The sequence below is a fragment of the Teichococcus vastitatis genome (genome assembly GCF_003604215.1).
Taxonomy (GTDB): domain Bacteria; phylum Pseudomonadota; class Alphaproteobacteria; order Acetobacterales; family Acetobacteraceae; genus Pseudoroseomonas; species Pseudoroseomonas vastitatis.
In genome coordinates this window covers 1-54788 of sequence record NZ_QXGS01000004.1, presented here as the reverse complement: position 1 = coordinate 54788, position 54788 = coordinate 1, and the positions used below count along the sequence as shown (strand labels likewise).

General features: G+C 71.5%; 55 protein-coding genes (1 of these 55 running past the window's edge). 20 read left to right on the top strand and 35 right to left on the bottom strand.

What is annotated here, in order from left to right; translation table 11 throughout:
- Together D2K64_RS08095 and acnA are read right to left on the bottom strand one after the other, a co-directional pair.
- A protein-coding gene (locus tag D2K64_RS08095; RefSeq protein WP_120007732.1) for a metallophosphoesterase family protein crosses the window boundary here: on the bottom strand, positions 1-780 show its 5' portion. Its footprint begins 54 nt before the window's first position; 780 of the gene's 834 nt are visible here — the first part of the coding sequence; the start codon lies at positions 778-780; its stop codon lies beyond the left edge, outside the window.
- 484 nt (positions 781-1264) lie between these two features.
- Complete coding sequence (gene acnA / locus D2K64_RS08090; RefSeq protein ID WP_120007731.1) at positions 1265-3970, bottom strand: aconitate hydratase AcnA; 2706 nt, start codon at positions 3968-3970, stop codon at positions 1265-1267.
- A gap of 92 nt (positions 3971-4062) precedes the next feature.
- Between acnA and ccmA the strand changes: the two genes are divergently transcribed.
- Complete coding sequence (gene ccmA / locus D2K64_RS08085) at positions 4063-4665, top strand: heme ABC exporter ATP-binding protein CcmA (protein WP_120007730.1); 603 nt, start codon at positions 4063-4065, stop codon at positions 4663-4665.
- The gene (gene ccmB, locus D2K64_RS08080) at positions 4662-5312 is read left to right on the top strand and encodes a heme exporter protein CcmB (protein ID WP_120007729.1); all 651 of its coding nucleotides are present in this window, start codon (positions 4662-4664) and stop codon (positions 5310-5312) included. The genes ccmA and ccmB overlap by 4 nt, the downstream gene beginning before the upstream one ends.
- Positions 5313-5329: 17 nt before the next feature.
- Here the strand turns inward: ccmB and D2K64_RS08075 are convergent, their stop codons facing one another.
- The 4 genes from D2K64_RS08075 to tsaD all read right to left on the bottom strand — a co-directional run bounded on the left by D2K64_RS08075 (position 5330) and on the right by tsaD (position 9391).
- Positions 5330-6415: a GGDEF domain-containing protein gene (locus D2K64_RS08075; protein WP_120007728.1), complete on the bottom strand. Its 1086-nt coding sequence runs from the start codon at positions 6413-6415 to the stop codon at positions 5330-5332.
- Between the two features lie 93 nt (positions 6416-6508).
- Positions 6509-7495: an NAD(P)H-dependent glycerol-3-phosphate dehydrogenase gene (locus tag D2K64_RS08070; RefSeq protein WP_120007727.1), complete on the bottom strand. Its 987-nt coding sequence runs from the start codon at positions 7493-7495 to the stop codon at positions 6509-6511.
- Between the two features lie 7 nt (positions 7496-7502).
- Positions 7503-8330, bottom strand: coding sequence for a 23S rRNA (adenine(2030)-N(6))-methyltransferase RlmJ (locus D2K64_RS08065; RefSeq protein ID WP_120007726.1), 828 nt, complete (start codon positions 8328-8330; stop codon positions 7503-7505).
- The gene (gene tsaD / locus D2K64_RS08060) at positions 8327-9391 is read right to left on the bottom strand and encodes a tRNA (adenosine(37)-N6)-threonylcarbamoyltransferase complex transferase subunit TsaD (RefSeq protein WP_120007725.1); all 1065 of its coding nucleotides are present in this window, start codon (positions 9389-9391) and stop codon (positions 8327-8329) included. Before tsaD ends, D2K64_RS08065 begins: the two co-directional genes overlap by 4 nt.
- A 111-nt stretch (positions 9392-9502) precedes the next feature.
- On the opposite strand from tsaD, the gene hemC reads away from it, so the two are divergent.
- Genes hemC through D2K64_RS08040 form a run of 4 tightly spaced genes read left to right on the top strand, consistent with a single transcriptional unit; the run spans position 9503 to position 14021 of the window.
- Entirely contained in the window at positions 9503-10510 is a 1008-nt protein-coding gene (gene hemC, locus D2K64_RS08055; protein ID WP_120007724.1) for a hydroxymethylbilane synthase, read from the top strand.
- 14 nt (positions 10511-10524) lie between these two features.
- Entirely contained in the window at positions 10525-11280 is a 756-nt protein-coding gene (locus D2K64_RS08050; RefSeq protein ID WP_157985765.1) for a uroporphyrinogen-III synthase, read from the top strand.
- Between the two features lie 3 nt (positions 11281-11283).
- Positions 11284-12780, top strand: coding sequence for a hypothetical protein (locus D2K64_RS08045; protein WP_157985764.1), 1497 nt, complete (start codon positions 11284-11286; stop codon positions 12778-12780).
- Positions 12780-14021, top strand: coding sequence for a heme biosynthesis HemY N-terminal domain-containing protein (locus D2K64_RS08040; protein WP_120007721.1), 1242 nt, complete (start codon positions 12780-12782; stop codon positions 14019-14021). The genes D2K64_RS08045 and D2K64_RS08040 overlap by 1 nt, the downstream gene beginning before the upstream one ends.
- Positions 14022-14055: 34 nt before the next feature.
- Here D2K64_RS08040 and D2K64_RS08035 read toward each other — a convergent pair whose 3' ends face one another.
- Positions 14056-15552: a hypothetical protein gene (locus tag D2K64_RS08035; protein WP_120007720.1), complete on the bottom strand. Its 1497-nt coding sequence runs from the start codon at positions 15550-15552 to the stop codon at positions 14056-14058.
- Positions 15553-15768: 216 nt separating this feature from the next.
- Here D2K64_RS08035 and D2K64_RS08030 point away from each other — a divergent pair, with 216 nt between their 5' ends.
- Positions 15769-17439, top strand: coding sequence for a methyl-accepting chemotaxis protein (locus D2K64_RS08030; protein ID WP_120007719.1), 1671 nt, complete (start codon positions 15769-15771; stop codon positions 17437-17439).
- On the opposite strand, the gene D2K64_RS08025 is transcribed toward D2K64_RS08030, so the two are convergent.
- From D2K64_RS08025 to D2K64_RS08010, 4 genes are all read right to left on the bottom strand, one after another.
- Positions 17417-18325, bottom strand: a complete 909-nt coding sequence (locus tag D2K64_RS08025; protein ID WP_238384080.1) for a DMT family transporter — start codon at positions 18323-18325, stop codon at positions 17417-17419. The two genes, D2K64_RS08030 and D2K64_RS08025, sit on opposite strands and share 23 nt — an antisense overlap.
- A gap of 93 nt (positions 18326-18418) precedes the next feature.
- Positions 18419-19663: a CaiB/BaiF CoA transferase family protein gene (locus D2K64_RS08020; RefSeq protein ID WP_120007718.1), complete on the bottom strand. Its 1245-nt coding sequence runs from the start codon at positions 19661-19663 to the stop codon at positions 18419-18421.
- The gene (locus D2K64_RS08015) at positions 19660-20430 is read right to left on the bottom strand and encodes a CoA synthetase (protein WP_120007717.1); all 771 of its coding nucleotides are present in this window, start codon (positions 20428-20430) and stop codon (positions 19660-19662) included. The genes D2K64_RS08020 and D2K64_RS08015 overlap by 4 nt, the downstream gene beginning before the upstream one ends.
- Positions 20427-21263, bottom strand: coding sequence for a CoA transferase subunit A (locus tag D2K64_RS08010; protein ID WP_120007716.1), 837 nt, complete (start codon positions 21261-21263; stop codon positions 20427-20429). The genes D2K64_RS08015 and D2K64_RS08010 overlap by 4 nt, the downstream gene beginning before the upstream one ends.
- A gap of 139 nt (positions 21264-21402) precedes the next feature.
- On the opposite strand from D2K64_RS08010, the gene D2K64_RS25925 reads away from it, so the two are divergent.
- Genes D2K64_RS25925 through D2K64_RS07990 form a run of 4 tightly spaced genes read left to right on the top strand, consistent with a single transcriptional unit; the run spans position 21403 to position 23762 of the window.
- Positions 21403-21714 carry an SH3-like domain-containing protein gene (locus tag D2K64_RS25925; RefSeq protein WP_120007715.1) on the top strand — a complete coding sequence of 104 codons (312 nt, stop codon included), beginning with the start codon at positions 21403-21405 and terminating at the stop codon, positions 21712-21714.
- Positions 21711-21995 (top strand): SH3-like domain-containing protein, encoded by a 285-nt coding sequence (locus D2K64_RS25920; protein ID WP_120007714.1) that lies wholly within the window; start codon positions 21711-21713, stop codon positions 21993-21995. The genes D2K64_RS25925 and D2K64_RS25920 overlap by 4 nt, the downstream gene beginning before the upstream one ends.
- On the top strand, positions 21992-22573 hold the full coding sequence (locus D2K64_RS07995; RefSeq protein WP_120007713.1) for a nitrile hydratase subunit alpha: 582 nt from the start codon (positions 21992-21994) through the stop codon (positions 22571-22573). The genes D2K64_RS25920 and D2K64_RS07995 overlap by 4 nt, the downstream gene beginning before the upstream one ends.
- Positions 22574-22610: 37 nt before the next feature.
- Positions 22611-23762: an iron-containing alcohol dehydrogenase gene (locus D2K64_RS07990; protein WP_120007712.1), complete on the top strand. Its 1152-nt coding sequence runs from the start codon at positions 22611-22613 to the stop codon at positions 23760-23762.
- Here D2K64_RS07990 and D2K64_RS07985 read toward each other — a convergent pair.
- From D2K64_RS07985 to D2K64_RS07975, 3 genes are all read right to left on the bottom strand, one after another.
- Positions 23759-26674 (bottom strand): PAS domain-containing protein, encoded by a 2916-nt coding sequence (locus D2K64_RS07985; RefSeq protein ID WP_274379296.1) that lies wholly within the window; start codon positions 26672-26674, stop codon positions 23759-23761. The genes D2K64_RS07990 and D2K64_RS07985 overlap by 4 nt on opposite strands.
- Before the next feature lie 171 nt (positions 26675-26845).
- Positions 26846-27544 (bottom strand): dienelactone hydrolase family protein, encoded by a 699-nt coding sequence (locus D2K64_RS07980; RefSeq protein ID WP_120007710.1) that lies wholly within the window; start codon positions 27542-27544, stop codon positions 26846-26848.
- 75 nt (positions 27545-27619) lie between these two features.
- Positions 27620-28840 (bottom strand): polyhydroxyalkanoate depolymerase, encoded by a 1221-nt coding sequence (locus D2K64_RS07975; protein WP_120007709.1) that lies wholly within the window; start codon positions 28838-28840, stop codon positions 27620-27622.
- Between the two features lie 229 nt (positions 28841-29069).
- Here D2K64_RS07975 and D2K64_RS07970 point away from each other — a divergent pair, with 229 nt between their 5' ends.
- A complete protein-coding gene (locus D2K64_RS07970) occupies positions 29070-29723 on the top strand; it encodes a glutathione S-transferase (protein ID WP_120007708.1) in 654 nt (217 codons plus the stop codon).
- 515 nt (positions 29724-30238) lie between these two features.
- Positions 30239-31477: a TIGR02587 family membrane protein gene (locus D2K64_RS07965; protein ID WP_202910581.1), complete on the top strand. Its 1239-nt coding sequence runs from the start codon at positions 30239-30241 to the stop codon at positions 31475-31477.
- 6 nt (positions 31478-31483) lie between these two features.
- Here D2K64_RS07965 and D2K64_RS07955 read toward each other — a convergent pair whose 3' ends face one another.
- Together D2K64_RS07955 and D2K64_RS07950 are read right to left on the bottom strand one after the other, a co-directional pair.
- The gene (locus tag D2K64_RS07955) at positions 31484-32659 is read right to left on the bottom strand and encodes a BaiN/RdsA family NAD(P)/FAD-dependent oxidoreductase (protein ID WP_120007706.1); all 1176 of its coding nucleotides are present in this window, start codon (positions 32657-32659) and stop codon (positions 31484-31486) included.
- 38 nt (positions 32660-32697) lie between these two features.
- Positions 32698-33129, bottom strand: a complete 432-nt coding sequence (locus D2K64_RS07950; protein WP_120007705.1) for a YqaA family protein — start codon at positions 33127-33129, stop codon at positions 32698-32700.
- 273 nt (positions 33130-33402) lie between these two features.
- Here D2K64_RS07950 and D2K64_RS07945 point away from each other — a divergent pair, with 273 nt between their 5' ends.
- A complete protein-coding gene (locus tag D2K64_RS07945; RefSeq protein ID WP_120007704.1) occupies positions 33403-34347 on the top strand; it encodes an alpha/beta fold hydrolase in 945 nt (314 codons plus the stop codon).
- 19 nt (positions 34348-34366) lie between these two features.
- Here D2K64_RS07945 and D2K64_RS07940 read toward each other — a convergent pair whose 3' ends face one another.
- Together D2K64_RS07940 and D2K64_RS07935 are read right to left on the bottom strand one after the other, a co-directional pair.
- Positions 34367-34951 carry a YajG family lipoprotein gene (locus tag D2K64_RS07940; RefSeq protein WP_120007703.1) on the bottom strand — a complete coding sequence of 195 codons (585 nt, stop codon included), beginning with the start codon at positions 34949-34951 and terminating at the stop codon, positions 34367-34369.
- 14 nt (positions 34952-34965) lie between these two features.
- The gene (locus D2K64_RS07935) at positions 34966-36318 is read right to left on the bottom strand and encodes an FAD-dependent oxidoreductase (protein WP_120007702.1); all 1353 of its coding nucleotides are present in this window, start codon (positions 36316-36318) and stop codon (positions 34966-34968) included.
- A gap of 145 nt (positions 36319-36463) precedes the next feature.
- Between D2K64_RS07935 and D2K64_RS07930 the strand changes: the two genes are divergently transcribed.
- Positions 36464-36862 carry a hypothetical protein gene (locus tag D2K64_RS07930; protein WP_120007701.1) on the top strand — a complete coding sequence of 133 codons (399 nt, stop codon included), beginning with the start codon at positions 36464-36466 and terminating at the stop codon, positions 36860-36862.
- Between the two features lie 49 nt (positions 36863-36911).
- Here the strand turns inward: D2K64_RS07930 and fabG are convergent, their stop codons facing one another.
- The 15 genes from fabG to D2K64_RS07860 form a co-directional block, all read right to left on the bottom strand.
- The gene (gene fabG, locus D2K64_RS07925; protein ID WP_120007700.1) at positions 36912-37631 is read right to left on the bottom strand and encodes a 3-oxoacyl-ACP reductase FabG; all 720 of its coding nucleotides are present in this window, start codon (positions 37629-37631) and stop codon (positions 36912-36914) included.
- Positions 37628-38068 (bottom strand): phosphotransferase, encoded by a 441-nt coding sequence (locus D2K64_RS07920; RefSeq protein ID WP_202910579.1) that lies wholly within the window; start codon positions 38066-38068, stop codon positions 37628-37630. Before D2K64_RS07920 ends, fabG begins: the two co-directional genes overlap by 4 nt.
- Complete coding sequence (locus D2K64_RS07915; RefSeq protein WP_120007699.1) at positions 38062-38853, bottom strand: beta-ketoacyl synthase chain length factor; 792 nt, start codon at positions 38851-38853, stop codon at positions 38062-38064. The genes D2K64_RS07920 and D2K64_RS07915 overlap by 7 nt, the downstream gene beginning before the upstream one ends.
- Positions 38850-40049 (bottom strand): beta-ketoacyl-[acyl-carrier-protein] synthase family protein, encoded by a 1200-nt coding sequence (locus tag D2K64_RS07910; protein ID WP_202910577.1) that lies wholly within the window; start codon positions 40047-40049, stop codon positions 38850-38852. The genes D2K64_RS07915 and D2K64_RS07910 overlap by 4 nt, the downstream gene beginning before the upstream one ends.
- On the bottom strand, positions 40046-42433 hold the full coding sequence (locus D2K64_RS07905) for an MMPL family transporter (protein ID WP_120007698.1): 2388 nt from the start codon (positions 42431-42433) through the stop codon (positions 40046-40048). Before D2K64_RS07905 ends, D2K64_RS07910 begins: the two co-directional genes overlap by 4 nt.
- The gene (locus tag D2K64_RS07900) at positions 42430-43011 is read right to left on the bottom strand and encodes a LolA family protein (RefSeq protein WP_120007697.1); all 582 of its coding nucleotides are present in this window, start codon (positions 43009-43011) and stop codon (positions 42430-42432) included. Before D2K64_RS07900 ends, D2K64_RS07905 begins: the two co-directional genes overlap by 4 nt.
- On the bottom strand, positions 43008-43922 hold the full coding sequence (locus D2K64_RS07895; protein WP_157985763.1) for an LpxL/LpxP family acyltransferase: 915 nt from the start codon (positions 43920-43922) through the stop codon (positions 43008-43010). Before D2K64_RS07895 ends, D2K64_RS07900 begins: the two co-directional genes overlap by 4 nt.
- Positions 43919-44236, bottom strand: a complete 318-nt coding sequence (locus tag D2K64_RS07890) for a hypothetical protein (protein WP_120007695.1) — start codon at positions 44234-44236, stop codon at positions 43919-43921. The genes D2K64_RS07895 and D2K64_RS07890 overlap by 4 nt, the downstream gene beginning before the upstream one ends.
- Positions 44237-44238: 2 nt before the next feature.
- Positions 44239-45627: an AMP-binding protein gene (locus tag D2K64_RS24300; RefSeq protein WP_157985762.1), complete on the bottom strand. Its 1389-nt coding sequence runs from the start codon at positions 45625-45627 to the stop codon at positions 44239-44241.
- Positions 45620-46213, bottom strand: coding sequence for a COG4648 family protein (locus D2K64_RS24295; protein ID WP_157985761.1), 594 nt, complete (start codon positions 46211-46213; stop codon positions 45620-45622). Before D2K64_RS24295 ends, D2K64_RS24300 begins: the two co-directional genes overlap by 8 nt.
- A gap of 119 nt (positions 46214-46332) precedes the next feature.
- The gene (locus D2K64_RS07880) at positions 46333-46599 is read right to left on the bottom strand and encodes a phosphopantetheine-binding protein (RefSeq protein WP_120007694.1); all 267 of its coding nucleotides are present in this window, start codon (positions 46597-46599) and stop codon (positions 46333-46335) included.
- A 96-nt stretch (positions 46600-46695) separates the two neighbouring features.
- Positions 46696-47946 carry a cation:proton antiporter gene (locus D2K64_RS07875; protein WP_120007693.1) on the bottom strand — a complete coding sequence of 417 codons (1251 nt, stop codon included), beginning with the start codon at positions 47944-47946 and terminating at the stop codon, positions 46696-46698.
- Positions 47947-47955: 9 nt separating this feature from the next.
- Positions 47956-48816, bottom strand: a complete 861-nt coding sequence (locus tag D2K64_RS07870) for a MipA/OmpV family protein (protein WP_157985760.1) — start codon at positions 48814-48816, stop codon at positions 47956-47958.
- Entirely contained in the window at positions 48813-49496 is a 684-nt protein-coding gene (locus D2K64_RS07865) for a methyltransferase domain-containing protein (RefSeq protein WP_120007691.1), read from the bottom strand. Before D2K64_RS07865 ends, D2K64_RS07870 begins: the two co-directional genes overlap by 4 nt.
- Before the next feature lie 28 nt (positions 49497-49524).
- The gene (locus D2K64_RS07860) at positions 49525-50304 is read right to left on the bottom strand and encodes a class I SAM-dependent methyltransferase (RefSeq protein WP_120007690.1); all 780 of its coding nucleotides are present in this window, start codon (positions 50302-50304) and stop codon (positions 49525-49527) included.
- A gap of 196 nt (positions 50305-50500) precedes the next feature.
- Between D2K64_RS07860 and D2K64_RS07855 the strand changes: the two genes are divergently transcribed.
- Both D2K64_RS07855 and D2K64_RS07850 read left to right on the top strand, forming a co-directional pair.
- The gene (locus tag D2K64_RS07855; RefSeq protein WP_120007689.1) at positions 50501-51346 is read left to right on the top strand and encodes a lysophospholipid acyltransferase family protein; all 846 of its coding nucleotides are present in this window, start codon (positions 50501-50503) and stop codon (positions 51344-51346) included.
- A gap of 9 nt (positions 51347-51355) precedes the next feature.
- On the top strand, positions 51356-52141 hold the full coding sequence (locus D2K64_RS07850; protein WP_120007688.1) for a glycosyltransferase family 2 protein: 786 nt from the start codon (positions 51356-51358) through the stop codon (positions 52139-52141).
- Here D2K64_RS07850 and D2K64_RS07845 read toward each other — a convergent pair.
- Together D2K64_RS07845 and D2K64_RS25050 are read right to left on the bottom strand one after the other, a co-directional pair.
- Positions 52035-52928 carry a polysaccharide deacetylase family protein gene (locus D2K64_RS07845; protein WP_238384079.1) on the bottom strand — a complete coding sequence of 298 codons (894 nt, stop codon included), beginning with the start codon at positions 52926-52928 and terminating at the stop codon, positions 52035-52037. The genes D2K64_RS07850 and D2K64_RS07845 overlap by 107 nt on opposite strands.
- Positions 52925-53128 carry a hypothetical protein gene (locus D2K64_RS25050; RefSeq protein ID WP_202910575.1) on the bottom strand — a complete coding sequence of 68 codons (204 nt, stop codon included), beginning with the start codon at positions 53126-53128 and terminating at the stop codon, positions 52925-52927. Before D2K64_RS25050 ends, D2K64_RS07845 begins: the two co-directional genes overlap by 4 nt.
- A gap of 148 nt (positions 53129-53276) precedes the next feature.
- Here D2K64_RS25050 and D2K64_RS07840 point away from each other — a divergent pair, with 148 nt between their 5' ends.
- From D2K64_RS07840 to D2K64_RS24285, 3 genes are all read left to right on the top strand, one after another.
- The gene (locus tag D2K64_RS07840) at positions 53277-53699 is read left to right on the top strand and encodes a secondary thiamine-phosphate synthase enzyme YjbQ (RefSeq protein ID WP_120007686.1); all 423 of its coding nucleotides are present in this window, start codon (positions 53277-53279) and stop codon (positions 53697-53699) included.
- A gap of 111 nt (positions 53700-53810) precedes the next feature.
- Positions 53811-54284 (top strand): hypothetical protein, encoded by a 474-nt coding sequence (locus tag D2K64_RS24290; protein WP_157985759.1) that lies wholly within the window; start codon positions 53811-53813, stop codon positions 54282-54284.
- A 1-nt stretch (position 54285) separates the two neighbouring features.
- Positions 54286-54423: a hypothetical protein gene (locus tag D2K64_RS24285; RefSeq protein ID WP_157985758.1), complete on the top strand. Its 138-nt coding sequence runs from the start codon at positions 54286-54288 to the stop codon at positions 54421-54423.
- Positions 54424-54788: the final 365 nt, after the last annotated feature.

The window sequence follows — 54788 nt, the reverse complement described above, 5'->3', positions numbered from 1 at the left end:
GCCCAGCCAGTTGCGGCCGTCCCAGCGGCGGGGCTCGATGCGCACATCCCGCTCCTCCACCACGATGCGGTTGTAGGCGTTGGGCTCGCCGCGCAGGCGGGTGGAGATCGCGGAGCCGGCCTGCACCACCAGCAATTCCTCGCGGTGAACGCTGGAGGCTGGGGCGCCGCGATGGAGCCGCACATAGCCGCGATGCAGATGTCCCGACAGGATCAGGCGCACCCCGGCCTGTTGCAGCTGCTCCAGGGCCGGCGCGGCGCGGGCCGCCAGCGGCGTATCCGGCGCATCTTCCGGCGCAAGGAAGGGATGGTGAGCCACCACGATGCGGAACAGGCCCGGCGGCAGATCCTCCAGCCGGCGGAGCAGGCGCTTGAGCCGGTGCCGCTTCACCCGGCCTTCTTCCCACGAGAAATGCCAGCCGCCGCGGACCACCGTGTTCAGGCCGATCACCGCCAGATGATCGTCGCGCCACATCGGCTCCGTCTTGCCGCCGATATGACGGCGCCAGCGGCCGAACGGGTCGAGAAACCGCTCCCACGGCCAGTAATTGGTGATGTCATGGTTGCCGGGCACCACCAGATGGGGCGCCTTCAGCGCATCCATGAACCGCCGGGCCGCGCGGTACTCGCGCGAACGGGCGCGCATCGTCAGGTCGCCGCTGATCACCACCAAGTCCGCCGGATCGGCGTTCAGCGTCTCCAGCAAGGCCGCGGCGGCCGCCTCGTCCACCCGGCCGTAATGCAGGTCCGAGATGTGGTCGATACGACGCGTGGCAGTCATGCGGCAGCGGCTCCAGATCCTGCGGAAGGGGAAGGCTCACCGTCCAACGTTCCGCTGCCGCGGAAAGATGCGCGCGGGCCGCCGGCCTGTGCCGGGGGCGAGGCCAACGGCGCGGCATGACATGAAATTTCGTTGCGCTTCAGGAATTCTTCATGGCCGCTCACCATCTCGATGATGCCAACCAACAAGGGAGACCTGGTGCCATGCCTTGGACTCTGCGCCCACAGCCGATCACGCCCCGCAACCTGCTGCGCGGATTGGTGGACCTGCCCTGGAACGCGCCCCTGTTCGGCCCCGTGCGGCTGCGGCGCCCGCAGGACTGACCCCGAGGTTGAGTAGCCTTTCCTGAGGCGGCGGCTGGCCCGCCCCTGGGCGTGATTGATCCGGGCGGCGGCGGCCGAAACAAAACGGCCCGGGAACTCGCTTCCCGGGCCGCTTGGCCTTCCAGGCTCCGGGGCAGCCTGCCCCGGAGCGGCGTTCAGGATCAGGCGGCTTCCTTGTTCTGCGCCATGTTGCGCAGCACGTAGTGCAGGATGCCACCATTCTTGTAGTACTCGACCTCGTCGGCCGTATCGACGCGGCACTGCACCTGGGTGGTGGTGGTGGTGCCGTCCGGCCGGTGGATCACGAGGTCCAGCACCATGCGGGGCTTCAACTCCTCGAGGCCCAGGATGTCGATGGTTTCCTCGCCGGTCAGGCCCAGCGTCTCGCGGTTCTCGCCCGGCTTGAACACCAGCGGCAGCACGCCCATGCCGACCAGGTTCGAGCGGTGGATGCGCTCGAAGCTCTCGGTGATCACCGCCTTCACGCCCAGCAGGAAGGTGCCCTTGGCCGCCCAGTCACGGGAGGAGCCGGTGCCATATTCCTTGCCACCGAAGATCACCAGCGGGGTGCCCTCGGCCTTGTAGCGCATGGCCGCGTCGTAGATCGGCATGACCTCGCCCGAGGGCTGGTGCTTGGTGATGCCGCCCTCGATGCCCGGCACCATCTCGTTCTTGATGCGGATGTTGGCGAAGGTGCCGCGCATCATCACTTCGTGGTTGCCGCGGCGGGCGCCGTAGCTGTTGAAGTCGGCCTGCCGCACCTGGTGCTCGCCCAGGTATTCGCCGGCCGGCGAGGTCTTCTTGATGTTGCCGGCCGGGCTGATGTGGTCAGTGGTGATCGAGTCACCCAGCTTGGCCAGCACCCGCGCGCCCTGGACCGAGGCAATCGGCTGAGGCTCGGCGTCCATGCCCTCGAAATAGGGAGGGTTCTGCACGTAGGTGGAGCCGGAGTTCCAGCGGTAGGTGTCCGAGCCGGTATCGACGCGGATCGCCTGCCACTGCTCCGGGCCCTTGAAGACGTCCGAGTAGCGGCTCTGGAACATCTCGCGCGTGACCACGGCGGCCACGGTGTCGTTGACTTCCTTCTGGGTCGGCCAGAGGTCCTTCAGGTACACCGGCTGCCCGTCCGTGCCGGTGCCGATGGCGTCCTTGGTGACGTCGACGTTGATCGACCCGGCCAGGGCGTACAGCACCACCAGCGGCGGCGAGGCGAGGTAGTTGGCGCGCACGTTCTGGTGCACGCGGCCCTCGAAGTTGCGGTTGCCCGACAGCACCGAGACGGCGACCAGCTTGTTGTCCTCGATCGCATCCACGATCGGGTCGGCCAGGGGCCCGGAATTGCCGATGCAGGTGGCGCAGCCATAGCCGATGGTCTGGAAGCCTAACGCGTCCAGATGCGGCTGCAGGCCGGACTGGTTCAGGTAATCCGTCACCACCTGCGAACCGGGCGCGAGGGAGGTCTTCACCCACGGCTTCGGCAGCAGACCCCGCTCATGGGCCTTCTTGGCCAGCAAGCCCGCCGCCACCAGCACGTAGGGGTTCGAGGTGTTGGTGCAGGAGGTGATGGAAGCGATCACCACGTCGCCATGGCCGAGATCGTAATTGGCACCCGCCACGGGCACGCGCAGATCGGCCTTGTCGCCCGGCACGCCGAGATTGCCGGAGGCCAGCTCCTTGGCGAAGGCGGGGGCGGCGTTGGAGAGCGCCACGCGGTCCTGCGGCCGCTTCGGCCCGGCCAGCGACGGCTCGACCGTCGCCATGTCCAGCTCCAGCGTGTCGGTGAACACCGGCTCCGGAGTGGTTTCGTCCCGGAACATGCCCTGGGCCTTGTAGTATTCACGCACCAGGTTGATGCGGTGCTCGTCGCGGCCGGACAGGCGCAGGTAGCCCAGCGTGACCTCATCGACCGGGAAGATGCCGCAGGTCGCGCCATATTCGGGCGCCATGTTGCCGATGGTGGCGCGGTCCGCCAGCGCCATGTCGGCGAGGCCGGGGCCGTAGAACTCGACGAACTTGCCGACTACGCCCTTCTTGCGCAGCATCTGCGTCACCGTCAGCACCAGGTCGGTGGCGGTGACGCCCTCGCGCAGGCGGCCATGCAGCTTGAAGCCGATGACGTCGGGGATCAGCATGGCGATCGGCTGGCCCAGCATGGCCGCTTCCGCCTCGATGCCGCCAACGCCCCAGCCCAGCACGCCGAGGCCGTTCACCATGGTGGTGTGGCTGTCGGTGCCGTAGCAGCTGTCGGGATAGGCGAAGGTTTCGCCGGCGTCGGTCGTGGTCCAGACGCCCTGCGCCAGGTATTCCAGGTTCACCTGATGGCAGATGCCGGTGCCGGGCGGAACCACGCGGAAGTTGTTGAACGCGTCCTGGCCCCAGCGAAGGAACTCGTAGCGCTCGCCATTGCGCTCGAACTCGATGTCGACGTTCTGCTGCAGGGCGGTGGCGGTGCCCGAAACATCGACCTGCACGGAGTGGTCGATCACGAGGTCAACCGGCACCAGCGGGTTCACGCGCTTCGGGTCGCCGCCCAGCTTGGTGATGCCGTCGCGCATCGCCGCGAGGTCGACCACCGCCGGCACGCCGGTGAAGTCCTGCATCAGGATGCGGGCGGGACGGAAGGGCACTTCCTTCTCGCTCCGGCCTTCCTTCACCCATTCGGCGACCGCCTTGGCGTCATCCACGGTGTAGGCCCGGCCATCCTCGTGCCGGAGAACATTCTCCAGCAGGACCTTGAGGCTGAAGGGCAGGCGGCTGACGTCGCCGATGCTCTTCGCCGCTTCGGGGATGCTGAAGTAGTGGTAGGTCTTGCCGTCAACCGTCAGGGAGCGACGCGCTTTCAGGCTATCCTGCCCGATCATCCGCATGGTCCGGGGTCCCTCGAATATTTGCTGCGAACGCCGCAGCTTATTACACGCTGCGCGCGCCCGGTCCATCGGGCCGTGGGAGATCCTGTGCCGTGCTGGAAGCCAATAATATCGCTGTGTTGCGCGGCGACCGGGTGATCTTCGCCGGCCTCCGGCTCAGCGTCTCGCCCGGGGAGGCCGTGGTGCTGATTGGTGCCAATGGTGCGGGGAAATCGACCTTGCTGCGGTGCCTGGCGGGCCTCGTCCGGCTGGAGGAAGGGAGCATCCTGTGGCAGGGCGAGGAGGCGCTGGCCGACCGCGCCGCGCATGCCGCACGGCTGCGCTACCTGGCGCATGCCGACGCGCTGAAGCCCGGCCTCTCCGCGGCGGAGAACCTGCGCTTCTGGGCCCGGTGCTGGGGCGGCGATCCCGGCGCGGCGCTGGAGGCGGTGGGCCTCGCACCGCTGGCCGAGCTGCCGGCGCGGATGCTGTCGGCCGGGCAGAGGCGGCGCCTGGCCCTGGCGCGGCTGGCCTTGTCGCCATGCCCGCTCTGGCTGCTGGACGAGCCCAGCGTCGGCCTCGACGCCGCCTCCCTGGAGCGCCTCGGAACCCTGCTGCGACGCCACCGGGCGGGCGGCGGCATGGTGGTGGCCGCCACCCACGTGCCGCTGCCGCTGGACCGGGCGCGGGAATTCCGCATGGCGGTGGCGGCGTGATCGCCCTGCTGCAGCGCGAATTGCTGCTGGCGGCGCGGCATCCGGCCGATACGCTGGCGGCGGTGCTGTTCTTTCTGCTGGTGACGGCGCTGTTTCCCTTCGGCGTCGGGCCGGCGCCGGACGCTCTGGCACGGCTGGCACCGGGTGCGCTGACTGCTGCCGCCCTGCTAGCCGCGCTGCTGCCGCTCGACCGGCTGTTCGGCGCGGAAGCGGAGGACGGATCACTCGACCAGCTCCTATTGTCCGGGTTGTCGGGCATGCAGATCGCCGGGGCCAAGGCCGCGGCGCATTGGCTGACCACCGCCGGGCCGCTGCTGCTGGCGGTGCCGGTGGCCGGCGCCATGCTGAACCTGCCGGTGGAGGCCTGGCCGGTGGCCATGCTGGCGCTGGGGCTGGCGACGCTGTTTCTGTCGCTGCTCGGCACCATGGCGGCGGCGCTGACGCTGGGCGCGCGGCGGGGCGGCGTGCTGCTGCCGCTGCTGGTGCTGCCGCTGGCCATTCCGGCGGTGATCTTCGGCGCCGCGGCGATCGAGGCGGCGGCCGGATCGGTCTCGCCACGGCCATTCCTGTTGCTGCTCGGCGCGCTGGTGGCTGCGGCCCTGCCACTGGCACCCCTGGCGGCGGGGGCCGCGCTGCGGGCGGAGTAGTAGCGCCGCGGGGGCCGTCAGGCCGCGGCGCCGGCGTGTTCAGCCAGCAGGGCGGCGTCGGCCGGGACGACCCGGTTGCGGCCGCGCGACTTGGCCTCGTACAGCGCCGCGTCGGCCCGGCGCAGCGCCGCGGCCACCGGCTGGCCGGTCTGCCAGAGGGCCGCCCCGGCGCTGATTGTCACGTAACCCGCAACCGGATGCACCTTGGCCGCCACCGCCTGGCGCATCCGTTCCGCAACGTCCAAAGTGCTGCTGCAATCTTCCAGCACCACGATCAGGAACTCCTCGCCGCCCCAGCGGCCGACCCGCGCGTGGTCGGGCAGGGCCTGGCGCATGCGCTGCGCCAGATGAACCAGCAGGTCGTCGCCGACCAGGTGGCCGAAGCGGTCGTTCACCAGCTTGAAATGGTCGACGTCCAGCATCACCAGACCGATGTTGCGGCCCGGCCGGGCCGCGACGCCGAGCAGCAATTGTTCCAGCCCGCGGCGATTGGCGAGGCCGGTCAACAGGTCGGTGGTGGCGGCGCTTTCCAGCTTGCGCGCCTGAAGTCGGGCATCCTCGTAGCGGGCGTTCAGCGTGCTGATCATCGACAGCGAGGCGAGGATCAGGAAATGCACCGCGCAGGCATTGACCAGCAGCATCGGCACAGCCCCATCATCCGGGCGTCCGGCCCAGGCCAGCGCCGCCAGCGGCAGCACGGCGAGCATGGCGAACACCGTGCCGCCGGCCAGCAGGGCGGTTCTGCGCTCAAAGAACACAAAGGCGGCCACGTAGAGGAAGGGAAGCCACTGCAGCAGGCTGGCGGCGGTGTAGAGCGCCTGTTGCTGCGGCCCCAGCATCGTGTCGCTGAGCTTGGCCAGGAAGTAGATGGCGATCGCGCCATACGCCGCCATCTCCAGCCGGGTCCGGCGGTGCGGCAGCCACCGCAGCAGCGGCGGCATGGCGGCGCACATCAGCGCCAGCGCCGGATAAGCCGCCTGGTCAAGCGCCGTGATCAGCCCGAGCCGGGTTTCCAGCATCCAGAGGGCCAGCACGATCCCGAGCCCACAGAAGAACAGCAGGGCCACCACCGTGCCGCGCCGTTGTTGCAGCATACCGTCCATCGCGTCTTCCTGGTCAGGGCGCGGCCCTTACCGGCCGTTGCGATCTCAACATCAGATAGCGCGGAAACGTTGAGACTGATACGGCGAAGCTGGTCAGTTTGTGCCCTCGTGCCGTCGCGGACGGGCCAGCAGCCCGCCGATCGCCGCCGACAGCTCGGCCTCGCCGGCCAGTACGCTGCTGACGGCGGCGGTGATCGGCATCTCCACCCCGGCGGCGGCGGCCCGTGCCAGCAAAGCAGGAGCGGTGGCCACCCCTTCGGTGACGCTGTTGCGCCGGTCCAGGATGGCGTGCAGCGCCTGGCCCTGACCCAGAGCGAAGCCGAGCGAGAAATTGCGGCTGCCGGGACCGGTGCAGGTCAGCAGCAGGTCGCCGAGGCCGGACAGGCCGCTCACCGTGTCGGCCCGCCCGCCGAGGGCAACCGCCAGGCGGGCGATCTCCGACAGGCCGCGGGTGACCAGGGCGGCGCGGGCATTCTCGCCGAGGCCGGCGCCGGTCACCATGCCGGCGGCGATGGCGATGACGTTCTTGGCCGCGCCGCCTACCTGCACGCCCACCGGATCATCCTGGCCATACAGGCGGAAGGAGGGGGTGGCCAGCCAATCGGCGGCGCTGTCCCGCAGCGCCGCGTCGGTGCTGGCGACCACCGCGGCGGCGGGCAGGCCGGCGGCGATCTCGGCGGCGAAGTTGGGGCCGGACAGCACGCCCGCGCGCAGCCCGGGCCGCGCCTCGGACAGGGTTTCCAGCGGCAGGCGCAGCCCGTGCCGCGTCACGCCCTTAGCGGCCACCAGGCTAGGTGGCAGGGCGGGACATCCCGCCAGCACGGCGCCAAGATGCTGCGCCGGCACCACCAGCAGCGCCAGCACGGCGCCGTGCAGGGCCGCGGCGGCGTCGACGGTGACCCGCACCGCCTCCGGCAGGCGGTGGCCGGGCAGGTGCGCCGCATTCTCGCGCGCCTCCTGCATCAGCCCGGCTCGCGCCGGATCGCGCGCCCACAACGCCACCTCGGCACCGGCCCGCGCCGCCTGGATCGCCAGCGCCGTGCCCCAGGCGCCGGCGCCGATCACCGCGATCTTGCCCATGTGCTGCTTATTCCTCGGCGATGCGGGTGACGGCGAAGCCCTGGCCGGGCTCGCCCTGGCTCAGCCGCTCCAGCAGGGCGGCCAGGATGGCGCGGGCCTCGTCCTCGAACTTCCAGGGGGGGTTCACCACCACCAGGCCGCAGCCATTCAGCCGCTGCGGGTCGGTCGGTTCGCGCAGCCACAACTCGCAGGCCAGGATGTCGCGCACGCCGCTCTCGCCCAGCGCGGTGTGGAAGGCGCGCACCGGGGCACGGTGCTTCACCGGGTACCAGTGCGCCTGGACGCCGGCGCGGAACCGGTGCGCCAGCAGCGACACGGCCTCCGCCATGCGCTCGAACTCGCCATCCACCTCGAAGGGCGGGTCCACCAGCACGAGGCCACGCTTCTCGGCAAAGGGCGTCAGCGCCGTCATCGCCTCCCAGGCGTCGCGCTTGTGCACCGCCGTCTGCGGGTCGCCGCGGAACAGGGTACGCAGGACGGCGCTGTCGTCCTCGTGCAATTCGCACAGCACGAGCCGGTCGCGCGGCCGCAGCATCATCCGCACCAGCGCCGGGCTGCCGGGAAAGTGGGGCGGGAAGCCGGCGCGGCGCACCAGATCCAGCCAGGCTGCGAGCGGCCCTTCGGTAATGTCCAGCAGCCGGCCTATGCCGCGCCGCCATTCCCCGGTGCGCTCGGCCTCCGATGCGGTCAGGTCGTAGACACCGATGCCGGCATGGGTGTCCAGCACGCGGAATGGTGTGTCCTTGGCGCAGAGCCGGTGGATCAGCGACACCAGCAGCGCGTGCTTCATGCAGTCGGCGAAATTGCCGGCATGGAAGGCGTGGCGATAGTTCATACCGCGGGTTCCGTTGCTTCGGGGGCCGAAAGCTCGGCCAGTGGCCAGCGCGGGCGGGGGGCGTGATCCAGGGGATCGGTCCAGCCGGCGCGCAGGCGCTCGATCCCGGCCCAGGCGATCATCACCGCATTGTCGGTGCACAGCCGAATTGGCGGCGCGACCAGCGGCAGGCCGGCACGGGCCGCCTCGGCCGACAGCGCCGTGCGCACGGCCTGGTTCGCCGCCACGCCGCCCGCCACCACCATGGCTGTGGCGCCGGGCAGCATGGCCAGGGCGTTGCATGCCCGGTCGGCCAGCACGGCGGACACCACGCGCTGGAAGGCGGCGGCCAGATCGGCCCTGTCCTGCTCCGTCCGAAGCTTTGGGACCATCTGCGCCACGGCGGTTTTCAGGCCGCTGAAGGAAAAATCGCAGCCGGGGCGGCCGAACATCGGGCGGGGCAGGGGAAAGCGCTGTGGATCGCCGCAAGCGGCCAGCTTCTCCAGCGCCGGGCCACCCGGCCAGGGCAGGCCCATCAGCTTGGCGGATTTGTCAAAGGCCTCGCCCACCGCGTCGTCCAGCGTCGAGCCCAGGCGGCGATAGCGGCCCAGCCCGTCCACGGCCACACATTGGCAATGCCCGCCGGACAGCAGGAGCAGCAGGTACGGAAACGCGACGCCACCCTCCACCAGGCCCGGCAGGCGCGCGGTCAGCGCATGGCCCTCCAGGTGGTTCACCGCCAGGAACGGCAGATTGTAGGCGATCGCCATGCCCTTGCCGAAGGAGGCGCCGACGATCAGCCCGCCGATCAGCCCGGGCCCGGCCGTGGCGGCGATCCCGCCGAGTTCCGCCGGGGTGACGCCGGCCTCCCGCATCACCTGTGCCGCCAGCGCCGGCAGGTGGGCCAGATGGGCACGCGCGGCGATTTCCGGCACCACGCCGCCGAAGGGCGTGTGCTCGGCCAGCTGGGAGCGCACCGCCTCGCCCAGGATGCGGCCATCGGGCGCCAGCAGGGCGGCGGCGGTTTCGTCGCAGCTCGCCTCCAAACCCAGGACCGGTCCTCTGATCGCCGCCGATTGCATGCCGTTTAGCCTTTCGCCTGCCGGGGCGTGGTTCTATGACGCCCGCATGTCACTTGCCCACCCCGTCCTGCCATCTGCCGTGGCGGGCGCTCCTGTGCGGGACCGGTTCTGATGTCGTATTCCCCTGGGTCCGTCGCCGCGGGCCAGCCGGTGCGCCGCCACACGCATCGCACCCTGCCGCTGCGCGTCGGCACCCGCGGCTCGCCGCTGGCGCTGTGGCAGACCCGCACCTTTCTGGACCGGGTGCTGCATGTCTGTCCCGTGCTGCGCAATGCCAAGGCCTTTGAGGAGCATGTGATCGCCACCTCCGGCGACCGCATCCAGGACAAGCGGCTGGCCGATATCGGCGGCAAGGGGCTGTTCGCCAAGGAGATCCACGAGGCGCTGCTGGACGGCCGCATTGATTTCGCCGTGCACAGCCTGAAGGACCTGGAAACCGAGCTGCCGCCCGGCATTGTGCTGGCCTGCACCATGCGGCGCGAGGACGCGCGCGATGCCATGGTGCTCGGTCCGCGCGCGGAGGATGTGGACCCTTCCAATCCATATGCCGCCATTCCGTCCGGTGCGCTGATCGGCACCGCCAGCCTGCGGCGGCAGGCCCAGTTGCTGCACGCCCGCCCGGACCTGCGAGTGGAGATGATCCGCGGCAATGTCGGAAGCCGCCTGTCCAAGCTGGAGGCCGGGGCCTTCGATGGCACCCTGCTGGCGATCGCCGGCCTGAAGCGCCTCGGGCTGGAGCGGCACGCCTCGGTGGTGCTGGACTCCGACACCATGGTGCCGGCGGCCGGGCAGGGCATCGTCGGCATCACCGTGCGCGCCGCCGATGTGGAGCTGTGCGAGCTGCTGTCGGCGGTGGAAGACCGCGAGGCCCGCGCCGTGTCCCGCGCCGAGCGCGGCCTGCTGGCGGCGCTGGACGGCTCGTGCCGCACGCCGATCGGCGGCCATGCGCGGCTGATGCCGGACGGCCGGCTGCACCTGACCGGGCTGGTGGCGCGGCCGGACGGCTCCTTTCTGTTGAAACGCTCCGCCCACGGCGCTGCCGCCGATGCCGACCGGCTGGGCCGCGAACTGGGCGAAGGCCTGCGCGCCGACAGCCCGGTCGACATCTTCGCCGGCTGAACGGCGGCCACGGCTTGCCGCCGCGCGGCGTGCTGATCACCCGGCCCGAGCCGGGTTGCGCGGAAACCGCCGCCGCGGTGGCGGCACTGGGCTGGCAGCCGGTGCTGGCGCCGGCATTGCGGCTGCAATCCCTGCCCCTGGCCTTGCCGGCCGGCCTCGCGCCGCAGGCGGTGCTGCTGCCCAGCCGTGCCGCGGCCCGTGCCCTGGCCAGCACCGCCGCCACCGCATGGCCGGTTCTGGCCGTGGGTTCCGGAACCGCCGCCGAGGCCCGCCGGGCCGGCTTCGCCGCCGTGGACGAAGCCGAGGGCGACGCCGCCTCCCTGGCCGGGCTGGCGGCCCGGCGGCTCGATCCACGGAAGGGGGCGCTGCTGCTGGCGGTCGGGCGCGGCTACAGCGTGGCGCTGGTGGCGGCGCTGCGCGAGCGCGGCTTCACCGTCTGGCGCCGGGTGGTCTACGCGGCGCGGCCGGCGGCGGCGCTGCCCGATTCGGCGGTGGCGGCGCTGCACGCGGGAGGTGTGCGGGCAGCCTTGTTTCTCTCGCCGCGTTCCGCCCGAATTGCCCAGCATCTGCTGCGGCAGGCGGGCCTGATCGAAAACTTGCGTGATATCGAGGCGTTGGCGCTTTCGACCCGGATCGCCGCCGCCCTGGCGGACATGCCTTGGAAGGCGATCCGTGCTACGGCCAAGCCAGATTTTCCGGCGCTGCTGGCCCTGCTGGGCCCGACGCCGGGAAAGCCGAATGGGCGGCCGGACAGCGAGGGGCAGGAGTAGAGAATGAGTGACACGCCGAAGGACACCCCGAAGTCCGACCCCACCCGCAAGGGCGGCAAGGGTCGCCCGCCGGAAGTGACGCCGCGCGCCTTCGCGGCCGCGACCGGGTCGGCCCCGGCGAACCCGGAGCCGGGCACCCCGGCTGGGACAGACCAGGTTGCGGAGCCGAAGGCGCCCCCGCCATCCACCATTCCGCCTGCCGCAACGGTGCCGGCCGCAGCGCCATCTGCCGCAATCCCTTCCGCCGCCGCGCCGGGCCCCGCTGGCCCGGCTGCTGCCGGCACGCCGACGGGCGGCGCGCCTCCCGCCGCGGCGAATCCCGCGGCTGGCTCCGGCGCAACCGCCGCTCCCGCCGTGCCGCCGAAGCCGCGGCCGGAAGCCGGTCCGCCGCCGCGGCCGGCCGCGGCCGCCACGCCGGGCAAGCCGCCGGAGCGGCATGACCGGCTGGCCCTGCCGGTGGCCGTGGTGAGCGGGATCGTCGCCCTGGCGGCTCTGGGCATCACGCTGGCGGATCGCGGCCGCCTCGACCTCGCCCGTATCGATCAGCTGGAACGGGGCCAGTCGGCCGTGCAATCGGCGTTGCAGCCGGTGCAGGGCCAGGTGCAGGCCCTGGCCAGCCAGATGGGCCAGAGCGGCGAGCGCTTCACCGCGCTGGAAACCGCGCTGCGCGAGCGGTCTGAGGCGCAGAGCGCCCAGTTCCAGGCGCTGCGCGACCAGATCAACAGCCAGCGCAGTGACCGCGAGGAATTGCGACAGGCCGCCGATGCCCGGATCGAGGCCGCCGAGCAATCGCTGTCGCAGCGCATCGAGGGCGCCCGGACGCAGCTGGAGGAGCGGATCAACGAGGCGGAGGCGGCGCTCGGCCCGCGCTTTGCCGCGGTGGAGAATGCCATGCAGCAGCGTGTGGCGGCGGCCGAACAGGCGTCCGCGGAGCGGCTGGCGGCACGCGACCGCGAGCTCGATGCCCGCTTCGAATCCCTGCAGCAGCGCGAAACGCGGCTAACCGCCGCCGAGCGCCGGCTTTCCATGCTGGTGGCGAGCGCCGCCACCGAAAGCGCACTGCTCGCCGGACGGCCGCTGGGCCGAGCCCTGTCCGGCCTGCCGGGCGAGGCGCCCCAGGCGCTGGCCCGCTACAGCGGCACGGCGCCGCCGACCGAGGCTTCGCTGCGCCTTTCCTTTGATGACGCGGCGCGCGCCGCGCGCGCCCAGTCGCAGCCTTCGACCGACGGGCAGACCGTGTGGGAATCGGCTGCGCAGCGGCTCGGCAACCTGGTCACGGTGCGCCGGGGCGAGGACGTGGTGTGGGGTGACGCCATCGGTGGCGAGATCGAAACCGCCCGCCGCTCGCTGGAAGCCGGCGACCTCGCCGCCGCCGTGCAGAAGGTGGAATCGCTGCCGGGGCCGGTACGCTCCGCCATGGAAAGCTGGCTCGACCAGGCCCGCGGCCTGCTCGCCGCCCGCTCGGCGCTGGAGACGCTGCGCACCGGGGGCCAGGGCTGATGCGCCGCGCCATCAAGCTTCTGCTGATCTGCCTCGTCGTCGTCGGCATCGCCTGGGGCCTGATGCGGCTCGGCGGCGTGGTGGAGGTGCGCGTCGGCGACACCTTTATCGGCCTGTCGCTGCCGGTGATGCTGATCCTGCTGCTGGTTCTGTTCACCGTGGTGCACCTGCTGCTGGTGGCTTGGCGCGCCCTGGTGAACTGGCCGGCCCGTGCCCGCGCCCGGCGCGAGGCCCGCAACCGCGAGAAGGGCGAGGCGGCGCTGACCCGCGCCCTGGTCTCGATGGCCGCTGGTGCCCCGGAAGCGGCGCGTGGCGAGGTGCTGCGCGCCCGCCGCCTGATGGGGGACAGCCCCCAGCTGCTGCTGATGACCGCCGAGGCGGAGCGCATGGCCGGGCAGGACGCCGCCGCGGCCGAGGCCTTCCAGGCGCTGGCCCAGCGCGAGGATTCCCGCTTCATCGGATTGCGCGGCCTGCTGCGGCAGGCGATTCAGCGGCAGGACTGGCCGGCCGCCCAGCAACTAGCGCGGGAAGCCGAGGCGGCCCGTCCCGGCACCGCCTGGCTGCGAGAGGAGCGCGCGGTGCTGGCATTGCGGACCCATGACTGGCGCGAGGCGCTGACCCTGGCACCGGCCGACACCCCCAAGGCCCCTCTGGCCCTGGCGGCGGCCGAACAGGAGCCGGAGCCCGCCCGCGCCGCAGATTTCGAGAAGCAGGCCTTTCAGGCCGATCCCGGCTTCGCCCCCGCCGCCATCGCCCATGCGGCGCGGCTGGCGGCTGGCGGTTCCGCCCGCAAGGCCCGCACGGTGCTGGAGCAGGGCTGGCGCGCCGGCCCGCATCCCGACATCGCCAAGGCTTACCTGGAGGCGGAAAATGATTCCCTGGGCCGCGTCAAGCTGGCCGAGACGCTGGTGGCCGAGAACCGCACCCATCCCGAGAGCCGCCTGCTGCTGGCCCGGCTGGCGCTCGCCGCGGGCCTGACCGGCCGGGCCCGTTCGGAGCTGGAAGCGCTGGTCGGGAGCGGCGATGCCGATGCGCGCGCCTATCTGCTGCTGGTCGATCTGGAGCAGGCGGAGCATGGCGAGGGCCCGGTGTTCCGCGCCGCGGAGGCCAAGTGGCTGCGCGCCGCCACCAGCGCCCGGCCCGAGCCCCGCTGGCGCTGCGGCCATTGCGGCAAGACCCATTCGTCCTGGAAGCCGCTATGCGAACACTGTGGCACGGCGGGCCGCATCGCCTGGGGCTGAGCGGCGCGCGCGATCTCTCGTCTGCCGTCCGGCGTCACCAGCCCAGCAGAACAGGCTCCGCCGCTGGCTGGTGCGCCGCCCACTCCGCCAGGTCTTCGCGGTCAAAAGCATGGCTTGCCAACAGGGCCGTCCATTGCGCGAGGGTGTCCGGATCGGCGGCGCCGGCATGGCTCGCCATGAACAGGGCCTCGGCGAATTCGGCATCCGTGCCGCCGGTGCCCCATTCTGCGCCGAGGCCGAACTGCATCAGGGCGTTGCGGCCGGTGGCGAGTGGCGCGACGCCGACCCAGTCCAGGACGAGCTCGTAATGTTCGCCTGACAGCGCCTGGTGCGGCTGCATGCTGGCCACCAGCGGGAGGATGTGTTGCTCGTCGAGGGCCGCCGCTGCCGCCGTTTCCTGTTGCTGCACCTGTTGCAGCAGCGTCATCAGGCTCCCGGCTCCGCTTCCATGTTCGATCGCCGGGCCGTGGCCGAATTGCGCCGACAGCGCCGCCACTGCTTTCGCCACGTCGAGGTCAGGCGTAGTGGCCGCCTGCTGCGCGCTCCATTCCGTCGCCAGGATGCGCAGCACCAGGGATGGCGCCTGCCAATGTTCGGTGCCGCCGAACACCACGGGCTGCGAGCCGGCGGTGACTTGTTCGGCCCGCCACATCACGGCCAATTCGCCGGACCAGGCGAGCCCAAGCCGCGCCTCGATCTGCCAGTCCGGCACCGGGGGAGGTGCGGGATCCACTGGGCCGGTGCCGCCCCCGGTTCCATCGCCGCCCGTCGCGGGATCGGTTCCCTCCTCCACCGGGTCGGTTGTTCCGCCCGCATCGCCATCCGGGTCGCTGCCGGTGTCGCCGCCCGTATCGCCGGGATCCTGGGGTACGATCACGGGAGGCGGCGCGGGCGCGGTATCCAGATCCGTGGTGTTCAGCACCTGAACATCGAGCAGGAAGCTGGCTTCGCGCCGGCCATCCGAAACCTCGATCATGACCTGCACCACCGTGCCGCCGTGGCGCAGCAGATCGACGCCTTCGCGCAGCTTCAGGATGTTGCCGTCGACGATCTCGAAGAACCAGTCATCCTGCCCGGCCACCGCATAGCTCAGCCGGCTGGTGGCGGTGTCCGGATCCCCCCCCTGGATGCGGCCGATCACGGCGCCGATATCGCTTTCCAGCACGCTGCCGCCCGCCGCGAAGAAGACGCGGCTGGGCGGTGCGTCGTCGAGTCCCTGCAGGGTGACCGACCAGCCGCCGGCGACCTCCTGCCAGCCACTCGCCAGCTTCACCCGCAACGCGAAGCTGAACACCGGGTCGGCGCCCGCCGGATAGGCTTCCCGGTCGAACACCATGGCCGGCAGGATGGTGATGGCGCCGCTGAAATGATCCACGGTGGCCTCGAACAGCCTGGCGCTGGCACCGGTCAGCTCCACCTCGGTCGGGATCTCCGGCGTGCTCAGCCGCAGCGTGCCGATCCAGTCGGTGGGCCGGCTGTTTTCCAGGATGGTGCCGGGCACGTCGCCACCGGCTGAGATTGCAATCGGCACGCGGGAACATCCTCGGATTTCATGGCGCGGCCTCCTGTCGCGATCCGTGTGGCCAAGATCCGGAACAAAGATGAACAACCTGTCAGCAGGCTGGGGCGCGGGTGCTGGCGTGGGCCGCGGTTCAACCCGGGGCGCCGTCCAAACGGAATCTTCAGTGTTTCCGCGGGATCATCGGCCAGCGGGACGCCACTCCGGCTCCGCCCGCAGGAGAGCTCCATGAGCCTGAGGACCCGGATCATTGCCGCGCTTACCCTGGTGCTGATCGGCTTCATGGCCCTGGGGGGCCTTTCGCTGCAGCGCATCGGTGCCTTGCAGGGCGTGACCGGGGACATCGCCGGCAACCGGCTGCCCGGCATCGCCATGGCCAACAGCATCGCTCGGGAGGGGCTGCGCATCCGCACCCTGGTGCTGCGGCAGGTGCTGCTGGACGACCCCGCCGCCATCCGGGCGCTGGATCGCGACATCAGGATGGCCGGTGGCCGCATCGGCCAGATGCTCGCCGATGACCGGATGCCGGCCGAGAGCCAGCAGGAGCGGCTGCTCCAGCACGAGGTCGCGCGCCGCTGGGCCGCCTTCTTCGACCGGCTGCTGCCCGACACCTTGGCGCTGAGCCGCGCTGGCGACAGAGCAGCGGCCATCCGGCGCGCGATCACGGTGGATGCGGACGCCTTTGAAGCCTTTGAGCAGGCAATCGATCAGCTGATCGCGCACACCACCCACGGTGCGAATGCGGCAGGGGAGCAGGCCGGCAGGGTCTCGTCCACCGGCTTCCGCATGATCGTGGGTGCTATGGTGCTGGGCAGCGTGCTGGTAACGCTGATCGGCCTCCACCTGATGGCCGGGGTCGGCCGGCCGGTGCTGCGCCTGACCGTCACGCTGGAGCGGATGATGGCCGGCGACTTGTCGACGCCTGTGCCGGGCGGCAACAGATCAGACGAGATCGGCTCCATCGCACGGGCGCTGGATGTGGTCCGCGGCAGGGCGCAGGACGCCGAACGCCTCGCGGCCGCGCAGGCCGCGGCGGACCGCGCCCGGGAGGAGCGTTCCAGGCGGATGGACGCCCTGGTGGGCGGCTTCGGCGATGATGCGGGCCGGGCGCTGGCTTCGCTGCAGGGCGCGGCGCAGCGGCTGGACGGCAGGTCGGTGCAGATGAGCCGGGCGGCGGAGCAAGGCTCCCGCCTGACCCGCACCTTGTCCACGGCGTCCCAGGGGGCCTCCGGCAACGCGCAGACGGCGACCGCCGCGACGGAGGAGCTGTCCGCCTCGATCGCCGAGATCACCCGGCAGGTGGGCCGTTCGGCCGAGGTGTCGCGCCGGGCCGTGGAGGAAACCCGGCGCACCGACCGTGCCGTGCGCGAATTGGCCGACACGGCGAACCGGATCAGCGACGTGGTGAAGCTGATCTCCGACATCGCCGGGCAGACCAACCTCCTGGCGCTCAACGCGACGATCGAGGCGGCGCGCGCGGGTGAGGCCGGCAAGGGCTTCGCGGTGGTGGCGTCGGAGGTGAAGTCGCTCGCCTTGCAGACCGCCAGGGCCACCGAGGAGATCGGCCAGCAGGTCGGCGCCATCCAGGGCGCCACCGGTCTCGCCGTGGAAGCGATCCGCGCCATTGCCCAGGTGGTGGCGGAGACCGACCAGACCGCCTCGGCCATCGCCGCGGCGGTGGAGCAGCAGGGCGCCGCCACGCGGAAGATCGCCCGCAACATCACCGGCACTGCGGAGGCCGGCGCCGTGTCGCCCGACACGCAGGTGGTGCGGGATGCGCCGGAAGGGAATGGCCGTGCGGCCGAGCAGGTGCGATCCGCCTCCGAGGAACTCTCGGCCACCGACACAACCCTGCGCCACCAGGTGGACCGCTTACTCAACGGGGTGCGGACCGTCTGAACCTTTCCCAAAGACGGCCATCCAGCAATGCGAAGCCGCAGGCGATCAGCGCCATGCCTGCGAGGTGGCGCGGCAGCAACGCTTCGCCCAGCACGCCGGCGCCGAGCAGGATGGCCATCACCGGCACCAGCTGCGTCACCAGGGCGGTGTTGGTGGCGCCGCCTTCCGCCAGGACGCGGAAGAACAGCGCGTAGGCGAGGCCGGTGGAAACCAGCCCCAGCGCCAGGATGGCCAGCAGGGTGGGGCGATCCGGCCAGGGCAGGTGCCAGGGCGCATCGGTGATCAGCGCCAGCGGCAGCACCAGGAGGATGCAGGCGCTGGTCTGGCCCGCGGCGGCGGCCAGCGGGGCGACGCCGAGCCGCCGGAACCGGCGGCCCCAGACCACCGCCAGCGCATAACTGAAGCAGGCACCGAGTCCGGCCAGGATGCCCGGAAACTCCGCCCCGCCCTCGATCCCGAGCGCTGCCGGCCCGGCCAGCACGGCGACCCCGGCCAGGCCGAGCAGCACGCCACCGAAGCGCGGCCGCGTCAGCCGCTCATCCTCGGTGGCGAGATGCGCCATCAGCGCCGCAAACACCGGCGTCGCGGCGTTCACCACCGAGGCCAGACTGCTTGGGATGCTCTGCTGCGCCCAGGCGATCAAGCTGAACGGGATCAGGCTGTTGAACAGCGCCATGCCGAGGCAGGCCAGCAGCACCGGCCGGCTCCACGGCAGGCGATGCCCTGCCAGCGCCGCCAGCAGCCAAAGCAGCGCCGAGGCCAGCACCACGCGTGACAGCACCACCGTGAAGGGCGGCCAGACCTGCACGGCCAGTCGCATGAACAGGAAGCTGCCGCCCCACAGGAAGGCTAGCAGCAACAGCATGCCCCACAGGCGCCGGCTCACGCGGCGGCCTCCGGGCCGGGTCTCGGCAAGCTCGTCATGGCGGCATCCTGGATGCAGTGCCGCGTTCCGCCACTCCGCTGCCGGCGCGGCAATCTACCGACGGCGGTCGAACAGGATGCCCTCGGCCTTCAGGGCGGCGATCTCCTCGGCGGAATAGCCGTGCCGCGCCAGCACCTGTTCGCCGTGCTGACCGAAGCGGGGCGGCGCGCTGCGCGTGCCGCCCGGCGTGCGCGACAGCTTCACCGGCGTGCCGAGGGCGCGGAAATCGCCCAGCTCCGTGACCATTCCGCGATGCGCGGTGTGCGGCTCGGCCAGGGCCTCATCCACGTTCAGCACGGGGCCGGCGGGCAGGCCGGCGGCCAGCATCCGGTCGCACAGGGAATGGCCGTCCTCCTCCGCCAGCCGTTCCTCCAGGATGGCGGTCAGCGCTTCCCGGTTGGTCACGCGATCGCCATTGCTGCGGAAGCGCGGATCGTCCGGCAGGCTGTCGAGACCGAGAAAGGCGCACAGCTTGCGGAAGGCGGGATCGTTGCCGCAGGCCACGAAGATCTGGCAGGTGGCGGTGCGGAATGCGGAATAGGGCGAGATGTTCGGGTGCGGATTGCCGGTCGGCTTCGGCCGCTTGTTGTTCAGCAGGAAATTGGCGGCGTGCGGATGCAGCAGCGCCATGCCGCAATCATGCAGCGTCATGTCGACATACTGGCCCCGGCCGGAGCGCGCACGTTCCTGCAGCGCCATCAGGATGCCGATGCTGGAATAGAGCCCGGTGGCGAGGTCGACGATCGGCGTCGCCATGCGCACCGGGCCACTATCCGGCGTGCCGTTGATCGACATCAGCCCGACCATCGCCTGGACAATGGCGTCATAGCCCGGCAGGCCGCCACGCGGGCCGGTGGCGCCGAAGCCGGACACGCGGCAATGCACCAGCCTCGGGAAGCGCTGGCTCAGCACCGCCTCGTAGCCGAGGCCCCATTTCTCCATCGAGCCGGGCTTGAAGTTCTCCACCAGCACGTCGGCGTCTTCCAGCAACCGCAGCAGCACCTCGCGCCCCTGCGGCTTGCCGAGGTCGAGTGCGATGGACTGCTTGTTGCGGTTGACGCCGATGAAGTAGCTGGCGGCGCCGCCCAGTTCCTCGGAGCCGAAGGGCGGGCCCCATTCGCGCACCTCGTCGCCCTGCGGCGGCTCGATCTTGATCACCTCGGCGCCGTGGTCGGACAGGATCATGGTGCAGTAGGGACCGCCCAGCACCCGCGTCAGGTCGATCACCTTCAGCCCGGCCAGGGCGCCGGCGGAGGCGGCAAGACCCTTGCCTTCGTCGAGGGGAACGGCGTCGGTCATGCGGCTTGTCTCCTGTTGAACACGCGGGCGCAGAACTCGGGATAAGTTTCCAGCATCTCGTCACAGACAGGGCCGCGCAGCAGCGCCAGCTCGTCGGGCGTCGGGTCGGGCGTGGCGGGCAGGGCCTCCGGCTCGTCGTATTCGAAGCCGGTGGCGGCGCGCAGGCTGGCGGCGTCCTCGCCGGGATGCGCGCTGTCCAGGGTAAAGCGGGCCCGCGCGGCATCGAAGCGGAACACGCCCTTGCCGGTGACCAGCGCCTGCGCCGTGCCGCGGCGGAACACCCCAGGCGCGGATACGCCCGGGGCCGAGACGTGTTCGACGCGGGGCACCAGCACCCGCGGCGAATGCTCCTCGCGGAACAGGATGGTGCGCGGCGTCATCAGGTACATGAAGGCGCTGCCGAAGGAGCCGGGGAAGCGCACCTCCCCCTGCGCGGATCCACCGGGCCAGGCGCCGGTGCCGATCAGGTTGATGTTGGCCTCGCCATCGATCTGCCCGCCACCCAGGAAGAACAGGTCGATCCGGCCCTGCCCCGTGAGGTCGAACAACTCGCGCGTACCCTCCGTGAAGGGATTGCCACTGCGCTTGTGCAGCAGGGACAGCCGCACCGAATGGCCGGATTTGCGCACCAGCCAGCAGGCGGCGGCGGGAATGGGGGAGGCGGCGCCGACCGCGATGTGGTGTGCCGGCGGCGCCGTGGGGTCCAGGATCAGCCGCGCCAGCACGGCGGCCAGGCGTTCCTCGGGGCGGATCGCGCCGTCGGTCATGGCGCCAGCTCCAGCGGGGTATGCTCCGCCGCCAGCACATGCTCGGCCAGCCAGTCGCCGAAGCCCGCCTCGGTCTTGGCGGCGCGGGCATAGGCCGCGACATAGCCGTCATCCGCGCCGTACTCGTCGAGCAGCGCCACCGGATGGGCACCATGTTCCGCCACGGCAATGCCGCTGATGTAGGTGGCGCTGATGGTTCCGGGGGCGAGTCGCTCATCCTCCAGCAGGTTTCCGGGATGCAGCCGCTCCACGGTGACGACGGTGTCGCGGGCGGCATGCGCCAGGGTGGCGCATTCGCGGCGGCGGCCGACCCAGACATTGCCCTCGTGGTCGGCCAGCACCGCATGGAAGATCGCCACGTCCGGCCGCAGCGCCGGCAGCAGCACGATCGGATCTCCTTCCTCCGGCGCGAGCGGGTTGTTGATCACCCGCCAGTCCGGCCGGTGCGCCAGGATGTCGCTGCCGATCAGCCCGCGCAGCGGCATGAAGGGCACGCCCTTCTCGGCCGCCTGCAGCATGGTGTGCATGGCCGGGCAGGTGGCGTCGCGGATCGTGAGTCGGCCGTCACGCAACGCCGCAGCGAAGCGCGGGGCGAAGCCGGCCTCGCCCAGGCTGACGGCGCTGGTTTCGACCTCAACGGCGCAGCCGGCGCCGATCAGCAATTCGGTGGCGAAGCCCGAGACCGGCACGCCGATCAGCCGCAGCCCGCGGGCGCGCCGGCGGATCAGCGCCTTGACCAGGGCGAGGGATGGCAGGGAGTTGTCCGGCGGCAGGGCCAGGCGGGCGCCGTCCGGGATGCGGGCGGCCAGCGCCTCGACAGCCTCTGGTGTCATGGTTTTCCGATCCTCCGGGCGGCAGCATAAGCCGAGGGCCGGTGAAGGCCAAACCGGGCGGCGCCCCGCGTCTGACCGGTTGACGCGGCACCGCGACCGGGCCGACCCTGGCGGGCAACAGCAATCAGGGAGAACCGCGATGCTGCCCGAGGAAGCCCCGGCCCGCGCGCATCACGACATGGGTGGCGTGTCCCGCTTCGCCTGCGAGCCGGTGGACAAGAGCCACCGCGAGATGACCGCGTTCGACCGGCGGGTGGATGCGCTGCGCCAGGTGCTGGGCGCCACCGGCCTGTTCAGCACCGACGAGATGCGGCGCGGCATCGAGGGGCTGCCGCCGGATGTCTATGACCGCTCCTCCTATTACCAGCGCTGGCTGTTCTCGATGGTCACGGTGATGCTGGAGAAGGGCGTCATCACCGAGGCCGAGCTGCGGTCGGAACTGGCCGCGTGAGCCGGTTCGACGCCGGCGACCGCGTGCGGGTGCGCGATGCCTGGCCGGAGGCCGAAGGGCCGGCCCACATCCGCACGCCGCATTACCTGCGTGGCCGCGAAGGCATCGTGCTGCGCCCGCTGGGCCGGTTCCGCAATCCGGAGGACCTCGCCTTCGCACGCCCGGCGCCGCACATCCCACTCTACCACGTGCGCTTTCCGCAGGATGCGATCTGGCCGGAAAACCAGCCCGGCGACGAGTTCCTGGTGGAGATCTTCGAGCATTGGCTGGAGGCCGCATGAAGCTCACCGAAATGCCGACCGACCGGCTGCTGGAAGGCTTCCAGGCGCTGCTGCTCCGCAAGGGCGTGGTGACCGGGGCTGCGCTGGAGCAGAGCGACGCCACCATGCAGGCGGCCAGCCCGGCGCGCGGCGCGGCGGTGGTGGCGAGGGCCTGGACCGATGCGGAATTCCGCGCCCGACTGCTGGCCGACGGCACCGCCGCCGTCGAGGAGATGGGCATCTTCCTCACCGGGGCGCCGCCGCTCGGCGTGGTCGAGAACGACGATGCGGTGCATCACCTGATCGTCTGCACCCTGTGCAGCTGTTATCCGCGCGCGCTGCTGGGCTATCCGCCGCACTGGTACAAATCGGCCGCGTTCCGCGCGCGGGCCGTACGCGACCCGCGTGGTCTGCTGCAACAGGAATGGGGCACGGAGCTGCCTGCCGGCACGCGTCTGCGGGTGGTCGATTCCACCGCCGACTACCGCTGGATGGTGCTGCCGCGCCGCCCCGCCGCCACGGAAGGCTGGGATGCCGGGCGGCTGGCGGCGCTGGTGCGCGGCACCGACCTGATCGGCGTCACCATCCCGGCCGCCTGACGGCGCGGCGCATTAACATGACAAGGGGGAAACAAGCATGATCGCAGCCATCGCGCTGCCACGTATCCTGCGCATCGGCGGCGGGGCGCTGGGCGAGACCGCCTCCGTGCTGGAGCAGCTGGGCCTGTCGCGGCCGCTGATCATTACCGATCCGACCATGGTCGCGATCGGCCTGGCGGAGCGGCTGCAGGGCTTGCTGGGCGGCGCGGCGGTGTTCTCCGACACCGTGCCCGAGCCCGACAGCGACGCCGTGGACCGCGCGCGGCGGGCCGTGCTCGAGGGCGATTATGATAGCCTGATCGGTCTCGGCGGCGGCTCCCCCATCGACACCGCCAAGGCGGTGGCGGTGTTGGCGAGGCAGGGTGGGCGAATGCGTGACCACAAGGCGCCGGCACAGAACAGCGGCCCGGCGCTGCCGGTGATCGGCATTCCCACCACCGCCGGCACCGGCTCCGAGGCCACGCGCTTCACGGTGGTCACCGACAGCGAAACGCAGGAGAAGATGCTGTGCATCGGCCAGTCCTTCCTGCCGGTGGCGGCCATCGTCGATTACGAGCTGACGCTGAGCAAGCCGCCGAGGCTGACCGCCGACACCGGCGTGGATGCGCTGACCCACGCGATCGAGGCTTACGTGTCGCGCCGTGCCAATCCGTTCTCGGACGGCTTCGCCCTGGGCGCCATGCGCGCGATCGCCGCCCATCTCCGCCGCGCCTATCGCGATGGACAGGATCGCGCGGCGCGGGAGGCCATGATGCTGGGCGCGACGCAGGCGGGCATCGCTTTCTCCAACAGCTCGGTGGCGCTGGTGCACGGCATGAGCCGGCCGATCGGCGCGCATTTCCACGTGCCGCACGGCTTGTCCAACGCCATGCTGCTGCCGGCGGTGACGGCGTATTCGGCCCCCGCCGCGGAGCGCCGCTACGCCGAATGCGCGCGCGCCATGGGCTTGGCGCAGGATGGCCAGGACGACCGCTTCGCCGTGGCGGCGCTGCTCGACGAGCTGCGCGCGCTGAACAGCGATCTCGCCGTGCCGGGACCGCGCGCCTGGGGCATCGACCCGGCGCGGTGGAACACGCTGCTGCCACTGATGGCACAGCAGGCCATCGCCTCGGGCTCACCCGCCAACAATCCGCGGGTGCCCGACGCTGAGGCGATCCAGGTGCTGTACCGGGAGGTCTGGGGCAGCTAGAGCCGATCCCCGTCCGCTGGCCGGGGATCCTGACCTGGGCCAGGCCAGCGGGACCTGCCCGAGCCCGCTGCGTCCTGCGGCATTTCGGCGGCGCCGGCGGCCAGCATCTCCGCCACGCGCTTGCACAGCGCGCCGACCGAGAAGGGCTTGGTCATCACCTGCAGCCCGGCTTCCAGTTGGGTCTGGCCGATCACCGCGGTCTCGGCATAGCCGGTGATGAACAGCACCGGCAGCCCCGGCCGGCGTAGCCGTGCCGCGTCGGCCAGCTGGCGGCCATTGGTGCCGCCGGGCAGGCCGATATCCGTGACCATCAGGTCCAGCCGCTGCGCCGTGTCGAGCAGCGCCAGCCCGGAGGCCGCATCCTCCGCGTCCAGCACGGTGTAGCCCTGCTGCGTCAGCGCCTCGAACAGCAGCAGGCGGATGCTGGCCTCATCCTCCACCACCAGCACCACTTCGCCGCCGGCCGCGATGGCAGCGGCTTTCGGCGCCTCGTCCTGCTGGCCGGCCTCCGCGGCGCCGGAATGCACCGGCAGATGCAACTGCACCGTGGTGCCGAGGCCGGGCCGGCTTGCGATGTGCGCCTGTCCGCCGCTCTGCCGCGCGAATCCGTACACCATGGACAGGCCGAGCCCGGTGCCGCGCCCTAGCGGCTTGGTGGTGAAGAACGGATCAAAGGCGCGGGCCGTCACCTCAGGCGGCATTCCCTTGCCGGTATCCGCGACACTCAGGCGCACATAGCCGCCGGGGGCCAGCCCGAGTGCCGCCGCCCCATCCTCCTTCAGGCACGTGGCGGCGGTGCTGATGCGCAGCGTGCCGCCATCGGGCATCGCGTCGCGCGCGTTGATGCACAGGTTCAGCAGCGCGTTCTCCAGCTGGTGCGGATCGCACAGCACCAGGGGCAGGGTGGCCGGCCCGGCGACCTCAAGGCGGATGTCCGGCCCGACGCTGCGGCCGATCATCTCGGCCATGCCGGCCACCAGCGCGTTGACCTCCACCGGCCGCGGATCCAGCGTCTGCCGCCGGGCGAAGGCCAGCAACCGGTGGGTCAGCGAGGCCGCGCGGGCCGCCGCGTCCTGCGCCGTGGCGATGTAGCGGTCCAGCCCGTCCTGGCGGCCGGCGGCGACGCGCATCGCCAGGATCTCCAGGCTGCCGCTGATGCCCGTCAGCAGATTGTTGAAATCATGAGCGATGCCGCCTGTGAGCTGGCCGATCGCCTCCATCTTCTGCGCCTGCTGCAACGCTTCCTCGGCCTCGCGCAGGCTGCGGGTACGCTCCTCGATCCGGTGTTCCAGCGTTTCGTTCAGCTCGCGCAGCTCCGCCTCCGCCTGGCGGCGTGCGCTGATGTCATGCGCCGTGCCGATCAGCCGTACCGGCCGGCCATCGCGGAAAAAGCAGCGCCCTGCGGCGGACAGCCAGCGGACCACCCCGTCGCATAGCCCGACCGTGCGGTATTCGGCGGCAAAGGTGCCGGGCCCGGCGGGATCCAGGGCGAGCCGCACCGCGGCATCGGCCTGCGCGCGGTCCTCCGGGTGCAGCCCCGCCAGGAAGCTGTCCTGATAGGTGACCGGCACCCCGGGCGGCAGGCCGAACAGGGCGCGGCAGCGGTCATCCCAGACCAGCGTGTCGGTGTCGACCTGGTAATCGAAGGTCCCGAGCCCGGCCGCGGCGGTGGCCATGCCCAGCCGCTCCTCGCTGTCGCGCAGCGCCTGCTCCGCCTGGCGCCGCCGCGTCAGGTCGAGCATGGCGCCGATCATGCGAACGGCCCGCCCCCCTTCGTCGCGGATCACGAAGCCGCGGTCATACACGTCGGCGTAACTGCCATCGGCACGGCGAAACCGGTATTCCTCCGCCCATTGGCTGCCATCGCCGTCGATCGCTGCATGGATGCTGTGCTGCACCCGCGGGCGGTCGGCAGGATGGATCTGCGTCAGCCACCAGGCGCCCGCGCTCTCGCGGTCCTGCAGCTCGTGGCCATAGGCTTTGCGCAGCGCGTCGTTCCAGAGCACGCGGCCGGCTTCGAGGTCCCAGTCCCAGATCGCATCATCCGTGGCGCGCGCGACCAGCCGGTAGCGCTCATTTGCCGCCTCCAGCTCGCGCTGCGCCAGGTGCTCCCCGGTGCGGTCGCGCATCACCTTGACGAAGCCGGTCAGCCCGCCGGCCGCGTCGCACAGCGGCGACATCTCACCCCGGCCCCAGAAGCGGCCGCCATCCCGGCGCAGATACCAGCGGTTGACGGAGTTGCGCCCCTGCGCGATGGCGCGTGCGCGTTCCCGCAGCGGCGAGCCGCTGGACAGGTCCTCGGCTGTGAAGATGCGGCTCACATCCTGGCCGAGCATCTCCGCCTCGGTCCAGCCCAGCACGTTGCAGGCCCCGGCGTTCCAGCCGGTGACCAGGCCCGCCATGTCGATGGTGATGATGGCGTAATCCACTACGCCATCCAGCGTCTGGCGGCGCAGCGCTTCCACGGCGTCCCGCTCCGCGGCGATGCGCCGCAGCGCGATCTGGCTGGCGGCCTGGCCGGCCAAGGCCCGCAGCATGATGCGCTGCCTGGCGTCCAGTCCGGAGGGACGCGGCGCGGGGTCCATGATGCAGAGCAGGCCGACCGACCGCCCCTCCACCAGGAGGGGCTGGCCGGCGAAGAAGCGGATGGCGGGAGGGGCGGCGACCAGCGTGTCGCCGGCGAAGCGACGATCCGCGGCGGCGTCCGGCACCACCAGCGCCTCGGTTCCGGCGAGGCCGTGGAGGCAGAAGGCGGTGTCCCGCGGCAGATCGCGCCGGCCGAGGCCTGTTTCCGCCCCAACCCAGTGCCGGTCACCATCGACCAGCCAGATGACAGCCGCGGACGCATCGAAGATCCCGGCTGCCATCTGCACCAGCTCGTCGGAGGCCGCATCCGGCGCGGTGTCCGGCAGCGCGGCGGGATGCTGGGCGGCGGGATGCTGGGCGGCACGGCGCGCCGCCGCCTCCGGCAGGATGGGCGGCGGGCTCAGCGACGGGGTCCTTGCTGGGCGTCGGGGCGGGCCATGCGGACCGATATTAAGGCAGCGGCACCGGCTTTGAAACGGTATCGCTGCCGCCGGGGATCAACCCAGGGTCGTGGCCAGCAATTCCGCGCTGCGGCCATTGGCGATGGTCGCGGCGCGGCCATCCCAGGAATGTCCGCCCATGCGGGCGAAGGCATGATCAACGCCGGGGTAAACGTGCAGCGCCACGCCGCCCATGCCGCCGAGCGCCGCCTGCATCGCTTTGCGGGCTTCCTCAGACACGAAGCGGTCCTGTTCGGCCACGTGCAGCAGCAGCGGCTTGTGGATGCGGTCCTTGCCGTCCAGCAGCCCCTCGATGCCCACGCCGTAATAGGAGATGTTGCAGTCGGAATCCGATTCGGTGGCCATCATGAAGGCCAGCCGTCCGCCGAGGCAGAAACCCATGGTGCCGGCGCGGCCATTGCATCCGGGCAGCACCCGCGCCGCGGCGAGGGTCGCCTTCAGATCCTCGATGCCCTTGGCTTGGTCGAACTGGTTCATCAAGGCGAAAGCGCGGTCCCATTCCTCCTTGCTGCCATCGGTGATGTCGATGCCCGGCTCGATGCGCCAGAAGAGGTCCGGGCAGATGGCGATGAAGCCCATATCGGCCACCCAGTCGCACAGCGACCGCATCGCATGGTTCACCCCGAAGATTTCTTGGATCATCACCACGGCGCCGGCGGGAACCTGTTTCGGCATCGCCAGGTAAGCGCCGAAGCTGCCGCTGTTGTCGCTGGCCTGGAGGGTGATTTCGGGCATGGCGCGTCTCCTGTGACGGTGGGAGGCGCAGGATAGACGCAGGCGGCGCGCCGGATAAGCCGTGCCGCCCGCCCTTCAGCCGGCGGCTTCCTCGAACAAGCCGCGCACCAGCGGATAAACCTCCTTGGCCCAGCGCCGCCCGCTGAACACGCCGTAATGGCCGGCGCCGGTCTGCAGGTGGTGCCGCTTCATATGTGCGGGCAGGGCCGAGCACAGGTCCAGCGCCGCGGATGTCTGGCCGATGCCGCAGATATCGTCCCGCTCGCCTTCCACGGTGAGCAGAAAGGTGCGGCGGATCGCTTCCGGGCGCACCGGCCGGCCGTGGTGGGTCATGCGGCCGAGGGCCAGGTCGTGGTCCTGAAACACGGATTTCACGGTTTCCAGGTAGAACTCGGCCGGAAGGTCCATCACCGCCAGGTATTCGTCGTAGAAGCGGCGATGGGCATCCGCCAGTTCGGAATCACCCCCCACCAGGTTGCGGAACTGTTCCACATGCGCGTCCATGTGGCGCTTCATGTTCATGGAGATGAAGGCGGAGATCTGCACCGCGCCCGGGTAGACCTTGCGCCCGCCGCCCTTCAGCCGCCACGGCACGGTGTCCACGAGGTTGTCCCGGAACCAGGCGATGGGATGGGAGCGCGCCAGCTCATTGACCTTGGTGGGGCTCTGCCGCGTGTCGATCGGGCCGGCCATCAGCACCATGGAGCGCGGCGTGGCGGGGTTCTTCTGCTCCGACATCCGGGCCACGGCGGCCAGCACCGGCACGGCGGGCTGGCACACCGCCAGCACATGGGCGCCGGGGCCGATCTCCTCCTGGAAGCGGATCACATGGTCGATGAACTCGTCCATGCCGAACCGCCCGGCGGAGACGGGAACGTCCCGCGCATTGGTCCAGTCGGTGATGTAGACGTCGTTCTCCGGCAGCAGAACCTGCACCGTGCCGCGCAGCAGGGTGGCGAAGTGGCCGGACATCGGCGCCACCACAAGCACCTTCGGCTGCGCCACCGGCACGTCCTTGCGGAAATGCAGCAGGGTGCCGAAGGGGGTGGAGAACACCGGCTCCTCCTCGACCTTTACCTCCTGGTTGCCGATCTGCACCGTGGTGAAGCCGAAGGGCGGGCGGGCATGGGTGATGCCGCTGCTGCCGAGGAGTTCCAGCGCCGCCGTGAACTGCCGCAACGGAAAGGTTTCCGGGCGCCCATTGTCGAACTGGCGCAGCACCGCGCCAGTGCCCTTGGCAAACAGCCGGAACGGGTTCAGCAGATCCTGCTGGGCCTGGTAGAGTTGATACATCATCCGGCAGTAACGCTCCCGCGTCGCAGATTACTCATCGCGGCAAGACACCTCAAACAAGGCTTTGCCGGAACCATAACGCAGGCAGCTGCCATCCAGTTACGGCCTTTGATCCGGGTCACGATCTTCTTCCTTTCTGGCCGCTGCAGGGTGGTGGTGCGCCAGTAAGCATTTCGTCAAGGCTGGAGCCTCGATATGGTGACGCTTCCGCGACGGAACGAGGGGATGCCGCATGGCCGAGGCCAAGCTCCTGATCAGCAGCCGCAATTATTCCTCCTGGTCGTTGCGCGGGTACCTGTTGTGCCGCCTGTCCGGCCTCTCCTTCAGCGTCTTCGCCGCCGCCGCGGACGATCCGCAGGCGCGGGCCGAGCTGACGCTGCGCAGCTCCACCATCCGCCTGCCCAGCCTGCTGCACGGGGCGGTCACCGTGTGGGACACGCTGGCGATCGCGGAATACCTCAATGAACTCCATCCTGACGCGAAGATGTGGCCGGAACCTTGCCGGGAGCGCGCGCATGCCCGTTCCATCTCGGGCGAGATGCATTCCGGCTTCGCGGCGCTGCGCTCCTCCCTGCCGCTGAACATGCGGGCGAGGCGCCCGCGCTATCAGCCCTGGTCCGGGACCCGCGCCGATATCGCGCTGATTCAGGAAATCTGGCGCGGCTGCCTGGAGGCGCATGGCGGCCCCTGGCTGTTCGGCGGCCGGCCGACCATTGCGGATGCCATGTACGCGCCGGTGGCGAGCCGCTTCCTGACCTATGACGTGGAACTGGAGCCGCTTCCCGCCGCTTATCGGGACCACATCCTGGGGTGGGAGCCGATGGTGGAGTGGATGGCCGATGCGGTGCTGGAGCCCGAGGCCATTGAGGAACTGGAGGTGGATTGAGAATCCTCAGCCCGATCCACCCCGACACGACCGCCGCTCAATGCCCGAACGGCCCTCGCGCAGGGTTGCAGCAACGCGCGGTGGGTCGATACCGCCTGCACCGGTTCGGCATCGGGGTGCGGCCGGCCGCCAAAGCCGGCTCCTGGGATGTGTATCGCTGCCGGATGCTGGTCTAGATCGGCGGCGCAGGCGCCGCTGCCGACGTGGCAGTTAGGGCTCCCTGCGGTCCGGGCCAGAGGCGTGACCGCCGCGAAAGGACGTCAGCGTCCGCAATCCTCTGCCCCGGCGGCCCCACCCCGGGCGGCGATCAGGGCCGCATGTGCCTCGCCAGCGGCGCGGATGGAACCCTTGCGGACGGTTTGGAGGCTCCGTCCGAAGCGGGAACCACCTCTTCAGGGATCGAAGCAGCGTGATTTCGTCAGCAGGACGACTCCGCAAGGAGCTGCTCCGGCCACAATCGGAAGGCGGAGCCTGAGTTTGCACCAGCACGATGCACGCGGCGGAAGAGGGAGCGGATGGCAGAGGCGGCAGCAGAGAATGCGGCGAGGCGGAGCGACGACCGCGGCTACGCCATCGGCTTGGCGCGGGCTTTCGCCGGGGCCCTGATCTTCGCCTTTCCGCTGATCATGACCATGGAGATGTGGTGGATCGGCTTCTACGTCGAACCCGTTCGGTTGCTCATCTTCCTGTTGCTGGGACTGGGGCTCCAGACAGGGCTGGCCTATTACAGCGGCTTCAGCCCGTCGCGGGCCGTAACGGACGCACTGATCGGTGGCGTCACCGCCTTCGCCATCGGCTGCCTCGGCAGCGCGGCGGTGTTGTGGCTGCTGGGCGTGCTGGACACCGCCCAGGGCTGGCGCGGTGCCGTTGGCATGGTGGCGATCCAGGCGGTGCCGGCCGGCATCGGCGCCGTGGCGGCGCGGCAGCAACTCGGCGGCTCCCGCGAGGGGCAGGCGCGTGAGGATCGCGCCGGCTATCCGGCGCAGCTGTTCCTGATGGCGGCCGGCGCCGTGTTCCTGGCGTTCAACGTCGCACCCACCGAGGAGATGATCCTGATCACCTTCCGCATGGGTCCCTGGCTGATCCTGCTGCTGATGGCGGCCTCCGTGCTGCTGCTGCACGCCTTGGTCTACACGGTGGGCTTCGCCGGGCAGGAGCAGCCGGCCGATGGCGGCTTCTGGACCACCTTCTGCACCTACACCCTGGCCGGCTACGGCCTGACCCTGCTGATCAGCGCCTATGTGCTGTGGACCTTCGGCCGCGCCGACGACGCCATCCCTGCCGATGGTGGCGATGATGGCGGTGGTTCTGGGCTTTCCCGGCGCGCTGGGTGCCGGCCTGGCGCGGCTGGTGGTGTGAGGATGGCGTCCTCCTCGTCCCGACGACCGCCTCTGGAATGGATCTGCGCCGTGCTGGGCGCCGCCGTGGTCGCCGTGACGTTGGGCGTCATCGCTGCGCAGATCCCCGGCACCGACCCAGATGCGATGCCGGCGCTGCGCATCGAGGCCGCTGCCGGCCCGGCCTCGGCCGCCGGGCATGCCGTGCGGCTCGTGGTGCGCAACGAAGGCACGCGCATCGCGGCCGCTGTGGAGGTGGAAGGGCGGCTGTTCGACGGCGAAGAACTGCTGGAAAGCAGCCGTGTGACGCTCGATTACGTGCCGCGCGGCTCGGCCACTCGCGCCGGGCTGTGGTTCGCGCGCGACCCAACCGGGCTGCGGCTGGAGGTGCGGGCGCTGGGCTATCAGGAGCCCTGAGGGAGGCTACAGTGCCTCTCCGGCGCACCAGCCGCTGGCCCAGGCCCATTGGAAGTTGTAGCCGCCGAGCCAGCCGGTCACGTCAACGGCCTCGCCCACCACGTGCAGGCCGGGAACCGCCTTGGCCGCCAGCGTCTGCGACGACAATTCGGCGGTGTCGACGCCGCCGAGCATCACCTCGGCCTTGGCGTAGCCCTCGGTGCCGGCGGGGGTGAGCTGCCAGTCCTGCAACAGGCCGCCGAGGCGCCGGAGATCCTTGTCGGTCTGCTCGGCCAGGATGCGGTCAGGCAGCTCGGCTGCGGCGAGGGATTGCGCCAGGCGCTGCGGCAGCAACTCGGCCAGGGCGGTGCGCGGCTCGGCGCGCGGACGGGCGCGCTTGGCGGCCAGCAAAGCGGCGGCGGCATCCTGGCCCGGCAGCAGGTCGAGCCGGATGCTGGCCCCCTCCCGCCAGGCGGAGGAAATCTGCAGGATCGCCGGCCCGGACAGGCCCCGGTGGGTGAACAGCACCGCCTCCGGGAAGCGCAGCTTGCCGAGGCGCGCCACGGCCGGCAGCGCCACGCCCGACAGCGGCCGCATCAGCGCCAGCTTCTCCTCGGCGAAGGTCAGCGGCACCAGGGCCGGGCGGGTTTCCACGAGCTTCAGGCCGAAGCGGCGGGCAAGGTCGAGCGACAGGCCGGTCGCGCCCATCTTTGGGATCGACAGGCCGCCGGTGGCCAGCACCAGGGCCGACGCGCCGAACTCGCCATGGTCGGTCGCCACCCGGAAATGCTCCGGGCGGGACACGTCGGTGACGCGATGGCCGAGCCGCACATCGACGCCCGCCGCGGCGCATTCCGCCAGCAGCATCGCAACGATCTGCCGCGCCGAGCCGTCGCAGAACAACTGCCCCAGCGTCTTCTCGTGCCAGGCGATGCGGTGCTTCGCCACCAGCGCCAGGAAGTCGGCGGGGGTGTAGCGTCGCAGCGCCGATTTCGCGAAGTGCGGGTTGGCCGAGAAGAACCGCTCCGGCATCGTGCCCGTGTTGGTGAAGTTGCAGCGCCCGCCGCCGGAGATCAGGATCTTCGACCCGGCTTCCCGCGCATGGTCGAGCACCAGCACGCGCCGGCCCCGCTGCCCGGCACGCAACGCGCACATCAGCCCGGCGGCGCCGGCGCCCAGGATCACCGCATCGAAATCTGGCATGCGGCGGGCTTAACCGCGCGATGCCCGCCACGGCAAGATCAGCCGGCCCAGGCGCGGGCCAGCCCGGCGACGGCGGCATAGCGCGCCGCCTTGCCCAGCGTCACCAGCAACAGGAAGATCCGCACATCCTCGCGCAGCGCACCGGCCACCACGGTGAGCGGATCGCCCACCACCGGCACCCAGGAGAACAACAGCGACCAGCGGCCGAAGCGCCGGTACCAGCCCGCCGCCCGGGTGTAGCGCCGGTCATCGAGCGGAAACCATCTGCCGCCGCGAAAGCGTTCGATGCCGCGGCCGATCCCGTAATTCACCGCCGAGCCTGAAACATTCCCGGCAGTGGCGGTGAGCACCAGCAGCCAGGGCGGTAGCGAGGTACCCGCCAGCAGCGCCACCAGCGCCGCCTCCGAGGAGCCGGGCAACAGCGTGGCGGACAGAAAGGCACTGGCGAACAGGCCGAGCAGCAGAATCATCAGCGCGGGCGGGGCAGGGCAGAGGCTTGCTGAGCGATCATGGCCGCGAGCCTAGCCGGGGGCGTGCTGCGCCAGAAGGGGTGCAGGAATGGCGCGACGCCGCCGCTCCGGACCGGGTGCGCCAGCGGTGTGATCGTTAGCGCTGGTGCCACGGTCACCGCTTCCGAAGCCGCTTCATTCCCGAAGGGGGCCTGTTAAGATCGGACGGCCCCGCCTGCACCGGAGCCCGCCGCCATCCGCATTCCGCCGCGCTTCGCTTGTCTTCTGCTCGCCATGGCCGCCTGCACGCCGCAGGTGATCCCAGCCGGGCCGGAGATCATGCCGCCCGCCATGGCGGCCGAGTCCTTCGTGATGGCCGACGGCGCCGCCCTGCCGTTGCGCGCCTGGCTGCCGGACGGTCCGCCGCGCGCCGTGGTCCTGGCACTGCACGGCTTCGGCGACACCGCCGCCAACGCCTTCCGCCGCGCCGCCGAACCGCTGGGCGCGGCCGACGTCGCCTTGTACGCCTATGACCAGCGCGGCTTCGGCGCGGCGCCGCATCGCGGCGTCTGGCCAGGGTCGTGGGCGCTGGCGGGGGATGCCACCCGCGTGGCGCAGCTGCTGCGCGCCCGCCATCCCGGGGTGCCGTTGTTTCTGCTGGGGGAAAGCATGGGTGGCGCGGTGGCGCTGGTGGCGGCGGCCTCGGCGAACCCGCCGCCGGTGGACGGTCTGGTGCTGGTGGCGCCGGCCGTGCAGGGGCGCGCAAGCATGGGCTGGCTGCCGCGCAACCTGCTCGATTTCGCCGCCCACACCGTGCCGCTGCTGGAATTCCGCAACTCCGCCCCCGGTTTCGCTCCCACCGATGATGAGGATGCGATGCGCGGCTGGGGCCGCGACCCCCTGACCTACAAGGAGGTACGGGTGGATGCGCTGTTCGGCCTGGTCGGGCTGATGGACCAGGCGGCGCGGGCGGTGCCGGCGCGGCCAGTGCCGGTGCTGCTGCTGTACGGCGCCAAGGACCGCATCATCGCCGCGGCCCCGGTGCGCGATTTCCTGCGCATGCGGGCCGGTGACCCGGCGCTGCGCGCCGCCTACTATCCCGAGGGCTATCACATGCTGCTGCGCGACAAGGGCCGCGCCGCCGTGGCGGCCGATCTGCTGGCCTGGATGGCGGCGCCCGGCGCGCCGCTGCCCTCCGGCGCCGACCGCTGGGCGGCGGGCTGGCTCGCCATGCCCTAGGCCGTCCCGCCGCCGCGCCTCAGCGCAGGGCGGCGGCGAAGCCGGGCTTGTCCAGCAGCTTGTCGATCGCCTCGCTCATCGCCTGCTGCGCCACCAGTCGCAATTCCTCGACCGAGCCGAAGGCGCCGGCGGCCAGGCTGAGCATGGAACCGCTGACGCGGCTGGCGCTGCCCTGGTCCACCAGCACCGGAGGGCCTCCGGCGGCCGGGATCAGGCTGATGCGGAATTCGGCATTGCCTTCGCGCCGCACATACTGGTTGGCGTTGAGCTGCAGGATCTCGACCCCGATGGTGTAGCGCGGCGCGCCCGTGGCCAGCAGGCCGCGCGCCCGCAGCGCGTCGGTGAAGGCCTGCCGCACCACCTCCGTCACCGGGACGGGCGCATCCAGCCGCTTCATGGCGTTGCCGTAGCCGCCACGGATGGTGCCGATCCAGCGAGGGTCCTCGCGGCCATCCTCGCGCCGGTCCACCACGGTTCCGACCGCCACCACCGGGCGGGCTTGCGCAGGCGAGGTCATCGCGGTGGCCGGTGTGTAGACCAGATTGGCTTCGGTGGTGCCGCAGGCGGCGAGGCCGAGCAGCAGCGCGGCGGCGATCAGGCGCATCGGGTTCTCCTTTCTTATTCGGCGGCCACGGGGTGCGGCGCGCGCGGCATCCGCCGCAGCGTGCCGTCCCGCAGGTGCCACCCCAGCCGGTGCAGCAGGCTCAGCAGCCGGTAGGTGGTCTTGAAGGCGATCACCGGTATCTGCCGGTCGGTGTCGGCATGCACGTCGCCCGCCAGCAGGCTGACCAGCCCGTCGCGCATGCGGAAGCGGTTGGATGGCTGCATGAACATGTCGCGCAGCACTGGGCTGTTGATGCGGTAGACCAGCCAGGACATGGCGCCGATGGCGCGCCGCACCTTGCTCTCGAACCGCCGCAGCAGCGGCGCGGCGCGGACCGGATCGTCGAGCCAGGCATCAGCGGCCTCGGCGCCCAGCTCGGCGCTGGCCATGGCCAGCATCACGCCCGAGGAGAACACGGGATCGAGAAAGGCGAAGGCGTCCCCCGCCATCAGCCAGCCTTCGCCCTGCATCACCTTGGCACGGTAGGAGTAGTTGCCGGTGGTGGTCACGGCGGACACCAGCTCGGCGCCGTCCATGCGCTCCGCGGCCGACGGGCTGCGCGCCAGCTCCTGCAGCAGGAAATGCTCGAAGGAGCCCTGGCGGCGCTTGAACAGCGCCGGGGTGCCGACGACGCCGACGCTGGTGATGCCCTCCGGCAGCGGGATCATCCAGCACCAGCCATCTTCCAGCAGGTGGATGGTGATGTTGCCCTCCGGGCAGCCCTCGCAGGGCGCGACGCCGCGGAAATGGCCGAACACGGCGGCGGAATTGTTGTGCGGGTCGCGCTGCTTGCCGCCCATGGCCTGGGCGAGCACGGTGTCGCGGCCGGAAGCATCGATCACGAAGCGCGCCTGCCAGACCCGCCTGCGGCCCGCCGCATCCCGCGCCGTCACGCAATGGCCCTGCGCGCCCTGGCCGAGGCCCACCGACAGCACGCGGGTGTTCTCATGCGTCTCGGTTCCGCGTGCCGCGGCATTGCGGAACAGCAGGGCGTCGAAATCGGCGCGCTTCACCTGGTAGCTGTGCTTGTAGTCCTGGTTCAGTCCATCGGCGAACAGGAAGTTCACCTTGTTGCCGTGCTCGTCTGAGATGAAGGAGGCGCCGGGCTTGTGCACGCCGATGGCGCGCACCTCCTCGGCGATGCCGAGCTTCTCGAAGATGCGCAGGTTCAGCGGCAGCAGCGATTCGCCGATATGGAAGCGGGGATGCGCATCCTTCTCCAGCAGCACCACGTGACGTCCGCGGCTGGCCAGCAGCGCCGCCGCGGTGCAGCCGGCCGGTCCGCCGCCGATCACCAGCACATCGCAGCGTTCCGCGGCGGCCTCCCCGGCCGGCGGTGTGGCGGGCGGAACAACGTCGAGCGGCATGGGTGGTGGCTCTCCTGGATCGTCGATCCGGGCTCCCTTGCCCGGGCGCAACAAGCTGCGGCGGAAGCTGGGGCTTTGTCCAGCCGTGACCTGCGGCGTCAGACGCGGCATCATCGCCGCTCAACCGAGCGGAGAAAGACCCGAGATGACCGAATGGACCCGGCGCGGCATGGCCCGCCCGCTCGCCCTGCTGGCGCTGGCCGGCACGGGCCTCGCCGCCTGCGCCCGCACGGCGCCCATCTACAACGTGAGCAACGCGAATTTCGTGGGCTCGGCGCCGCTGGCGCAACGCTCGCTGCAGATCCGCCGCGCCGGAGCCGGGCTCGGGTGGATCATGGAGGATGAGGCCCCAGGGGTGATCCGCGGTACGCTGAACCTGCGCACGCACCAGGCGGTGGTACGGGTACTGTTCAACAATACCGGGTTCTCGCTGCAGCATGTCAGCAGCAGCAACCTCGACTATGACGGCGCCTCGATCCACCGCAATTACAATGGCTGGATCCAGCGGCTGGAGCAGCAGATCATCGCGCAATCCGCGGTCTAGCGGCGCGGCCGTTCAGGCCCCCGGCGGCCAGGCTCCGGCAAGCTGTGGATCAGGCCAGCCCCCCATTAATCGACACCGTCTGGCCGGTGATGTAGGCGGCCCGGTCGGAGGTCAGGAAGCCGACAAGGTCCGCGACCTCCTCCGGCCGCCCGGCCCGGCGCGCCGGAACCATTGTCGCGATCTGCTCAGGGCTCATCACCGCCGCCGTGGCCGGGCTGTGGATGATCCCGGGCGCCACCACGTTGGCGGTGACGCCGCGCGGCGCGCATTCCAGCGACAGGGAGCGGATCGCGCCGCTCAGCCCGGCCTTGGCGGCGGCATAATTGGCCTGCCCCCGGTTGCCCATGATGGCGGACACCGAGGAGATCGCCACGATCCGGCCCCAGCGCGTGCCGATCATCGGCAGCAGCAGCGGCTGGGCCAGGTGAAAGAAGCCGTTCAGCGACACGTCTACCACACGGTGCCATTGCGCCGCCGACATTCCCGCCATGGGTGCGTCGAGATGGATGCCGGCATTGTGCACCAGGATCTGGACCGGGCCGTCCCGCAGCACCGCCTGCAGCGCGGTTCCGGTCGCGGCAGGGTCGGTCAGGTCGAAGCCCACCGCCTCGGCGCTGCACCCATCGGCGCGCAGCGCGGCTGCGGCTTCCTCGGCGCGGGGCAGGCCGGCATGGGCGTGCAGGATCACGTGCTGGCCTTGCGCCGCGAGCTGCCGGGCGATGGCGAGGCCAATCGGGCTGGCCGCGCCGGACACCAGGGCGCGCCTCATGCCGCCGCCGGCAGGATCACCGCCGCCTGGCCGCTGACCAGCACCTGCCCGCCCGCGGCCAGGGTGAAAGCGTAGATGAAGGAGCGCGCTTCCCGCGCCACCGCCACGGCTTCCACCACCAGCGGAACCGGGCGATCATCCAGCCGGTCCACGGCCAGGTCGACGCCGCGCAGGCTGGCCAGAAAGCCGGCCGGCTGCGGCTCGTCCCCGCCGGTCAGCGCGCCGTGCAGCGCCATGGCCTGCAAGGCGTATTCCACGCCGCAGATCGCCGGCAGATGACCGTTGCGGCGAAGCGGGTTGGCAGCGTCGGCATGGGATCTGGCGGTGCAGCGGATGCGGTCGGCATCCCAGTGTTCCGTCCGGTCGAGTAGGCACATGTTGCCGGCATGCGGAACCAGCGCAGCGATGGCGCGGTGGTCCAGTGGCGCCATCAGCACGGCGCCAGCTCCGCCCGCACCGTGCCGCCATCGAGCAGGTTCCAGCACAATCCGGCCGGGCGGGGGACGGCCAGCGCTTCCAGCAGCGGCAGGGCGCGGGCGGCGGGGTTGCCATCTTCTAGGGCGTCCCGCAGCCCGCTGCGAGGCGAGGCCGCGGCGCAGGCTTCCGCCTGATGCCAGAGCCGCAGCGCCGCCCGCCCGCCGCTTCCGGGCTGCAGCACGAGGGCCATGGCGAAGGGAAAGCGGGTCACGCGGCAGGCTTCCAACGGCGGCGGCAACGGCGCGTCATAGGCGCAGAACAGCACTGGCCGGTTCCAGGCGGCGCATTGCGCCGCCGCCTGCAGCAGGCCCATCGGCAGGGTGTCGTCATGGCCGCCGAGGCTGACCGAAGGCCGTGTGGAATGAGCGCCGATCCCCCAATAGCCGGCCGCCGCGTTATGCACCGAGTTGTGGAACTGCGTGGGCGACACATCGCCGCCCTCGGTGGTGAGCGCGTCCAGGATGGCACCCACCGTGGCGCCATCGCCATTGGAGGAGGCGAACACCGTGTCCAGGCCGGCGATCTCCTGGCCGTCCGCGGCTTCCTGGGCGGCGGCGAGCGCCAGCCGGGCGACGGCGCCGGTGCGGCGGCGCTCGGTCGGCGCCAGCAGGGCGGGGGGTGGCAGCACCGGGTCGGCGGCCACCCAGGTCGCGTCGCCGCGCAGCACCGGCACCGAGGCTGCCCAGCCCGGCAGGCCGGGGCCCAGCAGGCCAACCCCGGCGATGTGGCAGGACGCGCCGCTCATGCGCGGCCGATCACCAGCGCGCAATTACTGCCGCCGAAGCCGAAGGAATTGCTCAGCACCCGCCCGATCCGGCCGGCACGGTTGGCCACCGCGACGTCGCTGCCGAAGCCGGGATCCACGGTGTCCACCCCGAGGCAGCCGGGCACCAGCCCGTCCTCCACGCAGATCGCGGCAATCGCCGCCTCCAGCGCGCCGGAAGCACCCAGCGTATGCCCGGTCCAGCCCTTGGTGGAGGAGCAGGGAACGGCGTTGCCGAACAGGTGGGCCACCGCCCGGTCTTCCATGGCGTCGTTGGCCCGCGTGCCGGTGCCGTGCAGGTTCACGTAATCGATGGCGTCCGGCGGCAGCCCGGCGGAGCCCAGCGCAGCGCGCATCGCCAGCACGGCGCCGAGGCCGTCCGGATGCGGCGAGGACATGTGGTGCCCGTCGCTGCTGGCGCCGGCGCCCAGCACCGCCAACGCCCCGGGGGCGGGGTCGCGTTCCAGCAGCAGAAAGGCGGCCGCCTCGCCAATCGAGATGCCGTCGCGGTCGGCGGCACAGGGGCGGCTCGGGCCCTGCGACAGCAGCGACAGGGACGCGAAGCCCTGCAGGGTCATGCGGCACAGCGTGTCGACGCCGCCGGCCACCACCGCGTCGCACATCCCGGTGCGCAGGAGCGCCGCCGCCTCCAGCACGGTGCGGGCGCCGGAGGTGCAGGCGGTGGACACGCACAGCGCCGGTCCGGCCAGCCCGAGCCGCCGCCGCACGTAGCGCGGCAGCGCGTGCAGGTCATGGGTGGTGGCGAAGCGGAAATCGGCGGGCAGCGCGGCCTCGCCGGGTGCGCGGCGGCGATAGGCGGCCTCGGTCTCGGCAATGCCGGCGGTGCTGGTGCCGAGCACCACGCCGATGCGCGCCGCGCCATGGCGCCGCACCGCCGCCGCCACGCCTTCGGCGAAACCGTCCGAAGCCAGCGCCAGCTCGGCCAGGGCGTTGTTGCGGCACTGGAACTCCGCGAGGTCCGGCGGCACGGCAACCGCTTCGATCCCCTGGACCCGGCCGGTCCAGGCGCCGGGCACGTCGTCGGCGGCGGCGGCAGGGGCGAGGCCGCCGCGGCGGCGGTGTAGCGCCTCGCGTGTCGCGTCCAGCCCCTGGCCCATGGCGCTGACGGCGGTCAGCGCCGTGATGGCCAGGGGCGGAAAGGAAGCATTGGGGGTCAAGCGCCGGTGGATCCGTTGCAGGGGGGGCGCGCGGTTACCACGCCGCGCGGGGCGAGCGCGAGAGCCAACAGAAACGCCGCGGCGACGCCGATGCTGACACAAAGCCCGATCCCCTGAAGAACTGGGGTCGCGCAGAAGGACAGCAAGCCGAAGGTCAGCAGCGTGGTGGCGGTGCAGTTGAACACGGCGCCGAAATTGCGGTCACCCTCCGCCGCATCCTCCGCCACCGGCACGCCGAGAAACAGCGCGTAGTCCAGCCCGACGCCCGCCGCCAGCAACAGGGCGGCCAGATGGAACGGATTCAGCGCCTGCCCGAGCGCGGTCAGCCCCGCCAGCGTCACCAGCAGCGCGCCGCCGATCGGCAGGGCGGTGAGGGCGGTGGCCGCGAGCCCGGCTGCCCAGCCGAGTCGGCGCCGCAGGGCGAGCCACAGCAGCAGCAGCACCGCGGCGCCGCCCGCCGCCACCCAGCGCAGGGCGCGTCCGGTGGCAGCCGCCACCAGACCCTCGGTCTCGCCCTTGATGTTGACGAACAGGATGTCCGGATCGTTGAGCGCCGCCACCGCGCCGCTGAGCGCCGGCAGGTCGCGCAGCCCGTTGGGGATCACGAGGCCCTGCCAAGCGCCGTCGCGGTCCGATAACAACAGGCCGAGGCGTGCTGACAGGGTCGGCGCCGGGGCAAGGTCGGCGATGGTCAGCGGCGGCAGGGTGCGGCTGTCCGCGATGCCGGCCAGGAAGCGGTCAAAGGCGGTGGCGCGGAAGGGCAGGCCGGCGGCGGCCTCGGCCAGGGCGGCCCGCAGCGCCTCCTCGCCAGGCAAGGCGGCCTGCCGCGCCCGCTGGGTGGCGGCGCTGGGGAGATAGCGTGCCGGGCTGTCGAAGCCGGCGAGGGCGCCGGCAGCGACCAGCGGATCCAGCGCGCGCTGCACCGCCTCGGCGCGGCGCAGCACCGCCTCCGCATCGGCGCCGCGCAGGGCGATCAACGTGCCGACATCGGGCGCGCCGAGCTGGCGGCGCAGCTCGGCATCTTCCTGGCGCAAGCGCTCTGGCACCGGGCTGAGACGATTGATGTCGTCGTTCCAGCGCGGCCCGCCCAGAACCAGCAGCGCCGCGGCGGCGAGCGGCAGCAGCAGAACTGTCCCGTGATGGCCGCGCAATCGGCGCAGCGCACGGATCATCGGCGGCGGCAGGGGGCGTGCCCGGATCGCCTCGCCGGGCAGCAGGCACGGCAGCAGCCAGCGCGTGGCGGCGGCGCCGGCCAGCAGCCCCGCCGCGCCGAACAGGCCGAGCTGCGCCAGCAACGGAAAGCCGGAGAACAGCATGGCCGTCAGCCCCAGCGCCGCCGCCAGCGCCGACAAGCCCAGCGTGCCGCCCAGCCGCCGGGCGGTGGCGCCCAGCGCTTCCCCGGGCCGGCGCTGGCCGACCAGCAGCATGGGGTAGTCGGCCCCCACGCCCAGCATGGTCATGCCGAAGCCGAAGGCGGCGCCATGCACCGCGCCGAAGGCGGCGAACACGAGCGCCGTTCCGGCCAGCATGCCCACCAGCAGCGGCACCGCCACCGCGGCCAGCATCAGCAGCGAGCGCGTGCGCCACAGCAGAAAGGCGGCGATCAGCACGCCGGACAGGATCGAGATCATCCGCACATCGGCTTCCACGGCGGCGGCGGCGGCGGCGCTGAACACCCCGGGTCCGCGCAGCATCAGCCGGGCGGGGCCGGGATCGGCGGCGGCGAAGGCGGTCTCGAACGCCGCCACCATGGCGGCCTGGGCTTCCAGGTCGGTGCCGGGCGCGCGGCCGCGCGCCACGACCAGCGCGCGCGGCGCGACGGCATCGGCGGCGAACCAGACACCGTCGCGCAGTGCCACGCGGCTCTCGCCCAGCCAGGAGCGCAGCAGGTCCAGGAAGGCGCCGGCCGGATCGGCGAAGCCGAACTGCGCCAGCACCGGGGAGGCGGCCGAGCGCAGCCCGTCGATCAACGATTCCAGCCGTTGGCGCAGCGCGGGGGCGGTGAAGCGGGACGGATCTTCCGCGGCGGCTGACAACAGGTAGCGGTAGCGGAACAGCAGGTCGCGTTCTTTCGGCGGCAGGTCCTGCGTGCCATTGCCGACAAAAGCGAACTGTTCCGAGGCACGCAGCGCATCGCCCACCGCGCGGCTGATGCGGGCCAGCTCGGGCTCCGGGGCGCCCTCGATGCCGGCCAGCAGCAGGGTGGTGGCCGCCCCACCGCGCAATTCCTGCAGCAGATAGCGGGCGGCGGGAGTTTCGGCCGGCGGCAGCAGGTCGCTCAGCTCGGCGCGGAACGGCACCACGCGGAACAGCCCCGCCGCCAGCAGCCCGAGCAACAGCAGCGCAACCCCGAGGCGGCGCCAGGCACTGGCGGCGGCGCTCACGGCTCCGGCGTGATGGTCATGCGGGTTTCACCCTGGTTGCCGCGCGTCACCACCGACAGCACCGCGTCGCCGCGCCCGCCGATCGCCACTGATTGCAGTGCCGCGTAGACGCGCATCGAGCGCGGCGTCAGCTCGATGCGCCAGCCGCCATCGGGCTGCGCGGCGAAGCGCACCTCGTAATGCTTCCGCAGCACCGCCAGGTCACCGGCCAGGGTGGCGCGGACAGATTCCACCAGCGGGCGCAATTCCGGCTGGTCATCGAGGCCGAGCTCGCGGCGGAGGTTCTGCGCCGGCCGTGCGAACACCAGCCGGTCTCCCTCGACGCGCAGGATCTCCTCCAGCGGCTCGGTGGTGTGCTTTTCCAGTCGGTCCGGAGCCGACCAGCTCAGCGTGCCGCTGCTGGGCAGTGGCATGCTGAGTTCGGGAAATTCCTTGGTCTCGGTGAAGCGGGCGCGCCCCTGCCGCCGCGCCGCCAGCGCCGCCATCACGGCGTCCAGGGTGGCGGGCTGCTGCGCCCGGGTCGTTGCGGCGACCAGGGCGCCTGCGGCAGCGGCCAGCAAGGTACGGCGATGCGTCACAGGGTGCCCATCTCCTCCCAGAAATCATGGAAGTTGAACCAGTTGTAGGGAAAGGCACGGGCCATTGCCTCGACCCGCGCGGCATAGGCGGCAGCGGCCTCGGCGATCGCCTGTTGCCGGCGGTGGCGGTCGAGGGCGATGCGGTCGGCGAAGGGCTCGAAACACACCTGGTAGCGGCGCGGTCCGGTCCAGACGCCATAGGCCATCATCACGGGGGCACCCAGCACGCCGGCCAGGATGTGCGGGCCGTCCGGAAAGGCGGCGGGGCGGCCGAGAAAAGGCACGCGGGTGACGCGGGTACCGCCCACGCGGCCGGGCGTTTCTGGCACGCGATCGGCCAGAATGCCGACTAGCCCGCCGCGCTCGAGACATTCCTTGGCCCGCAGCATGGCATCCGGCTGGCCGAGCGGGATGATCGTGGTGTGGCGGCTCGCAGACCATTGGGCGAAGAAGTCGCTGCTGATGGCGGCGTGGTCGCCATGCATCAGCGCCACCACCTCCACCGGGCAGCCGGTTTCCGCCACCGCGCGCAGCGCATCGAAGCAGCCGATATGGGCGCCGAGCAGGATGCAGCCGCGGCCCGCCCCGATGTGGGCGTCCAGCGCCTCCCGCCCGGTGACCTCGATGCGGAAGCCCTGCCGCCGCCCGTCCAGCAGGAAGACGCGGTCCAGCAGGGTGGCGGAAAAGGTGAAGAACAACCGGAACAGGTCGCGCCAGCCGGCGGGCCGGCCGAGCGCACGGTTCAGGAACAGCCGCGCCGCCTGCCGCTGCCGCGGCGCGGACAGGAGGAAGTAGGCGGCGATCGGGTACAGCAGCGCGAAGGCGGTGCGGTAGCCGAGGCGGGTGATGATCCAGCCCATCAGCCGCAACGCCCTGGCACTGCCCCGTTCGCGCTGGCGCTGCCAGCTCATGCCGCGGTTCCACTCTCCAGCACGGCGTCGCCGCTGAAGGCAAGGGCGCCGCGGCAATGGCCCTGGAAGCCGATCCGGCCGCTGCCATGCCGTTCCCAGCGCAGCTCCACCCATTCATCCGGCCCCACCGGCGCGGTGAACTTCGCGCGGGTCAGCCGCGCCGCCCGGCCGAAGCCCAGCGCGGCGAGATGCGCCAGCGCGAGGTCCACCAGCACCACGCCCGGCACCAGCGGATGCCCGGGAAAATGCCCGGCGAAGGCCGGGTGCGAGGCGGGAACGGTGAAGCGGTGCAGGCCGCTGTCGCTGGCGGCCATGTTCAGGCGAGGCCCACGACCTGCCGACGCAGCCCGTCCAGCGCCGCGCGCGGCAGCTTGCCCACGGCGTCGCGCGGCAGGCAGGGCACCAGGGTCACGCTGCGCGGCAGGAACACCGGCTCGATCTCCCGCCGCAGCGCGGCCAGGATCGTCTCGGCGGCGAGGCCCGGCGCCACGGCGAACACGGCCAGGCGTGCCGCCGGGTTGCGGTCGAGGTCGTCCGGCACGGCGAACACTCCGTCAGCCACGCCGGGAATGCCGAGCAGGATGCGGTTCAGGCTGGCCAGGGAAGCGCGCTTGCCGCCCAGCTTGACGATGTCGGTGCGGCGGCCGAGCAGCCGGAAGCGGCCTTCGCCCTCCAGCGCCACCGCATCGGCCAGCGGCACCGGCGCGGCCATGCCCGCCACTACCGCCTCGGTGCCGTCGGGCACCCCTTCGGCGGGGCGAAGCGCGACGCTGCGGTACAGCGTCCAGCTTTCCCCCTCGACCGTGCGGCGGCTGGCGATGGAGCCCATCTCAGTAGCGCCGTAGATCTCCAGCACCCGGGTATTCCACGCGGCTTCCACGGCGGCGGCCAGGGCCGGGTCGAGCGGCGCGGTGGCTGAGATCACCGCCGCCACGGAGGGCATGGCCTGGGCGGCGCCGAGCAGGGCGCGCAGCTGCAGGGGAGTGGTCACCAGCACGCGCGGCGCGGCAGCGGCCTGCAGCGCCTCGGCCACCTCGACCGGGTAGAAGCAGGGTCCGGCATGGCTGGTCGTCGGCACGTGCAGCGGCAGCATGATGGTGGTCTCGAAGCCGTACATGTGCTGCGGCGGAACGGTGGCGACCATGTCGGTGCCGTCACGCAGCGCGAAGCGCTCGCCGGCGGCCACCGCCGCCGCGACCAGCGCCGCCCAGCTTTTCGGATGCGCCGCTGGCCGGCCGGTGCTGCCCGAGGTGAAGCCGATCACCGCCACGCGGTCGGACGGGATGGCCGGATTCGGCCCGCCACGGCCGGGCACCGCGAGCGGCGCGACGCGGATCGCGCCGGGTGGCGGCTCCCATCGCGCCTCGCCGCCCACGGCCTCGGTTTCCGCATCGGCCATCACGGTCAGGTCGGGATAAGCGGCGGCGATCTCGGCCAGCCGGCGATCCGAGCGGTCGCTCGACAACAGCACCACCTGGTCCCGGCTCAACGCGGCCGCGAAGGCCAGCAGCGCGTTGTAGCGGTCGGCGCACAGGTTCAGGGCATGGGAGCGGGCGGGCAGCCGCGCGGCCAGGGCCGCCACGTCGGCCAGGAAGCGGCCTACGGTGATCGCCTCGCCCCGGCGGCGGAACAGCACGTCGGCTTCGGGCCGGTTGGTCAGGGGCAGGCTGCCGATGCGGAGACGAAGGGGTGGTGGCTCAGTCATGGCGGGGCAGGTGGGCCGATCGGATGGCGCGCAGGGTGCGGGCCGGCGTTGCGATGCCGTGCTGCGGGAAGCACAGGCTGCGGATAACATGTTCTCCCAGGAACAACAGCAGCATGAAGCCCAGCGTCGCGCCCAGCACAAGGCCGGGATCGTGGCCCGGAAACGGCCGCAGGCCAAGCAGCAGCGCGGCGTGCAGCGGCGCCAGAAGCAGAAACAGCCCAGTCCACAAGGCGGTCAGCGCCCGGGTGTACGGCACGCATTCCGCCGGCAGGCGGCCGAAATCGTGGCGGGTGTAGCCGGTGATGAGCGGCTCCCGGCCCGGCCGCAGCGTGGCGCCGAAATGCAGGGCCATCAGCAGGTCCCCTGCGGGCATCAGCAGGGCCGCGGCCGGTGCCGTCCCGGGTTCGATGTGGCGCCACAGCAGGGCGCCGAGCAGGGCCAGAACGGCCACCACCACGCGGACCGGCCATCCCCGCCCGCGGCTCGCCGCCAGGGCCAGGGCGGGCAGCGCCAGGACCAGCACCAGCGACGGTGGCCCGAGCAGCCGGGCCGCGCCGATGGCCAGGATGGTGACGCCCCATGGCAACCAGCGGGGCAGCCACCGGGGCAGCCATGTCGCCAGTTGGCCGGAACGCCGCGCAAGCCATCCTTGGTTCAGCGGTGCCCGCCGGTGGCCGGCCATTCCGGGGAAGGGCGCCGGCCTGCTCAGTGCTGCCGGTTCTTGTCGATATGCGCCGAGAGGTTGCGCAACGACGCGAAGATCTGCCCGTTGCGCTCGTCGTCCGAGCGCAGCTGGAAGCCGTAGCGGCGCGAGATGGCGAGCGCGATCTCCAGGGCGTCGATTGAATCCAGGCCCAGCCCGGCGCCGAACAGCGGCGCGTCGGGATCGATCTCCTCCGGTCGCATTTCCAGGTGCAGCGCCTCGACGATCAGGGCCGCCACCTCGGATTCGATGGCCAATGCAGAACTCACGCTGAATCTCCATGCTGGCAGGGAATCATAAAGCGCTGAATTGCGACCTATTCATGAACAATTCCTCATTTCCTGTACGCGCCCGGCGCCGCGACCTCAACCATGCCGCTCCGCCGGAACGGGATCGGGAATGATTCCGATGCGGGACGCGAGGACCAACCGGGTCAACGGCGTGGTCAGCACGGTGCAGAGGATCGCCATGGCGACCAGGGCAGAAAAGGCCGGCGCTGCGATCAGCCCGGCGTCCAGCAGCACTGCCAGCACCACCACCTCCATCAGGCCCTTGGTCTGCATCAGCGCACCCAGCGCCAGCGCGTCGCGCCAGCTTTCCCCGGCCAGCCGCGCCGGGATCGCGGTGCCCGCCACCTTGCCCACCACCGTGGCGGCGGTGACCAGCCCCAGCAGGCCGAGAAAGGCGAGGGAGTCCGGCGTGATGGTGGCGCGCAGCCCGGTGGTCATGAAGAAGAATGGCAGCAGCGCCGCGGCGGTGAGCGGCTCCATCCGGGCCAGTAGCGCGCCGCGCCATTCCGGCGGCATCACCGTGCCGGCGGCGAAAGCGCCGATGATCAGCCCGAGGCCCACCGCCTCGGCTAGCGCGGCGGCGGCGAACAGCACCGACAACGACGCCACCAGGATGGTGCCGGCCGGGGTTCCGGCGCGCGCGGCCATCCGGCGCAGCAGCGGCCGCACGCCGAGGCCCATTGCCGCCATCCACAGCAGCGACATTCCGCCGGTGCGCAGCGTGGCGCCGGCATCGCCCTGCGCCAGCGCCAGCAGCAGGGCGATGGCCAGCCACAGCGCCAGGTCGTTCAGCGCTGCCAGCGCCAGCGCCGACTGCCCGAGTCGGGTGGCGAGCAGGCCCATCTCCTGCAGGATGGCGGCCAGCACCGGCAAGGCGGTGACGGCGACGCAGATGCCCACCGCCGTGGCGAAGGCGGGCAGCGAGGCGCGCGGCCCCACCGCTTCCGGCCACCAGGCCGCCATCAGCATTCCGGCCCCGAGACCCAGCAGCAGCGGCAGCGCCATGCTGCCCACCGCCGGCGCGCCGAGGCGGCGGATGCCATCGCGCAGAGCCGGGCCCTGCAGGTGCATGCCGCTGCAGAACACGTAAAGGCAGACCCCCAGGGTGGAGAGTCCGCCCAGCGCTCCCAGCACCTGCGAGCCGAACAAGGCGGCGTGCCATTCCGGCGCGGCGCGTCCCAGCGCCGTAGGGCCGAGCAGCACGCCGCCCAGGATCTGCACCACGGCGAGCGGCGCCACCCGCCGCACGGCGGGAATGCGCCAGATCAGCCATGGCCCCAGCACCAGCAGCAACGCCACCAGCAGCAAGGCGGCCTTGTCGTGCATCGCGCGGCCTCAGTCGAAGGGCGAGGCGGTGGAGGAAACCCGCGCCTGCGACTGGAAGAAGGACCAGGCGAAGCCGAGCGCCACCGAGGTGTTCCATTTGTCGCGGAACAGCGGGCTGGCCTCGTTGGTGGCGCCGTGGAAGGCTTCCACCCGTCCGCCGGCCACCAGGGACAGCCGCTCGGTCAGCGGCATGCGGTAGGAGAACTGCACGCGGGTGCCGAGATAACCGGCCTCGGCATCGTATTCCGGCCGGCCCGGCCGCACATCCTCCGGCCCGACGCGATAGAAGTAGTCCATCAGCCGGCCGGTCGCGAAGAGCGGGCCCGCGCCGATGCGGAACCGTCCGCCGGGGCGGAACAGGTCGAGCCGCTCATAGGCCAGCTCAGGCGATGCGGTCAGGCCGCGATAGCTCACCGAGGTCAGGTCGCTGGAGAACACGGCGCGCACCGGCAATTCCAGGTTCAGCCGCTGCCGGGTCGCCGGGTCGCGCCACAGGGTGAGGCGCAGCGCCGGCCCGACCTCGCCCTGCCAGTCCAGATCGGCCATGCCTTCGCGGGCGCGGTTGTCGTCGGAGGAGGACGGGAAGGCGCCGGAAAAGGACAGGTCCAGCCCGATCGCGTCGCTGTTGTAAAACCGGCCGCGCACCCCCTGGTCGTCGGAGCGCAGGATCTCGCCGCGATAGATCAGATACGGAAAGGCCAGGCCCTGGAGGTGATTCTGCTCCGCCGCCGGATAATCGGGCAGCCAGCCGCCGCCGGCGCCCAGCCCGGCCTCGATCCGCGGCTGCCCGGCCGTGGCCAGAGGAGCGGTGCCGGTCTGCGCCAGGGCCGGCGCGGCCAGCAGCAGCAGGGGCAGGGCGAGCCACCTCATGCCCGGGCCACCCGCTCCGCCAGCACCAGCACGTTGGGCAGCGGGGTGCGGCCCCAGCAGGGCCGCACCTCGACGCGAAACCCCGCATTCTCCAGCGGTTCCGCCAGATCGGCCAGCGGCAGCGGCCGGATGCTGGCGCCGGCGGCGCCGCGGGCGGCGCGGTTCAGCCATTCCATGGCCAGCCCGGCGCGGCTGCGCCAGCCGAGGCCGGGATCAAAGGCGCGGATCACCACGCGCTGCCGGGCGGCGCCGGCGATGCGGATCAGCAGGCGGCGCTGGGCGGGTTCGGGCATCTGGTACAGAACATCCACCATCAGGATCGTGTCGGCTTGCGGGAGTGGTGTGGCGGCGAGGTCGGCGGCGGCGAACCGGGCGGGGAGGCCGGCGGCCGCGGCCTCGGCCTCGGCGATCTTGCGCGCATCGAGGTCGAAGCCCGTGACGCTGCTGGCGCCGCCGGCCAGCAGCAGGGCGAGGGCCAGCTGCCCGCGCCCGCAGCCCAGGTCGAGCAAGCTGCCGAAAGGGCGCCCGGCGGCCAGGGCCAGGATCGCCGCCGTGGCCGGGTCGCGCCGCAGCTTGCCGCGCACATAGCCGCGCGCGAAGCGGGAGGCGCCGGCGTAGCGGCCATCCACCGCCGCCAGCAACGCGGCCGGCGGCGCGTCGCCTGGCCGCGCGGTCAGCATCCGCGGCCCATGATGGTGCGGCGCTGAGTCAAGCGCCGGGTTCCGGGGCGTTGCGCGCGGAATAAGCGCGGAACATCGCCATCGAGGTTTCGCATCCAACTTCCGCGAAGCCGGCGCCGTGCAGGTGCGACAGAATGGTCTCGGCCGGAACGCATGCTTCGATCGTGTCCCAGTAGTAGCGCATCAGCGTGCCGGAGCGGGCGCGCGGCGCCGACAACCGGCACAAGGCCGGCACCACGTGGCCGAGGTAGCCGCGTGCCATGGCATGGGCCAGCCGCCCGTCCGGCCGCCCGATCTCCAGCAGCAACAGGCGGCCATCCGGGCGCAGCACGCGACGGAACTCGGCAAAGGTGGCGCCGAGCTCGGCGACGTGCCGCAGCGCATAGCCCATGCTGATGAAATCCACCGAGGCATCGGGCAGCGGGATGGCCTCGGCACGGCCCTGCAACAGGGCCACGGGGGCGGCGGCGTTCCGCAGCGCACGCCGCGCCTCCGCCAGCATCCCGGATGACGGGTCGAGGCCCCAGACGCGGCCGCCGGCGCCGGCGAGCCGCGCCGCCTCGCGCGCCACCAGCCCCGTGCCGGTGGCGATGTCGAGCACCGTCATGCCCGGGCGCAGCCCGGCGCGGCGCAACGCCTGCCGCCGGTACCAGGCGCCGGTGCCGAGCGAGAAGATGCTGTTGATGCGGTCGTAATGCGCCGCCGTGTCGTCGAACAGCTGCTGCACAAAGGCGGCGCGCCGCGCCGGCTCCGGGTAGTAGGCGGGCAGCACCGGATGCGGCGCGGCCTGCTGCGTCGGCTTGGACATCGGCGGTTCCCCCGGGCACGTCGGCTGGCTTGCACAGCGATAAACCGGGCGCGGCGGAGTGACCAGGGGTCTTGCGGCAGCAAGGCGTGGCCGTTTCGCTTGAAGGATCGCTCGGCCGGCGTTCCGGGCGGTTTCGTTGCTTCCAGCCCCGGATCATCTGCATTACCGTCGGGTCGTGGCGGGGAGGAGGACAGACTTGGTTCAGCACCCGACCAGGGCCGCGGCTGCCGGGCGGGGCCGGTTGCGCTGGCTGCTGGATGCCGTGCGCTTTTATCCGCTGCTGGTGCTGTTCGCGCTGATGAGCCTGGCCTGGAGCTTGCCCGCCGGGCTGTTGTTCCGGCTGCTGCCGCGGCGTTTTGGGCAGGCGCTCGGGCGCTGGGGAATCTCGCGCGGCTTTCGGCTGTATATCGGCCTTTTGCGCGGCCTTGGCCTGATGCGCTGCGATTTCTCGGCACTGGACGCGTTGCGCGAGGAGCGCGGCATCGTTATCGCGCCGAACCATCCCTCGATGATGGACGCAGTGCTGTTGACGTCCCGCCTGCCGCGCGCGGCGTGCATCACCAAGGCCTCGGTGTGGAACAATCCGCTGCTGGGCGGCGGCGTGCGTCTGGCGGGGTATGTGCGCAACGACGCCACGCTGCGAATGATCCGCGAGGCTGCCGCCATGATCCGGCAGGGCGGGCAGCTGATGATCTTTCCGGAAGCCACGCGCAGCCCGGCGGATGCCGTGCTCGGGCCGGTGACGCGCTCCTTCGCGGTGATGGCGCAGGCGGCCGGCGCGCCGGTGCAGACGGTGGTGATCAAGCGCGGCAACCCGTTCCTGTGCAAGGGCTGGCCAGCCTGGAAGGTGCCGCCGCTGCCGCTGGTCTATGCCGTGCGGCTGGGACCCCGCTTCCAACCCGAGGGCACGGCCGAGGAACTCAGCCGCAGGGTCGAGCACGCGCTGCGGGCCGGCTTGGCCTGCGGTGGAACGCCCGGCGGCACGCCCGAGCCGGCATCGCCGCGTTTGTTTTCTGGATTCACGCGCCGGGATGTGGCCTGAAGCGCCGTCATGACCACACCATCCCGCAGCCACCTGGTGCTGATCCCGTCCTTCAACACGGGCCCCATCCTGACCGAGACGGTGCGCGCGGCGCGCGGCGCGTGGGATCCGGTTTGGGTGGTGGTGGATGGCAGCACCGATGGCTCGGATGATGCCGTAGCGGCGATGGCTGCTGCTGATCCAGGCTTGCGCCTGCTGCGGCTGCCGCGCAATGCCGGCAAAGGCGCCGCGCTGCTGCAAGGAATGGAGGCGGCGATGTCGGCCGGCTTCACCCATGCCCTGGCCATGGATGCCGACGGCCAGCACCCGTCCGGGGAGATCGTTGGCATGATGGCGGCGTCTGCCGCCGCGCCGCGGGCCCTGGTGCTGGGCCTGCCGGTGTTCGGACCCGAGGCGCCGGCGCTCCGCGTACGGGGCCGCCGGGTGTCCAATTTCTGGGCCAATCTGGAGACGCTCTGGGCGGGCATCGGCGATTCCCTGTTCGGCTTCCGGGTTTATCCCCTGGCACCGCTGGCGGCGGAGATGCGCCGGACGCGCTGGATGCGCCGGTATGATTTCGATGCCGAGGCAGCGGTACGGCTGGCCTGGCGCGGGCTTCCCCTGATCAACCGCCCGGTGCCTGTGCGCTATCTGGCGCGGGAGGAGGGTGGCGTGTCGCATTTCCGCTACGGGCGGGACAACCTGCTGCTCACGGGGATGCATCTGCGGCTGATGGCAGGCTTTCTGCTGCGGCTGCCGATGCTGGCGGCGCGACGTCTGACGCGGCCACGGCCTGCGGCAGCGACGCTGCGCTGAGACCGGCCGCCCGAAGCCGCGCCAGCAGTTCCGGCAGCACGGCCAGCACCACCGGGCGCCGATCGGCGCCCCGACGGCTGTTGCCATCGTGCAGCAACAGGATCTCGCCCGGTTGCGGATCGCGCAGCCGGCGCAGCACGCGCGCGGCATTGCCCGAAACGCCGTCCGCCCCGCGCCGCGACCAGTTCGCCAGTCGCAGCCCGGCCGTGAACAGGATCGGATCGAGGAACGGGCTCCGCATTCCGGCGGGCGGGCGGAAAAAGCGCGGTGCGCCGCCGGCCGCGCCGATCGCCGCCTGGGCCTCCCGCACTTCCCGCCGCATGCCGCCGGGGCCGAGGGCGGCGAAATGCAGCGGGTGGGTGTGAGTGTGGTTCTCGGCGCTGTGGCCGCGGCGCAGGATCTCCCGCACCAGGGCCGGGTGGCGGGCGGCGCGCTGGCCGATCAGGAAGAAGGAGGCACGCGCCCCGGCCTCGTCCAGCAGGTCGAGCACGCGCGGCGTCACCTCGGGGTCGGGTCCGTCATCGAAGCTCAGCGCCACTTGGCGGCTTCCCGGCGGCAGGCGCGCCAGGTTGGGCCCGAGCAGGGCGGAGCGCGGCGCCATGCCAGCGGCCGCCAGCACAGCGTGGTTCGCGGCGACGCTGCCCAGCCACCAGGGCCAGAGCTGCGGCGCCAGCCACAGGCCGCAGCCCGCGCCGCCGTGCAGCCAGAAGGAGGCGCGGACCAGCGGAGTGGGGCGCCAGGAGGGCGAGCCGGTTTCCCGCCCGCCTGCGGGCGCCGTCCGGCTCACCCGCGGCGGCCGCCGCCGATCAGCTTGGCCAGCAGCATCAGGCCGAGCCCGGCCAGGATGATGCCCACCGTCCAGGGCTGGTCGCGCAGCCCCTCCAGCGCCATCTGCGGAATCCAGAGCAGCGTGTCCCATCCCAGCAGCCAGGCCGCCAAGCCGATCGCGACCAACAGGCTGCCCAGGGACCAGAGCCTTGCGGCCATGCAGCGAACACCTCCAGGCTTCGTGTGAGGCCGGAAACTGGCGCGGGCGGCGCCGGAATGCCAGAGGCAAGCCGGATCAGGCGGTTGCGCAGGACAGGATTCGGGGTAGTCCGGCGCCCCGGCAACTCATAGGCGGAGAGGAGGTTCCATGCGGCAGGCGATGCATCGTTTCCAGGTGACGACCCCGGGCCGCGGCCTCACTGAGGTCACTGATGCGCTGCGGCGCTGGCTGGCGGAGCAGTCGACCGAGGACGGGCTGCTGACGGTCTGGTGCCGGCACACCTCCGCTTCGCTGATCGTGGGTGAGAACGCCTCGCCTGAGGTGTTGCTGGATCTGGAAGATTTTCTCGCCCGGCTGGCACCGGACGGACACCGCCACCGATACCGCCACGATGCCGAAGGGCCGGACGACATACCGGCGCATCTTCGGGCGGCGGTCACGCTGACGCAGCTGTCGATTCCCGTGCAGGCCGGATCGATGCTGCTTGGAACCTGGCAGGGCGTGTTCCTCTGGGAACACCGTCATGCGCCGCACCGACGCGAACTGGTCCTGTATCTTCTCGGCACCTGATCTAGCAAGTATCTGTACTTCTTGATCGCGGCTGCGTGATGTTGAGAACAGAAGAAGAACATTGTTCCGCCTGCCCCTGCGTGGCACATGCTCAGGGGGAGGGAGAGGCCGATGGAAAACCTCGCGCGCTGGATCCTGGCCCAGGCCTTTGGGCTGCTGGGAACGCTCGCGGTCGTGTTCCGCGACAATTACCGCATGCCGCTGCCGGTGGCCTCGCTGGGCGAGTGGATGGTGCATTTCGCGCCGCAGACCTCGGCGCTCGGCTTCACTCTGGCCCTGTGGCCGGTTTCGGACCTGTTGTTCCGCGCCTGTGACCGGGAGCGGCACTGGCAGTGCCTGGGCGATTCCAATCGCTGGCTGGCGGCGATGCTGCTCCTGTTCCTGTGCACCCATGCGGCGGTGCTGGGCCTCGCGGCCATGTCGGAGCCAACAACGCTGGCCGGGGTGCTGCAACCTAATGTGTTCCACGCCTATGGGGCGGCTCTGGCAGCCACCGCTTTGTTGTCGGTCGCCTATGTCGTCAGGCTGGAATTCGTGATCTGGAGAGGCCATAGTCCGGGCATGGGGAACGGAGCGCAGCCCTGACATGGGACCGCAGGACATCCTGGCCACGCTCATCTGGGGGGCCAGTCTCCTCGGTATCGGCCTCGGCGGCTACGGGGTGGTCCGGTATGGTTGCGCGCTGGTGCGCCTGCGCCGCACGGGGCATCGCCCGATCCGCTGAGGCGGCGTTCCCACGGATCCTGCCGGGCCGAGCACGCTGAACATTTGCCATCCCTCATGCGGGCTGGCTCTAGCCTGGCATGGCCGTGACTTGGCGGCTCGACACGATGGACCATCTGGCGTCCGGGCGGTCATCCATCCGATCGCCCGCAACGATTCGCGACGAGGGATCTCTTACCGCCGGGTTTCATTCTCCCACTGCCGGCAGATCCTTCTGCCGCGGGTGCGGCTGAATCGGTGCTTCTCGCGCGTCACGATTCTCCTCTCCGGCACGGCAGTGCAGGCCGCCAGGTCGTGTCCCATCGCGTGGTGTAGGAGCGATGGTTTCCGGCGGGCTGAACTACCGGATCAGGCTGGCACGGCGGA

Excerpts from the sequence above, each read along its gene's own strand:
- D2K64_RS08020 (WP_120007718.1), bottom strand. The coding sequence starts at position 19,663 with ATGACCGACGCCGTTCCCCTCGACGAAGGCAAGGGTCTTGCCGCCTCC.
- D2K64_RS07995 (WP_120007713.1), top strand. The coding sequence starts at position 21,992 with ATGAAGCTCACCGAAATGCCGACCGACCGGCTGCTGGAAGGCTTCCAG.
- D2K64_RS08030 (WP_120007719.1), top strand. The coding sequence starts at position 15,769 with ATGAGCCTGAGGACCCGGATCATTGCCGCGCTTACCCTGGTGCTGATC.
- D2K64_RS07970 (WP_120007708.1), top strand. The coding sequence starts at position 29,070 with ATGGCCGAGGCCAAGCTCCTGATCAGCAGCCGCAATTATTCCTCCTGG.
- D2K64_RS07895 (WP_157985763.1), bottom strand. The coding sequence starts at position 43,922 with ATGAGCTGGCAGCGCCAGCGCGAACGGGGCAGTGCCAGGGCGTTGCGG.
- D2K64_RS07890 (WP_120007695.1), bottom strand. The coding sequence starts at position 44,236 with ATGGCCGCCAGCGACAGCGGCCTGCACCGCTTCACCGTTCCCGCCTCG.
- acnA (WP_120007731.1), bottom strand. The coding sequence starts at position 3,970 with ATGCGGATGATCGGGCAGGATAGCCTGAAAGCGCGTCGCTCCCTGACG.
- D2K64_RS25050 (WP_202910575.1), bottom strand. The coding sequence starts at position 53,128 with ATGGCCGCAAGGCTCTGGTCCCTGGGCAGCCTGTTGGTCGCGATCGGC.
- D2K64_RS07875 (WP_120007693.1), bottom strand. The coding sequence starts at position 47,946 with ATGCACGACAAGGCCGCCTTGCTGCTGGTGGCGTTGCTGCTGGTGCTG.
- D2K64_RS07850 (WP_120007688.1), top strand. The coding sequence starts at position 51,356 with ATGACCACACCATCCCGCAGCCACCTGGTGCTGATCCCGTCCTTCAAC.
- D2K64_RS24300 (WP_157985762.1), bottom strand. The coding sequence starts at position 45,627 with ATGACTGAGCCACCACCCCTTCGTCTCCGCATCGGCAGCCTGCCCCTG.
- D2K64_RS07865 (WP_120007691.1), bottom strand. The coding sequence starts at position 49,496 with ATGCTGACCGCGCGGCCAGGCGACGCGCCGCCGGCCGCGTTGCTGGCG.
- D2K64_RS08045 (WP_157985764.1), top strand. The coding sequence starts at position 11,284 with ATGAGTGACACGCCGAAGGACACCCCGAAGTCCGACCCCACCCGCAAG.
- D2K64_RS08010 (WP_120007716.1), bottom strand. The coding sequence starts at position 21,263 with ATGACACCAGAGGCTGTCGAGGCGCTGGCCGCCCGCATCCCGGACGGC.
- D2K64_RS07990 (WP_120007712.1), top strand. The coding sequence starts at position 22,611 with ATGATCGCAGCCATCGCGCTGCCACGTATCCTGCGCATCGGCGGCGGG.
- D2K64_RS25925 (WP_120007715.1), top strand. The coding sequence starts at position 21,403 with ATGCTGCCCGAGGAAGCCCCGGCCCGCGCGCATCACGACATGGGTGGC.
- D2K64_RS07930 (WP_120007701.1), top strand. The coding sequence starts at position 36,464 with ATGACCGAATGGACCCGGCGCGGCATGGCCCGCCCGCTCGCCCTGCTG.
- D2K64_RS07935 (WP_120007702.1), bottom strand. The coding sequence starts at position 36,318 with ATGCCGCTCGACGTTGTTCCGCCCGCCACACCGCCGGCCGGGGAGGCC.
- D2K64_RS07950 (WP_120007705.1), bottom strand. The coding sequence starts at position 33,129 with ATGATTCTGCTGCTCGGCCTGTTCGCCAGTGCCTTTCTGTCCGCCACG.
- D2K64_RS07860 (WP_120007690.1), bottom strand. The coding sequence starts at position 50,304 with ATGTCCAAGCCGACGCAGCAGGCCGCGCCGCATCCGGTGCTGCCCGCC.
- D2K64_RS07965 (WP_202910581.1), top strand. The coding sequence starts at position 30,239 with ATGGCAGAGGCGGCAGCAGAGAATGCGGCGAGGCGGAGCGACGACCGC.
- D2K64_RS07915 (WP_120007699.1), bottom strand. The coding sequence starts at position 38,853 with ATGAGCGGCGCGTCCTGCCACATCGCCGGGGTTGGCCTGCTGGGCCCC.
- D2K64_RS07975 (WP_120007709.1), bottom strand. The coding sequence starts at position 28,840 with ATGATGTATCAACTCTACCAGGCCCAGCAGGATCTGCTGAACCCGTTC.
- D2K64_RS08040 (WP_120007721.1), top strand. The coding sequence starts at position 12,780 with ATGCGCCGCGCCATCAAGCTTCTGCTGATCTGCCTCGTCGTCGTCGGC.
- D2K64_RS07940 (WP_120007703.1), bottom strand. The coding sequence starts at position 34,951 with ATGCGCCTGATCGCCGCCGCGCTGCTGCTCGGCCTCGCCGCCTGCGGC.
- D2K64_RS07980 (WP_120007710.1), bottom strand. The coding sequence starts at position 27,544 with ATGCCCGAAATCACCCTCCAGGCCAGCGACAACAGCGGCAGCTTCGGC.
- D2K64_RS08065 (WP_120007726.1), bottom strand. The coding sequence starts at position 8,330 with ATGAACTATCGCCACGCCTTCCATGCCGGCAATTTCGCCGACTGCATG.
- D2K64_RS24290 (WP_157985759.1), top strand. The coding sequence starts at position 53,811 with ATGGAAAACCTCGCGCGCTGGATCCTGGCCCAGGCCTTTGGGCTGCTG.
- hemC (WP_120007724.1), top strand. The coding sequence starts at position 9,503 with ATGTCGTATTCCCCTGGGTCCGTCGCCGCGGGCCAGCCGGTGCGCCGC.
- D2K64_RS24285 (WP_157985758.1), top strand. The coding sequence starts at position 54,286 with ATGGGACCGCAGGACATCCTGGCCACGCTCATCTGGGGGGCCAGTCTC.
- fabG (WP_120007700.1), bottom strand. The coding sequence starts at position 37,631 with ATGAGGCGCGCCCTGGTGTCCGGCGCGGCCAGCCCGATTGGCCTCGCC.
- D2K64_RS07955 (WP_120007706.1), bottom strand. The coding sequence starts at position 32,659 with ATGCCAGATTTCGATGCGGTGATCCTGGGCGCCGGCGCCGCCGGGCTG.
- D2K64_RS08015 (WP_120007717.1), bottom strand. The coding sequence starts at position 20,430 with ATGACCGACGGCGCGATCCGCCCCGAGGAACGCCTGGCCGCCGTGCTG.
- tsaD (WP_120007725.1), bottom strand. The coding sequence starts at position 9,391 with ATGCAATCGGCGGCGATCAGAGGACCGGTCCTGGGTTTGGAGGCGAGC.
- D2K64_RS08075 (WP_120007728.1), bottom strand. The coding sequence starts at position 6,415 with ATGGACGGTATGCTGCAACAACGGCGCGGCACGGTGGTGGCCCTGCTG.
- D2K64_RS08070 (WP_120007727.1), bottom strand. The coding sequence starts at position 7,495 with ATGGGCAAGATCGCGGTGATCGGCGCCGGCGCCTGGGGCACGGCGCTG.
- D2K64_RS07870 (WP_157985760.1), bottom strand. The coding sequence starts at position 48,816 with ATGAGGTGGCTCGCCCTGCCCCTGCTGCTGCTGGCCGCGCCGGCCCTG.
- D2K64_RS07840 (WP_120007686.1), top strand. The coding sequence starts at position 53,277 with ATGCGGCAGGCGATGCATCGTTTCCAGGTGACGACCCCGGGCCGCGGC.
- D2K64_RS07945 (WP_120007704.1), top strand. The coding sequence starts at position 33,403 with ATGGCCGCCTGCACGCCGCAGGTGATCCCAGCCGGGCCGGAGATCATG.